The organism is Edaphobacter dinghuensis (assembly GCF_014640335.1).
Lineage (GTDB): Bacteria > Acidobacteriota > Terriglobia > Terriglobales > Acidobacteriaceae > Edaphobacter > Edaphobacter dinghuensis.
Genome location: NZ_BMGT01000001.1, coordinates 115,344 through 173,014, shown reverse-complemented (window position 1 = coordinate 173,014; position 57,671 = coordinate 115,344). Strand labels below are relative to the sequence as shown.

Genomic DNA, 57,671 nt, shown 5'->3' with positions numbered 1-57,671 from the left:
GCGCGATGATCGCGAAGTTGCGGATGTGACTTGGATCCATACGGGGTGCGAACTGCCTCAACCTTCGATGCTATCACTGCGACGGCTCGTGGTGAACGTGAGGTGTCCGCAATGGGGCGGATGCAAGATGCTCAGGTTTTGGGCACGCAATACGTCTTACAATGAGCAGGGAAGATGGCTCGGACAACTCTACTATTCAAAGATGTGCGGCGATGGGCACTGGTGGCAGCGTGCGCGCCGCTGGTGATGCTTGCGGGCTGCCCGCAGAATCCGGGTGCGACAACGGCCAAGGTGCCTGCACAGGCGACGGCCCCGGCCATTGCAAATAATCCGACAGGTAAAGCGCAACCGGCAGGAAAGGTTGCTGCTGCGAAGCCCCAACCGGTCGATCCCGAGAAGAGCTATAAAGAACAGCAGTTGATCAACCATGCCGAGCAGCTCTATCGCAATGGTGTCGACAACTACAGCGCGGGCCATCTCGATGCGGCGCGCGCAGACTTCGATTCTGCCGTGGATGCGATGTTGATGAGCGGGATGGATCTGAAGGGCGACCCTCAGCTCGCCGATGAGTTCGATCATCTGGTGAGCGCGGTGAACTCGTTGGAGATGGTGGCACTGAAGCAGGGCAATGGATTTTCGCCGACGATTGAAGCGGCGCCGCTCGATGCCGCCAATGAGGTCACCTTTCCTGCGAACCCCGCATTGACTGCGAAACTCGAAGCCGAGTTGAAGACAACGCAATCTGACTTTCCTCTGGTCATCAATCAATACGTCGCAGGCTTCATCAGTTATTTTTCAAATTCACCGACTGGCCACGCGCACCTATTGCGCTCGCTTGAACGTGCAGGCAGATACAAAGACATGATCTCGAAGGACCTGCGCGAAGAAGGGGTTCCGCAGGACCTGATTTACCTGGCAGTCGCGGAGTCCGGCTTTCAGCCGCAGGTAGTGAATGCGCAGTCGGGTGCGGGCGGCATGTGGCAGTTCATGCCGTTTCAGGGAGCGTATGGGCTGACGCGCAATGGATGGTTCGACGAGAGGTTCGATCCGGAGAAGTCGTCGAAGGCATATGCGCGCTATATGAAGGAGCTCTACAACCAGTTTGGCGACTGGTATCTGGCGATGGCGGCGTACAACTGGGGTCCGGGTAACGTGCAGCGTGCAGTGATGCGCACCGGCTATGCAGACTTCTGGGAGCTGTACCGGCGTAATGTGTTGCCGACTGCGACCAAAAATTATGTGCCGGGTATTATTGCCGCGATCATCATGGCGAAGAATCCAACGCAGTACGGGCTAGACAAGGTGGTTCCCGAGCCTGCGGTCGTCTCCGATACTGTGACGGTAAGCTATGCGGTGGACCTCCGCCTGGTTGCGGATGTGACCAATGCAACGCTGCCGGAGATCGTTGGGTTGAATCCGAGCCTGCTGCGCATGACCACGCCGCGCGATATCCCGTTCGACCTGCACATTCCTGTTGGCACGAGCGAACTTTTTGCATCGCGGATCAAACAGATTCCGGAGGACAAGCGAGATACCTGGCGCTTCCATGTGGTGCACGAAGGCGAGACGCTCGATGGCATCGCAACGACATTTCATACTCATGCGAGCGACATTGCAGAAGAGAATGGCGTTACCGGAAACGACGGCGTCGATGCAGGCGATGAGCTGGTGATTCCGATCGCAGCGCCTCGTGCGGTAGCCCATCCGCAGACGTATAAAGTGCGTCGCGGCGATACGCTGGTTACGGTTGCCGATCGCTTCGGCGTAACGGTAGAGCAGCTTCGCCGCTGGAATCACCTGCGATCAAACGCTGTGGCGACGGGGCATTTGCTGCGCGTATCGGAGCCTGTGAAGCTGGCTCCGCGCGTTCGTTCTCATAGCAGATCGTCACGAGGAAGCGCTCGATCTTCCGCATCATCACACTCGAAATCACATGGGTCCGAGCGCAGCACGACAAAAAAGACGAGCGAAAAATCCAAACACACCGTCTCCAAAACGAAACGGAAAGCTACCCGATAAGCTACCTTTGAAAAAGAATTGCTTGCCTTCGGTAGCGCTTGGATGCATCCTGTTGCTAGAATCTCGTCGCAGGTATTAAAAGAAAGATTTTGTTGCGTCGTATTTGTAGCGAAGAGTCAGAGCAGTGGTGAGGGGAAATGACAATGACGTTCGACGACACAATTCGGTTCTATGCAGCAGCCGCAGATGACAGCCACGACTTCGCCGATGAAGTAGAAGAGGACGATCTGCGCCACCGCTTTGATGAGGACGATGAAGAAGAAGAGGTCACTCTGAGTTCAGAAGACGACGAGGATGAGATCGACGAGGACGATGAAGAGGACGATGCTCTGAGCCGGCCGGACACCCATGCCGAAGAGGCGAGCCTCTTCAGTATGCCGCCCTCACCGGTCAGCGGCTATACGCCTCCGACCAGAGAGGCGACTCTTCCTGTAAGCATCCCGGCTCCCGCACAGGCTGCTAAGCCCGCAGCCAAAAAGACGGCGGCAAAGAAAGCTCCTGCAAAGAAAGCAGCGCCCGCAAAGAAGTCCACGCCTGCGAAGAAAGTTGTCGCCAAAAAGGCTCCTGTAAAGAAGGCAGCAGCGAAGAAAGCTCCGGTGAAGAAAGCCGCAGCAAAGAAGGTCGCGGCGAAGAAGAGCCCGGCCAAAAAGAAGACATTGAGTTCTGCCGCGAAGAAGTCCAGTGCTCTGCGCGGCGGTAAGGTCGCCTCTAAAAAGGCGTCCGGCAACAAGAGCACTGCCAGCAACAAAAAACCAACGAAGAGAGGTAATACCTTGGCAACCAAGAAAGCAGCAGCAAAGAAGGCCCCTGCAAAGAAGGCAGCGGCAAAGAAGGCCGTGAAGAAGGCTGTAAAGAAGGCCCCAGCGAAGAAGGCAGCAGCGAAGAAGGCTCCTGCAAAGAAGGCTGCAAAGAAGGCCGTGAAGAAGGCTGTAAAGAAGTAAGCAACTAACCTAAGGCAAGCAAAAAGGCCCGGACACTCGATTGAGAGCCCGGGCCTTTTTGCGTCTGTTGATATCTCTACTTCTTCGCTTCTTCGATGGCGGCGAGGACCTCTTCGCTGTGGTGCTCCACCTTAACGTCGGGCCAGAACTTCACTACTTTACCCTTGGGCGAGATCAGGAACGTCTGCCGCTTGGCGAAGTGCATATCGCCGTGGGTCATCACCGGAACACCGTACTCATCGACGACCTTGTGGTCGGGATCGGCCAGCATCTTGAAGCTGAAGGTGTCCTTCGCACACCATTCCTTGTGGCTGGCAACTGTGTCGAGGCTAACGCCCAGGACGACTGCATTCAGGGCATGATACTTCGTCAGATCGCGCTGGAAGTTGTGCGCTTCGATCGTGCAGCCCTGAGTCTGGTCCTTGGGATAGAAGTAGAGGACGACCCACTTCCCTTTGAACTCGCTGAGGCTGATGGGCCGGTCTTCCTGTGAGGGAAGAGTGAAGTTGGGTGCGGTCATACCGACCTTCACCGTGTCCGTATCGTCGGCAGCATGGGCCTTCAATCCAATGCCGCATGTCGCTACCAAACCTATGATTGCTGCAAGCAAAATTCCTTTGCGCATCTTCGTTCCCCTTTGTGAAGCATGATGAATAGACGAGCCCATTTCTCAATAGGACTCCTGCTCAATCCCTTTGGTTACGACGTCGCAACAACATTGTGACAATTGAACTATTTAGCAAGAATAGCAATGCCAGCGGCATCTGCGGCGGCGACGATGGCGGCAGGATCGAACATCAGCGTTCTCCCTGCCTCGACTGCGAGGCAGGTTGCGCCTGCACGGTGCATCGTCTGGATAGTGGCGACGCCGATGACCGGTACGTCGAAGCGCATATCCTGATTGGGCTTAGCGACTTTTACGACAGTCAGCGAACGGCTTAGGGTGGTCTCGCCGCCATCGTCGAGAGTGCGAAAGAGAGCCCCGGCGCGCTCGATGGTGGCGTCCGTACCCTCCATGGCCTCGACCGCGACGCAGGCCTGCGCGGCGATCACGACGGTCTGGCCGAGGTCGTACCCGGCAATCGCCCGGGCCACAGTACGGCCATACTCAACATCTTTCAACTCTTCATCACTGGGAGCGCGGCTGGTAAGAACCCCCGCCTTTGCCAGCAGAGGTTCGAGATACGCAGTCGAGGAGATCAACTCGATGCCCTCGTCTCCAAGAACCTTGGCCACGGCTCCGAGCAGCATATCGGTGTTGCGGGTGCGCAGGTTGAGCAGAAGTTTTGCCAGACGCCAGTCAGGACGGATGCTCGAAAAGATCTGCTTGTGCTTGACCTGTCCGGCCATGACGGCGCGCGTGACGCCTTCGGTCTGGAAGGTCTCGATAAGGCGTGACAGTTCGCCAAGCGACATCCAATGCACGTGAATGTCAGCATCGGCTGCGGCGCGAGCGTCCATCTCCGGATCGGTCTCCTCCTTGATCGCCGCGACGACCACCTGAAGGCCATGGGCACGCGCAGCGTCAAGAAGGAGAAAAGGGAAGCGACCGTTTCCGGCGATGAGGCCGAGTTTATCCATATCCAATGATGCCATTACAACGCGAAGCCTACTTCTTGCCTTCGACTTCGTCCCTGAGGTGGATGGTGCGACCGGTCTGCGCGGAGCGCCGTGCGGCGTCCAGAATGCGTACGACAGTAACGTTGGTGTCGAGCGAGGTCAGGTCATGCTGCGGCGTAAGCGTTCCGCCGAGCACCGCGCCAAGGTAGTTAAGCGAATTATTCTGCGGCGGCGCAAGCGGTGGCGCATCTTCGACGTGCTCAGTGTGCTCGCCGGGCAGACGAACGCGCAGCTTCACGCCCGGTGCGCCGTCCACATACAGCGTGTCGATATAGCCCTTCACGCCATAGACCTCCATGTCTTTGCGGTCGAAGGGCCAGTTCCACGAGCCCTGAATGATGGCCTGCGCGTGCGGATAGGTGAGGATAATGGTGCTGTCGTCATCGACCTTGGGATAGATCTGCGGCTTGATGTGCAGGGTCACAGCCGTAACAGTAAGTGGCAGCTCGCCATGCATCATCCACGTAGTGAGATCGACGCCATAGCAGCCAAAGTCGAAGAGCGCTCCAGCGCCGTTCAGCTTCGGATCGGTAAGCCACTTGAAGAAGTCCGGGCTGACGCCGATCTCCTTGGGCCCGCGATGCCCATCGTGGAAGACGAGCTTACGCAGCTCGCCGATCTGCCCGGTCTCGAGCATGTTATTCGCCGCCGTGTTGGAGGCATACCAAGTCGTCTCATAGTTAGTGAGCACAGGAACGTTGTACTTCTGCGAAAGCCTCTGAATCGCCAGAGCATCTTCGACAGTGGTAGCCAGCGGCTTCTCGACCATCGCGGCAATATGCAGCGGCGCAGCCTGCTCAATAGCAGCGCGATGCTCGGCGATAGCAGTGTAGACAAGAATCGCCTGTGGATGTGTCTTAGCCAGCATCGCCGCTTCGGACGGATAGAAGAGGCTATCAGGGAGATGGAACCGCGCGGCATACTTCTGGCGAAGCGCAGCATCGGGTTCGGAGATGCCGACGAGATCGACATCAGGGTGCGAGGGCAGCTCGTGCAGGAAGCCCATGATGTGATCATGGTTCAGTCCAACAACAGCGACGCGGATGTGAGCCGAGTTCTGCGCCGAAGCAGAAGCAAGCGTGAGCGCACCAAAGACAAAGAGGCCGACGAAGGATTTAAAGACGCAACGGAGAGAGGAGGTCATAGGTGCAGACCAGTCTACCTTTCCGACCGCAAATAACGCTTTAACAGCCGAATTATTTGATGATGCCGCGGTCGCTATTGGCGATAAAGTCGGCAAGATACGCAACGTGTTCGCCAGCGCCCTTCGCAACCGTCTCTCGAATGGCTTCAAGCGCCTGTGTCGTATTCAGCTTCGAGGCCTGCAGCAGCCGATAGGCCGCGCGCAGCTCCTTCAACTGCTCCGGCGTAAAACCGCGCCGTTCCAGGCCTACCTTGTTCAGTCCATAAGCATGGTTATTGCGCTCGATGCTGGTCAGCGAGTAGGGCAGCACATTCTGCGTGATCGTCGTCCCCCCGCCGATGTACGAATACTTGCCGATGCGGCAGAACTGGTGCACCGGGCAAAGCGCGCCGACGACAGCATAATCCTCGACGATGACGTGTCCAGCCAGCGTAGCCGAGTTGGCCAGAATGCATCCATTGCCGATGTGCGAATCGTGGCCGATGTGGGTGTACGCCATAATCAGGCAGCTGCTCCCCACCGTCGTCACCCCACCTCCGCCCGTCGTCCCGCGAGAGATGGTGACGTACTCGCGAATGGTGTTGTCGTCGCCAATCGTCACCCGCGTCGGCTCGCCCGCATACTTCAAATCCTGTGGCGAAATACCCAGGCAGGCAAAAGAGTAGATGCGGTTCCGGTTGCCAATCGTTAGATGCCCATCGAGGACGACATGCGACACCAGCTCGCACTCTTCGCCCAGCACAACGTTCGCTCCAATCGTGCAGTACGGGCCGACCGTGCAGGACTCCGGAATCACAGCCCCTGCGGCGACGATGGCGGTCGGGTGGATGCTCACTCTGCCGGTACCTCGGCGTCAGGCTTCTTCGCCGCGCGCGGCACAAGCTGGCACATCACCGTCGCTTCGCAGGCCACCTTGCCATCAACGGTCGCGATGCCCAGCATCTTCACGGCACGGCTGCGCCACTGCAACACGGTGACTTCAATGCGAAGCTGATCCCCCGGAACAACAGGCCGGCGAAACTTCGCATTATCGATTCCGGTGAAGACCATCAGCTTGTCGGCGCGGTCAGGAATCTCGGTCAGCAGCAACGCTCCACCCGCCTGCGCGATGGCTTCGACCATCAGCACGCCGGGCATGATCGGATAGTCAGGAAAATGTCCCTGAAAGTGCGGCTCGTTCAGAGAGACGTTCTTGATGGCGACGATGCGCTGCTTGCGCTCCATCTCGACCACGCGGTCGATCAGCAGAAAGGGATAGCGATGCGGCAGGATGGACATGATCTCGACGATGTCCATCGTCTGTTTGGCGGGCTGGGCCGCGGTTTCGGTTGGCTCAAGGCCTTGTTGAGATTCAGTCTGGGAATCAGTCATGGCAGCCCTGAGTATAAACCGCCCGGTTACTTCTTTTTCAGCAGATGGTCCGGGTTGAACAGCTCATGCGGCAGCCCGGTGTTGTACTGCACGTTGGTCAGGAAGCGCTGATTAGTCATATCGCCGTTGTGATAACGGGTGATGGTAAGCGGTGTGGGTAGCCCCTGAAACGTGTGGTAATCGTCGTACTCCTCGACGTCCTCGTCGTGGTCTTTGAAGGTCGTATTGCGCCACTGGAAGGTCCGGCGCAGGGGCAGATGCGTGGTGGCGTCGAGGTCGATAGTGACGCCATCGTTGTTCGCGCTCAGGATCGTCACCTCATCGGCCATGCGCCGCTCGACCATGCTGGTGCCATCGTAAAGCACCATGACACCGGGGGCCTTGAGCCAGTCGCGCACAACGCTCTCGATGGAGTGGTTCTGCCTGCGGTAGTAGTCTTCGACCTGGTCTTTGGGCAGGCTGGTCTTACCCTTGTAGGTGACCTCGTAGCCCTCGCCGCCGGTCCATATCTGTACAACGTCGATCTTCTTGCCGGGGAAGAGCATGCTCTTGTCGGTCAGGAAGCCGATGCGCTCGGCCTGCGGCTGGCCCCCCTCGGGAAACTGCTGCCACGCGTCGAACTCAACCACCATGCCATTCGGTCGCCCCTGAAAGAAGGCGGCGATGCGGCCGTGGAACTGCATGTCCTTACGATGCAGCCACTCATCTCCGCCAAGCGCCGTAACCATCTCGTCCATCAACTGGCGTCCACGCTGCTCCTGCGTCTGGGCGGTGGGCGCTGCGGTCGTCGCGCTGGGAATGCTACTGGCCTGCCCACGGAGCAGGGGAGGGGCCAATGCAGCTAACAATATGCCAGACAACAGGGTGCAGGGAACCTTCTTCATCGAAACTCCGTTTGCCATGAATCTACCCGATTCTTTGGACGGCTGCGGACGGGTGAATGTCCGGGCAAAAATATTCTGCATAGATCCCGCTTCTCCGATAATCTCATTCTCACGCAATCGCACCGCCTGTGCGGCGTGTTGCCAATCCTCTCGACAATGGAGCCCGTCTGAATATGAAGATCGCCGTAGTGATAGCTCGTGTTTTGCTTGGCCTGATATTTCTTATCTTCGGCCTCAACAACTTCTTCCACTTCTTCCCCGCGAACATGCCGCCCGGAGACGGCGCGGTGATGGCGGGCCTTATGTTCAAACACGGATGGGTCACCTTCCACGGCGTTCTGTATGTCATCGCCGCCGTGCTCCTGCTCGTCGGACGTTACGTTCCGGTAGGACTCACGATCCTGGGGCCGATCCTCGTGAACATTCTGCTGTTCCACCTCACATTAATGCCGGGCATCGGGCCGGGGCTGTTTGCAACTGTGTTGGAGCTCTTCCTGATCTGGGCATACTGGCCAGCCTTCCGGGGCATCTTCACGGCCAAGATGGACGTGTAGAACTTCAATAGAGAGGTTGTCAAGTCCCGTGGCGACATAAATCAAACAAAACAAGCAAGATAGAGGTTGCAAAAGAGTTTCCGTCAACCCATTACAATTAAGAAAGTGATCGAGTTATGCCCGGCGAAAGAGTGCCGGGCATAACTCTTTTAGAATAAGAGCTTTACCTGTAAAGCATTTGGAATGAAGACTTTGAAAAATAAGCCTTTATAAATGAAGACTTTAACACTAAAGTACCCCCGGGGGTAGGCAGTTGATTGAACTACAAGGGCGATTTAAAACCTATAAATCACGTCATCTCGACCGGAGCGAAGCGCAGTGGAGAGATCCCTGTATTTCGCCGTTGTCTCTTATCCTGAACTTCTTTAGACATATATTAAGAGGCGGATCGCCGAGCAGCCAGAAGTTTCCGGCGCTCCCCGATGAGCTGTCTCTGCTTCGTCTTCGGCATGGTCAGAATGGTGCGAACCTTGGGTGGAAGTTTCGCAAGCGTCAACTCGTAGGCCGTGCGAAGTTCCTGCTCCCATTCTAGGGTGCGGAAGACGTTCCAGCGTTCGACGGCGACCCAGTGAATGCGGGCGACGTAGGGCGCGGGAAAGATGCCGTCGATCTCGAGCAACTCGGCGAAGCGTTCCGGCCCGGCAGGGTAGGAGATGACGCGCTGGCGAGAGCTGTCCTGCTCAAGCTTGACCCAGGCGAACATCTTGCCGCCGATGGCTTTGTCGCCAACCCAGTAGACGAGGCCGCCAAACTGTGCGGTTTCGACGACGTGCGGAAGACTAAGGAGGAAGGAGCGGATGCGTTCGACGTCCATGGAAGGAGTATAAGAGGGATTGTAGATGGAAGCAGAAGGAAGCGGATTATATCACCAATTGATGTTTAATGTTCCACGTGGAACATTAATGCTAACCCCCACCCGTCGGATGGTCTTTCTCAGATCGTTTTTGCCCTATTTGGTTGTCATTCCCGAAGGGAATCTGCGTTTCTTTCATGCCTGCATAACTACGCCCGGAGGAATTCAGCGATAGCGCAGCCGGATGGGCCCTTTCGCCGTGGCCGGATCGACGACGGCTCCATGCTGAGTGATGACGATCTTTCCCGCGGCCACAAGACGCCGCGCAGCAGCACGAGCCGGCTCCATCAAAGCCTCCCAATCGCGGCGTGCGCCTTTGTCCTTGCCGCGAGCATCGCCGCTGACCAGCTTGGCCGCCTCTGACGGGCAGATCGTCTTGGTCCTGTCTCCATCGGCGCTGCGTTCGGCCAGCAGCTCAAGAATGGCAGCCTCAAGCGCCACATCTTTTTCGTCGCCGCGATAACCGCTACAGGCTTCACTGCAAAACTTGACGATGTCCCAGTCCAACTCCCACTTCTTCTGCCACTGAATGGGGCGGCGGCAGCTCTTGCAAAGCTTGTCTTTGTGCGGTGTAGGACGGTCGGGTTTACGTTTGCGGTCAGGCATGTTTATTTCGTCTGAAGTCGCTGGAGGATAGTTCTCCGCTCCGATTCGAGAACCTGGATTGGAGTAGAATCTCCACCCGAATATTTCTTCGATGTTTTATATGAGAGTGTCTTTGCATATCGATCTGACTTCGGATCGAATGTCCATGTTTCAGCTGTATAAAAATGTGGGGAGTCGAAGTGCGTTTCTCCTTGGCCCCATATGAAGTCTGCTTCAACTAAGATGGGATATTTAGATACGCTTGAAATTCGCCATATTGCATGTTCACTCTCATCTGTTGCTCCCGTATATGGCAGGAGATTGGTGATGCTTGCGCCTCCGTTATCTTCCTCATACCGAAGCATTGCGAACCGCGTTAGGGTACCGCTTCCACCTGCGGAGAACATGGCTGAGAAAAATATCCACGAATTACCCTCTATTGCGGAAATTCGCTCGGAATGAGGATCTAGGCCGAACTCATACGTCACATTGCCCATTGCAGTATGCGAAGGCATCTGGTAGCAAATGCCTGGCCTTCTAGATATGCAGAGCTTGGCTCCCGAGATTGGAAATCCATCTTGATCAACTTGCCCTTTTTGCACTGTAAAGTTTGGAAACGGTCTAGATGGAGACCTATTGTAAGTCTGTCCCACAGCAAATCCGGTGACCATTGTCGCCAAAATAATGCCCAACTTGCCCTTCATAAGTTCCTCGCGGTAAGCAACAGATTAGATATCAATCGACCTTATCTAAGACAAGTAGCTGAGGCCGCTATTCAACATAGAGCATATGTCAAAGGAAATCATGCGGGTTTGATCTTTATACTTAAGAGAATATGTCCGCTTCTGTAACGGAGACCATGTCTAACTTTTTATCGCTTGAAGACCAGCTTGACCTCATCACCAAGGGCGCTGCCGAGATTCTTCCGCTGGACGCTCTTAAGGAGCGCATTCAGCAGTCCACCGCCTCGGGTAAGCCGATGCGCATCAAGGCGGGCTTTGATCCGACGGCTCCTGACCTGCATCTTGGCCACACGGTGCTGATCCGCAAACTGCGGCACTTTCAGCAGCTTGGGCATACGGTCATCTTTTTGATCGGAGACTCGACCGCGCTGATCGGCGACCCGACCGGGCGCAACGTGACGCGCAAGCCGCTGACGCCTGAGCAGATTGCCGCCAATGCGGAGACGTACAAGGAGCAGGTCTTCAAGATTCTCGATCCTGAGAAGACCGAGGTTCGCTACAACTCCGAGTGGCTCGATAAGCTGAACTACTACGACCTGGTGAAGCTACTGGCGCAGTTCACGGTCTCGCAGATGCTGGAGCGCGAGGACTTTCACAAGCGCTTCGACGCCGAGCAGCCGATTGCGCTGCACGAGATGATCTATCCCGTCGCGCAGGGCTACGACTCGGTTGCTCTCAATGCAGACGTAGAACTCGGCGGTACCGATCAGAAGTTCAACCTGATGCGCGGCCGCGACCTGCAGAAGCACTTCGGTCAGCCGCAGCAGATTGTGCTGATGGTGCCGATTCTTGAAGGTCTCGACGGCGTGCAGAAGATGTCGAAGTCGCTCAACAATGCCATTGGTATTCACGAACCCGCGTCGGAGATGTACGGCAAGCTGATGTCGATCTCCGACGAGCTGATGTGGAAGTACTGGACGCTGCTGACCGATCTACGCAAGTCGGAGATCGCGCAGATGCAGGCCGATGTCGCCAGCGGTGCGCTACATCCGATGCAGGCGAAGAAGAACCTCGCGCACGCGATTACGAGTGATTTCCATTCTGCGGCAGAAGCGGATGCGGCGGCAGAGAACTGGGCGCAGCAATTTCAGCAGCGCGGCGTGGCGAGCGATCTCGAAGAGGTGTCGGTGGAATACAGCGCCGTCGCTGGAGCCGATCCGAAGACGGTGCGGATGGCGAAGCTGCTGGCGCAGGCCGGGCTTGCCAGTTCGGCGAGCGAGGCTACGCGCAAGCTGGCCGAGGGCGCGGTGCGCGTAGGCACCGACGTGTACCGCGATGCGATGCTTTCGCTGGAGTCATTGCCGGCAAAGCTAACGGTTCGGTTGGGCAAACGCGCCAAGGCTATTACGATTACGGCATGAGCCACGTTTGAGTCATCGCGTGGTTTTGGCACAAACCGGCGGGGAAAGATGGCATCCTACAACTATGCGTAAGCTGACTCACTCGAAGTTTTTTTGCTGTATAGCCCTGGTTCTTCTTGTTGCCTGGCCGCTCCATGCGCAGGACCCCACGCAGATCGTGCAGACAGCGGTTAACACCGAACTTGCCGCCAGCCGCAATGATCACAGCCTGTGGCGATATCGCGACAATCAGCGCGAAGCGGACAAAATTTCGATCGTGGTGCAGACCAGCCACGGCACGATAAAGCGCGTATTCGAAAAAAACGGCGCACCGCTGACTGCCGATGAAGCACGCGCAGAAGATGCCCGCATCCAAAGCTTTATTCACGACCCGGAGAAGATTGCGAAGCAAAAGAGAGATGGAGCCAGCGACGATAAGAACGCCGCTGAGCTTCTGAATATGCTGCCCACGGCGTTTCTGTGGAGGATCGCAAACGAGAACGGCGATTCGATCACTCTGACCTTCTCTCCCAATCCCGACTTCAACCCGCCGGATATGCAGTCGCGTGTGTTGAGCGCGATGGCCGGCGAGATGGTGGTCGACAAGCAGCAGCATCGCATCAAGACCATTAATGGAAAACTGGTACGCGACGTGACCTTTGGCTGGGGCCTGCTAGGACGAATGAAGCAGGGCGGGACGTTCCGCGTGGAACGCCGCGAGTTGAAGCCGGGCTTGTGGCAGATCACCGAGACACACGTGAATATCGTCGGCAAGGCGCTGCTGTTCAAAAACATTGGGCAGCAGCAGGATGAGGTGCAGACGGACTTTACTCAGGTGCCTGCGGACACGACGCTCGAACAGGCGGCGGAGATGTCGAAGGAGAAGCATTAGCTGCTGCTGCTGCGCGATGGTGATCGCGGCGGTATGCTCAGAGTGAGATGGCGCAGACACCGTATCCCCGAAGTGATCGTGAACTGATTCGCAGGATTGAGCGCTCTCCGGGGCATCGTGCCGGATACAAGCAATTGGTGCGCGAGTTCGGGCTCGGCGGTGGACGCGAGCGGCGTCTGCTGCTGGAGCAGCTTGCGCGCATTACCGCTCGTGGGGAGCTGGTCAAGATCGACACCGAGCAGTGGAGTTTGCCTGCCGCCGCGCCGGAGAAGACTGCTCGCGCATCGCGAAATGCAGAACAGCCCGTAGAACATTTAGAACATCGCGCCAACCGCGACCGTTTGGTAGCAGGAAAGATCGATCTGCATCGCGATGGCTACGCGTTTGTTCGACCTAACCAGAGCACTAGTCGCGAAGACGACTTGTTCATTCCTCCGAATGAAATCAACGGAGCGATGCAGGGCGACGAGGTGCTGGTGGATGAAGCGCCGCCGGGACGTGATGGACGGCGTTCGGGGCGAGTAGCGCGGGTGTTGACGCGACGCAATCCTACGGTGGTTGGCATCTTTCACTATGCGCGGTCGCGAGGGCGTTCTAACTCGTGGGAGAGTGCTCCACTGATCAATGGCAACTACGTCACGCCGCTGGACGAGCGGATGACGCAGGGGATTCTCATCCCTGAGGGTGCTGAGATTGCCGTAACACCGACTGTTACACCGCATCGTGTGTTGGGCGAAGAGGCGCAGGCGCAGCAGGCGCATTGGACGGAGGAGCTGGACCCGCATTGGCCACTGGAAGGGCTTGCGGTCGATATCGAGATCACGGATTTTCCTGCGCCGGGGCGTCCTGCGCGCGGTCGTGTGCTCGAAGTGCTGGGACCGCCTGATGCGTTCGGCGTCGATGTCGAGATCGTCATTCGCAAACATCATCTGCCGTATACCTTTCCTGCGAATGTGCTGGCGGAGGCCACGGCATCGGCGGCGCAGACGGTCGAGACGCTGGCAGCGGACGAGTTGAAACGGCGCAGGGATTTTCGCGGACTGCCGATCGTCACCATCGATGGCGAGACGGCGCGAGATTTTGACGACGCTGTATTGGTAGAGCCGCTGGCCAATGGCAATTGGCAGCTTCAGGTGCACATCGCGGATGTCAGCCACTATGTTCGTCCGGGCACAGCGCTCGATCTTGAAGCGCGTCTGCGTGGCACGTCAGTTTATTTTCCTGATCGCGCTATCCCAATGTTGCCGAATCAGCTTTCGAGTGGGATGTGCAGCCTGCGGCCAGATGAGGATCGGTTGGTTCTGAGCTGCCTGATGGAGATCGACGGACGCGGCGAAGTACTTGGCTACGAGTTGTGCGAGGGCATCATTCGCAGCGCACGGCGCATGACGTATACGCAGATTCAGGCGGTGCTCGATGGCGATGCGGCGACGCGCAAGGAGTTTGCAGCATTGGTGCCGGACTTCGAGCGCATGTACGAACTGGCGCTGAAGCTGAATGCGAAGCGTCATCGCCGCGGATCGATTGATTTCGATCTGCCGGAGCCGGTGGTGCAGTTCGATCCCGAAGGCAACATGGAAGCCATCGTGCGCTCGCAGCGTGGCTGGTCGCACCGCTTGATCGAGGAGTTTATGCTCTCGGCCAACGAGTGTGTTGCTCACTGGATCGAAGCGCAGGGCGTGCCCAGCGTCTACCGTATTCATGAGATGCCCGATCCTAAGCGCATCGTCGACTTTGAAGAGACGGCAAGTCAGTTCGGGTATTCGCTCGGGTTCAGCAGTCTGCCCGTAAAGCGGGTGCAGACGAAGGCTGACCGGCGCTCGGTGCGTGGAACGAATCGTACGGCGAAGACGCATGAGGTCGCTGAGTCGATTCCGGTGACGCCGCAGATGTACCAGCGGCTGACGGCGAAGATCGCAGGCAAACCGGAGGAGCGGATTCTTGCCTACCTGATGCTGCGGTCGTTGAAGCAGGCGCGATACAGCGAACAGAACGTCGGCCACTTTGCGCTGGCGTCGCCCAGCTATACCCACTTCACCTCGCCGATTCGCCGCTACCCGGACCTGATCGTTCATCGGCTGCTGCGCGATCTGTTGCAGCGCGGCGCGAATCCGCAGGGTGCGGCTATTTTGAGCACCGATCCGCAGCCTTGGCGCGAGATGAGTGATGCGAAGCAGGAAGCTAAACATACTTCCTCGCAGATTCGGCTTGGTGATGCGATGGCGCCTATTCCAGAGGCAGAGATTGCTGTCATCGCCACTGAGTCCAGCCAAGCGGAGCGCCGCGCCGATGATGCAGAGCGCGAGCTGATCGAGTGGAAGAAGATACGCTTCATGGAGGATCGTGTTGGAGAGGATTTCAATGCCATTATTCTCTCCTGCACGAAGTATGGCTTCTTCGTTGAACTCGACGACCTCTTCATCGAGGGGCTTGTGCCGATTGCGAGCTTGCAGGACGACCGCTATTTCTTCCGCGACACCGACAGGCAGATTGTGGGCGCGCGTAACGGCCACATCTTCAAGATGGGCCTGCGCGTTCATGTTCTGCTCGACAGGATTGACCGCCAACAAAAGCGACTGCAGTTCGCGCTGTTGCCGGATGAGAGAGAAAGCGAAGGTACACGGCGGTCTGGTTCCTTGCGACGTGCTGGAAAGAATAAGAAGGTAACGTCGGTTGATGATGGACGAACCAGACAGCCAAGCCCTGACCGTTCCGGAAAGCCACGCAAGACCAAGGGAGCAGCTGCGAAGAAGAAGGTTCGGAAGAGGGACAAGGTGAATAAAGGAAAGAAAAAGCGCGGTTGATCGCTTGCATCGAGATGATGGGTGATTGCTCCATGGATAGATCAATACAATGTCATTGCTGAACGATTTGTTTGATTCATTCTCATCTCACATGTGGAGTTCTGAAGATGGCATCGATTCGCAGAGAGATTTTTACCAGAGCCTGCCCGAAAGATGTATGGGCGGCAATTCGTGACGTTGGCGCATTACACACGCGGCTGGTTCCGGGGTTTGTTGTGGATACACAGTTGGAGCCGGGTGCGAGAATCGTAACGTTTGGAAATGGCTTGGTAGTGAAAGAGTTGATCGTCGATTTGGATGAAGAAGCTCGCCGATTGGCGTGGTCTGCGGTAGGAGGACAGCTTTCGCATCACAATGCATCGGTGCAGGTGTTTGCGGATGGGGAGGGAAGCAGGATTGTGTGGATCGCCGATTTACTGCCGAATGAGCTTGCGGAGGGAATTCGGGGCATGATCGAGCAGGGCAGCGTGATTATGAAGGAGACGCTGGACAGGCAGGCAGATAGAAGCTGAGCTTCGACTTTGGGTGATCGAGCTGTATTGGCGAGAAGGAGGTATCCTAGAGATGTCTCTGGCTGCGTTATGGTCTGACTACGCTTGGGCCGATATTTTTAGATATTTAGATAAAGGAATTGAAGAATATGGCGCACATGGTTTTCTGCACCAAATACAAGGCTGAAATGGAAGGCCTCGATGAACCGCCCTTTGACTCGGATTTCGGTCAGAAGATCTACAAAAATGTGTCTAAAAAAGCCTGGGGCGAGTGGGTGGAGCGCCAGAAGATGCTGTTGAATGAGTACCGCCTGCAGCCCTGGACGCGCGAGGCACAGGAGTTCCTTGTGGAGCAGATGAACGAGTTCTTCTTCGGCGAAGGCGGATCTTTGCCCAAGGAGTACGTCGCGCCTACGAAGTAACGGATGGCGCGAAGATCGCGCGATTCGTGTACACTTAGGTCTGCAACATACCCCGCCGCGGTCCGCCCGGACTGCGTGCAAACAAGAGTCGGGACGTGGCTCAGCCTGGTAGAGCGCACCCTTGGGGTGGGTGAGGTCGCTAGTTCGAATCTAGTCGTCCCGACCATTTTTCTCAACAATTTAGACCTTCGCAATTAATGCTATAGTGTCGGTGATTGTACTGTCTGCAATAGCTCGAGCGCTTTCTTAATATCTTCATCTGCCGGAGTCAGCTTCTGCGCGGCCAGCAACTCTGTTCGCCCATTTTTGTAGTCGCCAGAGCGGCAGTAGATCAAGCCAAGATCTTTGTGAAGCGGGGCTAGTGAATCGCATTGCCCACAAGCATTAATAGCTTCCTTGAGTTGGGCGATCGCCTGCGGCCAGTCGTGGGCGTCGGCTGAGGCCAGGGCAAAGTTACCAAGCGTGTTCGCGCGATCTGTGATGTGCTGTGCGGCCTGCAACGTTTTGAATTGCGCCTGCAATCGCTTGGCTTCATCGGGATGCGACTGCATCAGGAGACGTGAGAGGCTGTAGTACGCCTCGCTGTATTGCGGCTGAATTTGGATGGTTCTACGCCATTGCTCGATTGCACCGGCTGAATCGCCCTTCCGTTGAAGTTCCTGCCCCAGCATGAAATGAGCTTCGGCATTGTCCGGCTTGACGGCAAGCGACTTCTGGAAGTTGCGAATGGCTGCCTCTGTCTCCCCTGCCTGCCTCGAGATTAAACCCAGAAGGTACCAGGAGTCTGCCGAGTTTGGATCGAGCTGAATTGCCTTCTCAAGTTCGGGTTTTGCCTCGCTGTTGCGTTGTAAATCGAGGAGGACTCGTCCCTTGTTGTAGTGTGCCACGGCATTGTCCGGATCCAGATTGACCGCTTCAGAAAATTCGCTCAACGCACCGTTGAGGTCGAACTGATCGGCCAGGGCAATTCCCAGGTTCAGATGTGCTCCCGGCGATTTGGGGTCAAGCTCCGTCACCTTGCGAAAATGGGTGAGGGCCTCACTTCCTTTATTCAAGCGCACCAGGACCATTCCATATGCGCTGAGGGCGCCAGTATTATTCGGTTCGATTTGAACGGCGGTAGAAAGTGCCTGAGCGGCCTCCGGGAATCGGCCTTCGCTAGCCAGTATCATGCCCAGATTGGCGAAGGCCTGACCATACTGCGGATTGTTTTCCGTTGCTTCGCGGAATAGCTTTTCGGCTTGCGCGCTTTCGCCGAGCTGCCCACTCAGAACGCCTAAATTATTTTGAGCTTCAGCATATTGCGGATCGAGCGAGATGGCCGTCTCGAACTGCTTTTTCGCGGTGGCGGCCTGATTTTCCTGCAGGTCGAGAACGCCAAGTTGATTATGAGGACGAGCCAGCTTGGGATCGAGTTCGACCGCTTTTTCGAGTGCCTCCCGCTCCGCGCGATGATCTCCCGTCCGGTCTAAAGCAAGGGCAAGGTTGTAGTAGGTGCGTGCATTTCCTGGGTCTTCGACGAGTGATTGGCGATACAGATCAACGGCCTTTTGCGGATCTCCCGTCTGCAAATCAGCATTTGCCTGATTTGCTTTCACACCGGCGACATCTTGTTTGACGCCTTGCTCCTTTTGCTTCTCGAAGGTACTTAATTCTTTATTCGCCTCACTCTTCTGTCCGAGAGCACGTAACACTGCTGCTAACTGAAATCGTGCCTTGCTCGAACTTGGATCGAGTTTGAGGGCAGCTTCCAGTTCGGGACGTGCCTCTGCAGGACGGCTAAGGTGCGCGAGCACATAGCCCAGGCTGTATCGTGCATCGAAATAATTCGGGTTAATAGCCACTGCCTGACGTAAAAATTTTTCGGCGCCTGCATAGTCGCCCAATCCTTTTTCCACGACGCCGCTGAAGTAAAGTGCATCGAATTCGTGCGGTCGACGCTGCCGATACTCCTGCATAATCGGAGCCGCGGTATCGAACTGAGCGAGAACCACCAGAGCTTTTACATAGGACAGGCGAGTGACGTCGTCGGAGGGATCGAGGCGCAGCGCCTCTTTAAATTCCTGCGCTGCCTCGCCGAATCGGTTCTCTTGAACGTAAACGGCTCCCATATTGAAGTGCCCCTGGGCATAAGCAGGATGCTGCTTAATGATTGCAGAAAGAACCTTCAGTGATTCGTCAGGATTACCGTTCTTTGAATACGCGACGGCAAGATTGAGCTGTAAAACTTCGTCCGGCGGAGCGTTCTTGAGCGCTGCAATAGCCGCTTCGTATCTTCCTTCGGCAATAAAAGCCTTGGTGAGACCATCGATCGCCTTAATCGATTGCGGATTTTCTTTCAGAATCGACTTGAAGACCTCAATTGCACTGTCTTGTCGGTTCGTCTCACTGAGTGCTGCTCCCAACGGCAGTAAAATCTGCTCCGAGTTCGGCTTCAGCGCCGACGCTGTCTTGAGCTCCGTAATCGCGCCGCGAGGATTGCCGCTGCTCAGCAGAGTGAGTCCGAGATCGTAGTGACCCTGCCACGATTTGGGATCGAGCCGAAGTGCAGATTCAAAGGCAGAGATGGCGCAAGAGAATTGACGGCGCTTTGCAAACCAGGTTCCCAGTGCTTCGTAGGCGCCACTGGAAGGATTGGAAACAATCATCTGGTCCAGCGCGGTCGGTCCGGTACAAGCGGGACCACTCTGGGCGAACGCGATTGATGGCAAGACACAGAAAACAGGGAGTGCAAGCAGAACATATCGCCACATTGATCTTCGCCTTCCGGCGTTCCGGTGAAAGGATTCGTTGTGGACAAACAATGAATTTCGACTCCAGACCATGTAAGCTCCGCGGTATATTGCTTCGACGTGAATCCACTATATCCGTTGCATTGATCTCACGGCGAAAAGTGCGCGGTCGTACGCTGGTGGTCAAAGAGGCGGCGGTGCCTGTCTTGCCGGGAGAATTCGCCCAACAGGCGAGCGGGAGGGCGAGCCGCAGAGTCACACTTTCCACTGCTATAATTCGCCAGAACATGGAGAAGCTCCGTCTCAGCAATATTCAAAAGCACATCGTTTCATCGCTTCGGTGGACGGCATTGCTTCTTAGCTTCGCTTCGGCCAGCCTGTGTCATGCCCAGATGGGAGTATCAACCGGGAACGGCGTGGCAACACCTGCGAAGCCTTTACCTGCCGGATTAAAGCCGCCGGTGGTGCGTTATGAGGACATTGCTGCCCAGGCAGGACTTACTGCAGTGAATGTCTCCGGGGCGGAAAAGAATAAGCAATACATCATCGAGACTACCGGAAATGGAGTCGCCATCTTCGATTACGACAACGATGGTTTGCCGGACATTCTGTTCGTCAACGGCGATCGTCTCCATGGTGGCGGCACATCTACGCCAGTGCTGTATCACAACCTTGGCGGGCTGAAGTTTGAAGATGTCACCGCCAAGGCTGGATTGACGCACACCGGATGGGGGCAGGGAGTTTGCGCCGGCGATATCGACAATGACGGGCATGTTGATCTCTTCATCACGCAATGGGGACAGAACGTTCTTTACCATAATCAGGGCAACGGCACGTTTAAGAATGAAACAGAGGAGCGTGGGTTGGCATCGCCGAAACCACGCTGGAGCACAGGATGCGCTTTTGTGGACTTCAACCGGGATGGAGCTCTGGATCTGGTCGTAGCCCACTACATTGAGTTCGATCCAGCCACGACACCACATCCGGGCGAGAAGTCGCAATGCGAATGGAAGGGACTGCCAGTGATCTGCGGGCCACGAGGACTGCAGGGCGAGACGATCTCGCTATATCAAAATGATGGGCACGGGCACTTTACCGATGTCTCTGACAAGATGCACATCACCACGCCCAAGAACTACTACTGCTTTTCCCCGCTGGTTGCGGATTTCGACAACGATGGCTGGCCGGATATCTATGTTGCCTGCGACTCCACGGCGAGCCTCTACTTTCACAATCTCAAAGGAAAGGGCTTTGAAGAAATCGGCGTGGAGTCTGGTGTTGCCTATAACGACGAAGGGCGGGCACAGGCAGGCATGGGGGTGGCGGCGGCTGACTTCAACCATAGCGGGCGTCTCGATATCTTCAAGACCAACTTTGCCGACGATACCTCAACTCTCTACAGTAATGAGGGCGCAAACAGCTTCAACGACACCACTATCGACGCGGGTCTTGCAGTCAACACGCGATACCTGGGTTGGGGCACTGCTGCGATCGACATTGACAATGATGGGTGGAAAGATCTGATTCTCGCTAATGGGCATGTGTACCCCGAAGTCGACAGCGGACATACGGGCGAGACGTTCAAGCAGAGTCGATTGCTCTACTGGAATCGCAGAGACGGTCAGTTCTTCGATCTCTCTTCTTTAGCGGGAAGCGGTATTGCTGCAGCCCATGCTTCACGCGGACTCGCTGTTGGAGACCTCAATAACGATGGCAACGAAGAGATAGTCATCGTCAATATGGGAGAGGCACCGTCGCTTCTAAAAAACGTCGCGCCGCCATTGGGCAACTCCATCCTGATACGTGCTTTGACGGCCACCGGTCGTGATGCAATTGGAGCCCGCATTACTGTCACGGCCAATGGGCGAACACAGATCGATGAGGTTCGGAGTGGTGGTTCGTATATATCTCAGAACGATTTTCGACTGCACTTTGGCTTAGCGAAAGCGACTGTAGCAAATCTTTCCATTCGTTGGCTGGACGGCAAGGTCGAAACCATCTCTTCAGTTGCTGCAGGCCAAATAGTCACCATCCAGGAAGGCAAAGGAATTGTCAGCAAAGTGCCGTACACCTCACGGAGACCTTAGTGTCGAACCTCAAAACTATTTCAAGGCTGAGTCGTGCTCTCTGCACGATGCAACATCTGACGCATGAAGTCATCTTGCGGAAAGACTTTGAGATAGTCCTCAAGCGACTTTTTTGCCTCCGGATATTGTTTGGCTTGAATGAGATTGACTACCAACATCTTCTTTGTAATGGGATTGAATGGATCCAGCTGGATTGCTTTTTCAATCAATGGCCGAGCCTCGGCAGTCTGTCCAAGATGAGTGAGAGCGTCTGCCAGATCGGCATAAGTCGTTGCGACTGCGGGGCCAGCCTGAAGCGAGCGCCGGAGATGATCAGCAGCATTGGAGAAGTTGCCGTCTTTCAGATCTCTACGTCCGAGCGCTGCTTGCACTAAAGGATCATTCGGCTGCGTCTGCTCTAGCTGGCTGAGGACTTTCAAATAAGAGGCCACGTATTCCGGTTTGTCCTGCGCAAGTTCTCCATAGGCTTGCAAGAGGGTCAGCAACGGAAGTGGATCGGCCTGCTGACCTGACACTGAACGATGAGCAGGATTGATATGGATCAAATTCGGCAGCGCAGCCGTCGTCTGCATGAAGGTGACATCGGGAAATGGCTCATCGGGAGTCGCCACGATGCGATGATTGGTGGCGGTGGAGTGTGAGATGACCTGAATGTCGCGCTGCGGCATATGGCAGCCGATGCAGTTGTCGGCAGGTTTTTGCTGCATTCGAGTTTCTAAAGGAAGTTTGCAGCTTTGGCGCGTATGGCAGGTCAAACATTTGCTGTTGAAATACGCCGGGGCCTCTTCGCGTGACGGTTCAATGTGAGGATCGTGGCAGGTGATGCAGCTAAGCTTGCCCTTGCTCGCGCGATAGCACTTGCTCAAAGTCATGGAGTAGTAATGGTCGACGTGATCCTTCGAGGGCGGAGCCTCCGGTGTAGGTGGAACCATCAGGATCGATAACGTCTCGTCGAGTGGAAGACCTGGGCGAATATCCCGGTATGTCTTGCCGGGTTTGAGAACACGTACATCGCCCGCCTGATGGCAAGCCATGCAGATGTTGTCGGCCATATATGGTGTGAGGCGGGCAGGATTGATGATCATGGTATCGGACAAAGGACCCTTCCCCGAGCTATGGACGGGTTCTCCACTCATAAGCTGTACATGTGCGGCTCCTGGCCCATGGCATCTTTCGCAGCCGATGGCTAGTTGAGAAAAAGGCGTAGCTTCGAATTTACCGTTGGTCCCGGCCACAGCATTTGGCCGACCGCTGTGACAGGAAATGCAGCCGGGAGTAATCGGACGATTAAATCCTAGATCGGCAAACTCGTATCCTGGCGAAGGTTCCCAATCCATAGCCTTGGAATAGAAAGACAGCGGCGCCTGGAAGAGATGGTGATCGTCCTGAAGGATTGCTCCAAACCCGTTGACGCCTGCTCCGATGATCCATTCGAGCTGATGAGTATCCCGAAAGCTTTCCTTGCCGTCTGCATCAAGTCCATATTCGCTTTGATAGAGTTTCCCGTCTCGGGTGAAAACTTCGAATCTGCGCTTCAATTGCGGATTGTCGTAAGTGGCGGAAGAAGAGATGTTCTTTATCAATGCTGGGGTGATCGGTGACATGGAGCGCCCCATATCGGTCTTCAAGAACTGACGATAGATCTCGAAATGGCACGAGGAACAGGAGCTGGAGCCTACATATTCTTCATTGGAGTTGTGTACTGACGGAGTGGAGGGATTCTTGGAGGTCTTCCCGTAGACTACGAATCCCGAAAGCATCGGGATGAAAAACAGGATTGTTGCGAATCCTGCGCGACGCAACGTGAAGGAGCCGTTTGACCGGGAATGCCTCTCGTTTCCGATAAAAGTATTCAGCCAGGTTCTGCAGACAGATGCTCTCACTTATTCCTCTTTTTCTGCGTAGATGACCGTATTACAAGAGTTGGCTCGAGCACAGTGGTCTGGGTATGAGGCATTTGCTTGGACTCGATTAAATTGAGTGCAAGTTCTGCAGCGTGTTGGCCCACCATCTGGCTGCGCTGGTCGATGCTCGAAAGAGGAACTCGAAGCCAATCATTATTAGGCAGATTGCCGCATCCGATCAAGGCAATGTCTTCCGGAATTCTTAGGCCTGACTCGAGGATTGTGCTCATGGCACCAATCGCGAGCGGATCGTTGAAGCAGAAGACGCCGTCAGGCTTCGGGTTTCGCTCCAGTAGCAGGCGCATAGCCTCTGCACCCCGGCGGGTTGTTTCGATATCGACATAGTTTCTGCGTACAACGTAGTCATTCGAAAAGAAAAGATTGTTATCGCGGAGGGCTTCCTTGTAGCCTTCGAATCGGCCGTTGCCCGGACTGTTGTCTTGTCCGCGGATGTGCGCGATGCGACGACAACCCATGCTGACGAGGTGTTCTGTCGCAAGATATCCAGCTCTCTTGTCATTGATGCCGACAAAGTTGGCGTCGACGCCGTCCAAGTCTCGATCAATGAGGACATACGGCTGAGCTTTGCTGTTCATCCGCTCGAATTGCTGAATATCCGACCCAACGGACGCAATGATGAGCGCGTCCATATGACGCCCCAGAAGCCGCGATATCTCTTCCTTTTCGCGCTCCGCATCTTCTTCTGAGGAAGACACAATCAGGGAATAGCCTCTGTCTCGAATGACATCTGACAGAGCAATCGCGATCTCCGCAAAAAACGGATGCAGCAAGCTGGGAGCGATCAGGCCAATCAGAAAACTGCGGCCGGTAACAAGACTGCGCGCAAGGGAATTTGGCTGGTAGTCCAGCTCCTTGACTCGTTCCAATACGCGCCTGCGAGTCGACTCGCCAATGTCGGGATGATCGCGGAGAACCTTGGAGACGGTAGCCTGCGAAAGGCCGAGGTCCCTAGCTATGTCCTTCATTCGGATCGTCATTTACCAGGCGTCCTGACACTCCGATCTGCTCTCTTCACGCTTGCTCTGAAGCGGCGGTCTGCGAAACTTTTACTGAGCCGCATACTATAGCGGATACCCTCCTACCCAAGCAAACCTGAGAGCCAAAACTATGCGCCAAAGGTGCAGGTTGGTCATCCATCTTTCAAAGATGTTGCATCTCCACCGAAAGGTTGACTTTTTCACTTGACAAAGTCATTGTGCGCGAATAAAAGTTGGTTCCACCTTATTAAAGTATTCGGAACAGTTACCGTTTTCCTTGGGCCATGAGTCTTCCGTAAAAAAAGCCATCCACGAGATGGCGGGATTAGATCAGCACCGATTAAGGGAGGTTCCTCCGATGACACGTTACTCGCAAAGCTTTACCAGGCAAATTGTTGGCTTGTTTCCAGGAATGTACAAAGCCTGTTTTGTCGGTCTTCTTCTACTCCTGTTCGCAGGTTCGGCGGGAGCCCAGGTTTCAACCGCTTCGGTCAATGGAGTCATTCGGGATCCCAATGGCGCGGTAATTGCGGGTGCAACGATCGAATTGAAGAATACCGCGACATCGGTTGTGCACCAGTCTGTCTCCAACAGTTCGGGAGCCTATGTCTTTCTTGACATTACTCCTGGCCGCTATACCGTTCAGGCGAGTGCCACGGGCTTCAATCCGCAAAAAGTTCCTGAATTTGTCCTATCGGTCGACCAGACCGCAACGCTCAACTTTAAGCTTGCGATAGGTACCCAGAACCAAGTTGTCACAGTTGACGCTACCGCAGCCCAACTCGATGTGAGCGGCGCGAGTTTGGGAACTGTAATTGAGACCAAGCAGGTCAACGATCTTCCCTTGAATGGACGTAACTTTACTTCTTTGCTGTCGCTTACTCCAGGCGTAGTTCCGATCATGACTGGACAGAGCGGCGGCATGTCCGGTAGCGGTGGATTCGGTGCTGCTGTCGCCATCGGCTCCGACTACTCTTTTCCTTCCATCAACGGACAGACAAACCGCAGCGACTTCTTCCTGATGGATGGACTTTACAACTACGGTGCAATCGAGAGCACCTATGCCATCGCACCAATCATCGACGCAATTCAGGAGTTCAAAGTCGTCTCGCATACCGATGATGCGGAATACGGTTCCGTACTTGGTGGCGTAGTGAATATCGTCACGAAGAGCGGTACCAATGAGTTTCACGGTTCTGGTTGGGAGTACGTTCGCAACACAGCCTTCGATGCGCGCAATTATTTTCTGCCGGCGTCCCAGTCCAAGCCTTCTTTCCACCAGAATCAGTTCGGCGGCTCAATCGGCGGCCCCGTGATAATCCCGAAGCTCTACAACGGCAGAAACAAGTCCTTCTTCTTTGGCGCTTATCAGGGGTATCGCTATTCGACACCGCAGGATAGTACGATCCTGGTGCCCACCGATGCGGAATTGGCTGGGAACGAAGCCGACAACAATCAACTTCAGATCTACAATCCGTTTCAGACTACGCCAACGATCGACAAAAATGGTAATCCCAACTTCACCCGCCCGGCATTTGCTGGCAACCAGATCCCTTCCAATCTGATCGATCAGCGAATGGTGGCCTATGCGAAGTTTATCTTCCCCGCGCCAGGCCCATGCTTCCAATTCGGTAGTGGCGGTACGTGCGCAGCCAATGCAATTGACGCTACTCCATTGACGCAAAAGCAGAACGAGTTCGATATCCGCGGAGATCAGAGCTTTGGAACCAAAGACACTGCCTGGTTCCGTTACAGCTTCATCAACAGCACAGTCAACTCTTCTGGCGGGTTGCCAGGACTGCTGACTGACCACGAGATTGATGGGCGCAACTGGGGTGGCAGCTTTGTTCACATCTTCAGCCCCACTCAGATCCTGCAGGTGCAATATGCGCGTACCACTGTGTCTGATAACTCAGCGACGCGCTTCACCAAATCAACTGCCGACATCATCTCGACAATAGGCTTTTCCGATGCCTTTGCCAGCGGCTTTGCTGGGGCAAATGGCGGCGCTCTGCTCCCGGGCCCGGGCATCAGCAACTATGGCAATGGCGGCGAGAGCATCAACGATACACCCAAGGCCACGGACAGCCATGAGGTTCGTGGTTCCTACACGAAGATCATGGGCAATCATGAAATTAAATTTGGTGCAGGGTTCGATACCGTGAACTTTGCCAGCCCGTTGTCCCAGATTGGTCTCAACTTTTCGGCTCCGCAGACCGGGAATCCATCCATCCTGGGTTCCGACGGCAAACCTGTTTCTAACGGCGACGCTCTGGCATCTTTTCTGCTGAATGTGCCTAGTGGCGCCAGCCGCCGCAACGTGGATGAGACAGAGCGCCCCGGCGGGCTGCTAAGTGTCTTCCTTCAGGATTCCTGGAAGACTACCCCACGGCTCACCCTGAATTACGGTTTGCGCTACGACTACCCTTTCCTGCCAGCGTATGGAACCAACGCAAACATCGGCAAGCAGGGAGGCCCGGAAACCGGCGACATGGATTGGGGAACCGGGAATTACATCATCCAGAAGTTGCCGCCGTCTTGCAACTCGCGCGGTTTCGCTCCCTGCATCCCCGGCGACGGCACCCTGCCTGCTCATGTCATTGTGAGCCCCAACGGCAAGATCTCTCATAACGTCAATTCGAACCTTGGGCCAAGATTTGGCTTCGCCTTCAAAGTCGACGACAAAACGGTGATGCATGGTGCTTACGGCATCGTCTTTGATGACTGGGCTGCAGTTACCCAGATGGCCCAGAACATCGAGGGGTCATGGCCTGATATTGGACAGCAGATCGCAAGTTCGCTCACCAACGTTCCCACCACCAGTCAACTTACACCGAATGTAACCGCCCAGAATCCTTTCAACGCAAGCGGGTCCGGGCTCTTTCCGCCTGCCACGCCCTTCACAAGCAATCAGTGGTTCTATGACCCGCACATTAAGAACCCTTACTCGGAGCAGTGGAACTTCGGGGTGCAGCGACAGTTGAACGGCTCCCTGGCTCTGAGAATAGACTATGTCGGCTCTGCTTCTCATCGTACGAACGTCGGCGGGCAATACAACACGGCTCTCACGCCCGGTCCGGGTACTCCGCAGTCACGAGCGCCTTATCCATACAGTATTCCAACCTTTTACGACCGCAGCATCGGTAATGGCAGTTACAACGCTCTCCAGGTGCAGTTGGATAAGCGCTACACCAACGGCTTCTCTTACCAGGTTGCATATACCTGGTCTAAATCAATGGCCGAAGATGACGGCTGGTTTGGTGTGGAAGGAACGGTGGTGCAGGATGCGTATCATCCCGGGGCTTCATACGGCTTGTCCGGGACCAATATCCCCCAAGTCTTCGTGGCCAACTCTCTTTATGAAATCCCGGTTGGCAAAGGCAAGAGATTTTCAACTGGCAATCGCTTCGTTGATTATGTCGTTGGAAATTGGCAGATCAATAATATCTTCACGTGGCGCAACGGTCAGAACTTCACTGTAAAAGACAGCAATGACGTCGCTAATATTGGAAACACAGGCTATGAATGGGCTGACCAGGTTGGCAACCCTCATCTTTCTCACCCCACCACCGCGAAATGGTTCAACACTGCGGCCTTCGCTGTCCCAGCGCAATATACCTTTGGAAACGTCGGAAGGAATAGTATGCAGGCGCAACGGTGGATCAATCTGGATAGTTCGGTCATTCGCTCCTTCCCGTTCTGGCGAGAAGACAGAATTGAATTTCGTGCGGAAGGATTCAATATTCTCAATCACCCAGTCTTTGGTGGCCCGCAGAATGACATCAGCAACACGAACTTCGGAGCCGTTACGAGCCAGGCAAATTCACCCCGGCAATTGCAGTTGAGCGGCAAGATCATATTTTGAGCAACTAAAGCATTTACCTCACTCTTTGAAATCACTCCACGCGGTCGAGTCTTCTCGGCCGCGTTTCTCTTTTGTCCTGAGTGTCAATGAATTACTAACCAATGCCTCTCAATCTATACTCCAAGCGATTAGGGTTCATGAGGAACGCATGGATTCAAAGCCGTTTTTGCCAGATATTGGCTTGCCAGGATTTTCTGCCATCAGCGATGGAGAGTCGTTGTGTAAGAAGTTGATTTAGAAGTAAGGCCATGTTCCTTTAGGACGATTGGAAGTTATAGTAATTACCATGGAGCAACGAAGATTTCCTTAGAGAGAAAAGGGATTTCGTTGTTCGTATATCCCCATTCGAAAGCGAAGCAATGCAGATTCCAACTGTTGAAGGTTCTAAGCCTAAGGTTCAAATTCGCTCTGGAGAGTCACGAGCCGTGGAGGTTGCGTGGTTTTCTGCTATCTGCTCGGAAGACTATGAGTTTCTCGGTGTGCCAGATGGAACTCTTCGCAGCAGCTTCAAACATTGTTCCGACGTTGTGCGCACTGCGGACCGGTTGGGCTACCAGAATATTCTGCTTCCTAGTGGATATGAGGTTGGACAAGATCCGCTAACCTTTGCTGCAGCCGTTGGGCCAAGTCTTGAACAGATCTCCCAACTGGTTGCTATTCGATGCGGCGAAGTTCATCCGCCGATGTTAGCGCGAGCAATTTCTACGCTCGATCACATATTGCAGGGTAGACTGACGATCAACATCATCTCTTCCGATCTGGCTGGAACTCGTGCCGACTCCGCGACACGTTATCAGCGAAGCCGCGAAGTAATCGAAATTCTCAAGCAGGCATGGACCCAGGATCGTATCCAATATAAAGGTCAGTTCTATAACTTCGACCTGGAGAGTCTGCCTGTAAAGCCTTATCAGCAGAATGGTGGGCCACTGCTTTATTTTGGCGGTATATCTCCAGATGCACGAACTCTTGCGGCTGAACACTCTGATGTTTACCTGATGTGGCCTGAAACCGAAGAGAGGATGGCGGCGACGATCCAGTCGGTTTCAGAGGAGGCGGCTTCTTTCGGCCGGCAAGTTGATTTCGGTCTGCGCATTCATGTCATCGTTCGGGAGACTGAGGCCGAGGCGCATGCCGCTGCTGAACGTCTCATCTCTCGGCTTGATCTTGAAAAAGGAAAAGAGATCAAGGCTCGGTCGCTGGACCGGACATCTGTCGGTGTTGCGCGTCAAGAAGAGATGCGCGCGCAATCGACTGATCTATATCTCGAACCAAATTTGTGGGCAGGAATTGGGCTGGCCCGTTCCGGGTGCGGTAGTGCAATTGTCGGAGATCCAGACCAGGTCTATGCCAAGATGCAACGCTATATTGATATGGGGTTCAGGGCTTTTATCTTGTCGGGCTATCCGCACATCGACGAGTGCGAGCGATTTGCAAAGTGGGTTTTGCCGCGCCTGGAAACTACTCGGCTGGCGCGTGTCCAGCATCGGCTTACGGAAGAGCTTCCTGCTACGCCATTAACAACTGCAGCGAGACGCTAATAGATTCAGAAAGTCATATTGAATTGGAACGGTATCGGGATGGCCTGATCGAGGTGACCATCCCGTTTTGGTTTGCGCTGCGTTTTTGTCTTCTCCAATTACAGATTGTTCAAAGAACGCGTTTTGTCTTGCCTATAGTCTTGGTGCGCGAAAATAAAAAGTGCTATGGTTCCAAGCAAGGGCATCAACGCGACAAGAAAGAACACTGGCGCATAGGAAAAGCGATCGACTAGTACACCCGTTAGTAACGGAAAGATAAGGCCGCTCAGGCCTGATGCAACTCCGGAAAATCCGGTCACTCGTCCGAGCTCACGTTCTTGAAAAAGATCGGTCATGCTGCCAAACATATTTGCGGACAGAAAGTTATCCGCGAACATGGCAACGCCGATTAATAGAAACGCAATGACGATACTAGCCGTATGGGGCACCAACAAGCTCGCGATGCATAGGATGCTACTTGAGTACATCGTTAGTTGGCGCACTCTGTATATGCTTGCGCCTTGCTTCTGTAGCCATCCTGCAGCCCATCCACCGGCGAAACCGCCAAAATCGCCTAGCAGGAATGGAATCCACCCTAAAAATCCAAGCTGCGTCATGGTGAGGTGACGCACGCTGAAGAGATAACTTGGAATCCAGTACCAGTAGAACTGTATTACCGGCCCAATGAAGAAGCGGCAGAGCATGACTGCCCACAGTGATCGATTTGCAATGAGATCGCGCAAGGGAACATTGGGCGATGGTGGGTTATGTGCGAGTTCGGTTGTAGCAATTTTCTGTTCAACGCGGGTCGGCTCACGGTAGATGAACCACCATAGAGGAACCCATAGCAGGCCTAACGATGCAGATAACAGGAATGCCGCACGGAATCCAAAGCGTTGCATCAGGTACACGATTAACGGCGTGGCGACTGTTGCGCCAATCATGCTGCCGCTGTTGAAGATGCCAATTGCGAGAGTTCGTTCCTTCTTTGTGAACAGGCGCGCGACTACCTTCATTCCGCCGGAGTAATTTCCGCATTCGCCGGTGCCCATCCAAAAGCGAGTCAAGCCGAGCTGTGTGCCGGTGCGCGTCAGGCTTTGCATGCCTGTTGCTCCGGACCACCAGAGCACAGCACCCATCAAACCGAGACGAACGCCCCAGCGGTCCATCAACGCACCCATCGGCAATTCGCCAGTCATCATGCCGAATTGGAATGCCGCAACAACACGCCCATACTGCTCGTTGGTGAGATGAAGTACTTCGCGCAGAACCGGAGCAAGCACAGAGACTGTCTGCCGGTCGATAAAATTGATGACGGTAATGGCGAAGAGAAGGCCCAGAACAAACCATCGACGCTTGCCGCCAGTGTGAATGACACCGTCGTGCTGTTTTTCAGATGTGGCCAGAGGCACCATTCCTCTAACTCTTCTTCCTCGGTGAGATTTCGTCAGGTGATGTTGCGACAGTCTTGAGCCAATATGACTTTACCGCCATCAGAACCGGAACTGAGGCAGCGATACCTGCCTCAAGCGGTGCATTGAGAGATTCGCCTTGTGTAATGGCGTCCAGGAAGTTCTTTGTGTGAGCGCGCTCCAGGCTTTCCGTTGTGTCGACTCGAACTGCTTCGCCTTTTCGTGGAGTGAATGTGTATCCGTCGCGTGCAAGGTCGAGCAGGCCCTCCGTGCCTTCAAAGAGTACGGAAGGGCGATCATCTCGCAGCGGCAGAACGGAGCTCTCAAAGTTCAGGTTCCAGTTTTGATATTTGATAACCGCGCTGACCGTGTCGGGATTGTCGCGTTGATCGTGCAGTTTGTAGATACCGCCCGTTGCATATGCGGATTGGGGAGATGCGTCGTTCAGCATCCATTGAGCCACGTCAACCCAGTGGGTCAGAATGTCCGCAAGCAAGCCATTTCCATAGTCGTGAAAGTAGCGCCATGAGTCATAACGAACGGTCTCGTAGGGAACATGCGGCGCGGGCCCTAGAAAGCGTTCCCAATCCAATCTCGGCGGTTTGGGGGCGTCAGGAATATTGCGGCGCTGCCATGAGAAGTCGTGCCACACGGCGCGCACCAGCACAATCTGACCTAACTTGCCGTTGTCGAAAAACTCCTGCTTCGCCTGTTTGTAATGTGCTCCGCTACGCTGCTGCATGCCGCATTGCAGCACACGCTTTTGCTGCTGCGCGGCGTTGATCAGCTCATTTTTTTCATGCCAGCGATGAAGCGTCGGCTTTTCCAGATAGACATGCTTCTTTGCCGCCAGCGCTGCCTGCGCGATCGTGACGTGCAGATGATCGGGGGTGGAGATGAGCACTGCATCGACATCTTTGTGCGCGAGCAGATCTTCGTAGGCGTTGTAAGCCTCAGGTTTCGGCAGCTCCGATGGAAGCTCAGCCAACACCTTCTGCCGGGTCACATCATACGTATCTGCAATGGAGGTCAGTTGGGTTCGCTTGTCCGCGAGGAATGCTCCGCCGACGATGCGACCTCGACGCCCAGTGCCGATGATCCCCAGTCCAACCTTGTTGTTTGCACCAAGAATCTGTCCGTATGATCTTGCCGTCATCGCCATGGCCGTACCAGCAGCTAAAAACCTTCTTCTATTCATGCGAGGAACGTTCCTTTCAGTGCTTGAAATGGATCAGAGAGATGTGCATTCGTTGCCTCGCCAGTAGCAAGAGTCATAGCGTCGAGTAAGCAGAGCGTCTTGTAACGCTTATGAGAATCAATGTTCACGAGACTCCGAATGGTTTGCACGCATAGAGCTGCACCAATGAAGATTAGAGGAGAATTGTAAGGGAATAATGCGCGACAGAGGTGATTTTTAGGCGCAACAACAATACATGCCACGGAGGGCAGCCTGAGAGCACGGGAGATGGTCCGTTTCGACCGTGAACATAAATGAAACGATAGAGGATAGGGTGATTGCCGTCAACTTGCTACGAATTTATCTGGAGCTGATGTTGACGGAATTCGTACCTAAAGTTGAGTGGCTTGCGCTGAGCGTGATCCGACCTGGACTGCCGGGAATACTTTTGATCCAGATAGCACCTACTCCTCCAGTGTCGTCGAGAGAAAAGGGGTTGTCTCCGACGATTATGCCAGGGCCGGTTAATTGAAGATGTATCTCTCCCTTTGCATAAGCCCGTGGAGTTCCAAACTTATCGACAACTGCAAACGCTACACGAGTTGCATCGGTGCCATCTGCCTGGATCTCCATATCATCGGCGTGCAGCCAGAGCCGGTCGGAGGCCGTATCTGAAGAGAACGAGCGCGACAGCGCCTTGGTGTTTCCGGTGTATCCATCGATGCGAAGTTCTGGCTTGCTTGCACCATCTATGTTGAGATCAATGAAGAATGGAGGGTATTTGAGGTTAGGGAAGGCGTCCTTGTCGGCTTTTAGTCGTTCGTGCAGCCTGCCATCAATAAAGACTTCAAGGTAATCGCAATTTGAAAAGATCGCGGCATGCTTGCCTGGGCCGGTAGGAGTGTTTGAACCGAAATTCCAATAGAAACTGGGTTCGATAACGGGCCGTACGGATGGGTTGACCTGAGCCAAATAGAAAGATGCGCCGAGCTTGGGAATTCGGAAGGTGTCGACGATACCAGGACACTTTACGCCAGCATACGCATTCATCAGGCTGGCATAGTCAAAGGCGCACCATGCGATCACTCCGCAGCAACGCTGGTTGGTTGCCGCTCTGCTATGTGCTTCGGCGTGTAACACAGCCTGCTCGGCCTGCTCAACTGGATCACCGGCTCTGCGATATCGTCGCAGAAAATTTCTGGCCGTGCCATAGGAATACTGACCGACTGTTTCAGCGATCATATAGGGCACGCCGGGCAAGGGCTCATCGATGCCTACACTGCCATCGGCAGCGGCGTGATAGTCGTCGAATGCAAATACATCCTGATGCCAGTTTTGACGCCAATCCTTTCTGGATGAGGGCGTCATTGTTCCTGAGGTGGGGCGTGAGCCGTCCAATGATTTTGCGATTTCGCGGGTTTGGCGATAGAGTTCCGGGTCGTTGGGAGACTCATTGATGCGAACTCCCCATATGACGATTGAAGGATGGTTTCGGTCGCGGCGAACCATGTCTCCTACATTCTGAAGCGCCACATCCTGCCAGCTTTTGTCGCCGATATATTGCCAGCCCGGTATCTCCTCCCAGACCATCAATCCCAACTCATCACAGGCGTTGAAGAATGCCTTGGACTGAGGATAGTGAGAGCAGCGAACGATGTTGCAGTTCAACTGACGGCGCAGATATTCGGCGTCATGGCGTTGAGCACGATCCGGAGCAGAGAAGCCGACGTAAGGGAATAGCTCATGCCGATTTAGTCCGAAGAGTTGTAGCCGCTTGCCGTTGAGAAAAAAACCATCCAGCTCAAAACGCGCATCCCTGAATCCGACGCGTACCTTGTAGGCATGCAGCGGTTGTTTGCGGACAAAAAGAGTGACGGTCAAATCATAGAGATGAGGATTTTCTGTGTCCCACAGAATTACATCCTTCAAATCGCCAAGAACCAGGCTGACATCCTGACGATTCTGCGCGACATCAACGCTGCGGGAGGTACGTGCAATTATCTGCTTGTCCTTCTGAAGCGTCGCCACCAAGCGAACAGGTGTTGATTTGGCAATTGCGGAATCGACATTGCAATTGATCTCAAGCCGGCGATCGGCACTCAGAACGTTGACGGGTTTAGCAAAGACATCTTTGATAAATATTGGAGGGACTGCTCGCAGCTCTACAGAACCGTTGATGCCTCCGGGCAACAGGTAGTCAACCGATGCCGGGCCTTTGGGAGAGCCGGATGGCGGAACGTTGCTCCAGCGAGAGTCCACGGTGACGGAGAGCGAGTTAGATGCTCCAGTAACAAGGCTTGTGATCTCATGCTCAAACGGCAGGAAACCTCCAAGATGTTGCGGCAAAGAGTGACCGTTCACTGCTGCAGTAGCGTTTACCATGACCCTGTCGAAGTGCAGGAAGAGGCGCAGGCCGCGAAACTCCTGAGGTATCTGAAGAGGACGGCGATAGAGCCAGAGATCTTCCCAGGAGGAAGGGTCCCATTTTTGCCAGGATAGCTGGCTGACACAATGAGGCAGAGTGACTTGTGGAAGCTGACCTTCCTGATGCGATTGCTGATGTGGCGTACTCTTCGATATGCGCGCGACTGTCCAATGTTGATCTAGCGAAATTGCATGATGGGAAGGGCCTTCGAGTGACGGTAGAAGGGTGTCTCCCCAACTCTCTAAGGTTGGGATCGAGGTAAACGCGCCAAGGGCGCTTCCCGTCCGGATAAAATCGCGTCGATTAAACATCTTCCATTTCCTCTTGCTGTGTCAGCGCATCCATCATAAGCGGGCTTGCAACGAGATGAGAATTATCGTCAATGAATCCAGAATCATCTATCGGAGCGATGGTCTTTGATCAGGATGCTGCGACCTGATATGGAGAATTATTGCAAGATCTTTCTAAGATTGTTGTAGCTGATTTTGATGCTTTCGAGCGGCGGAATTTCTGTCTGGTCCTGCTCCACAAAGAAGTAGGGAACATGGAGGGGCGAGGCCGCAACCCAGATGGCCTTGAAGTTGATTGTGCCTGTGCCCACTTCGGTGAAGTGCGCGGGAGCACCCGGTTTGGCGGAGGTAGGTACGTTGGGTTTTCGATCCTTGAAGTGAAGTGTTTGCAGGCGCTCGCCGTATTTGTGGATCATCGCAACGGGGTCCGCGCCAGCCTGCGTCACCCAGTAACAATCCATTTGCCACTTCACTAATTTGGGATCTGTCTCCTTCATCAGAATCTCAAGTCCAGTTACACCGTCAAAGCTTTGAAATTCGATGTTGTGGTTGTGGAAGCCGAACTCCATGCCATACTTCGCGGCTTCCTGTCCCCATTGGTTATATTGCGCTGCAAACTCTTTGAACGCGTCAGCGGAGTTCGCTTTTTGAAAAGGGGGCGCGCCTACAACGATGTACTTCACACCGAGTTCTTTGGCGTAATCGAATTTCTCACTCAAATCTGTATATCCGAAGTGTGCGCTGGGAAGGAACAAATCAGCATCGCTGATCATCTGGCGCAGTTCTTTTGCCGGGCGGGAATATTGTGCAGCGAAAGTTTCCACTGAACGATAGCCGATCTTGCGGACAGCGGCCAGGACACCCGGTGTATCTGCCTGAATGTCCTTACGTACTGTATAGAGTTGCAACCCGAAGGCCCGCGATGGAGGAGCTGTGGCATAGGCAATGCGGGGAAGGCTAGACATGGCCAGCGCCGCGCTGGCTGAGGCGAGAAACGATCTTCGGGTATACATAGCCACCTTTAAAAGTCGTGTACAGCACAGATATTCGTCGAGTACGTAACGAAGACGAAGTATACCGCTGAACTTCTTCAGATAGAGAATCAATCAGGCGCGTTCCTGTAATGACAGGGCCACGCCTGATTGTTTGTGTGATTGATGTCTAAAACAGCACCTTCGCCCCGAACTGAAATACGCGCGGCGAGTTGGCTCCTGTGATGTGGCCGAAACTTCCAGTAGAAGAGACTGTGGCCCCAGGATTGTTCAGGTTGGTGTGGTTGAACAGGTTGAAAGCTTCTGCACGAAACTGTCCGTGAATGCGGCGCTCTGGGAACACGTCCTTGAATAGAGAAGCATCTACATCGGTGTAGCCTGGGCCGCGTAGGAAATTGCGTGACGTATCGCCGAAGGTTCCGGTTGCCGCCTGTACGAAGGCGGCGGGATTGAAGTATTTGGTAAGTCTGGAAGCTCCTGAAGGACGTGCAGGACTTACCCCAGGAACTGCATCGGCGTAGTCGTTTCCGATGCCGGAGAGAGAGCGATCGGTGCCGCTCAGGATAGTGAAGGGCATTCCAGTTTGCACAAAGATGATGGAGTTCGCCTGCCATCCATTGACGACGGCTCCTGCAAATTTGTTCACTTGGAGCTTGGGCAGGAAATAGTTGATTGATGCATTGAACCGGATCTTCTGATCGAAATCGGCAGGGCCATAAGCGCTCGCCAGATTGAACGGATTAGGCGGTCCTGAGTTGCCCTCGGTCGCGCTGGAGTTATTGTCGAAGACCTTTGAGTACACCAGATTGGTCAGCAAGGTAAGGTTATGCGTCACGCGGCGAGTGACATTGACCTGAAGCGAGTTGTAGTTCGCATATTCGTAGGAATCGGCTAACTCGACCGCACCCAGACCGGGATAAAGGCGGCGAGATTGTTCATTTGCTACGGTTGCACCCGGAGCGTAGACCGCGGGATTGAACTGCCTCGATCCCATTACGTGTAAGGCGTGATTGCCTACATATGCGATGGACAGCGCGAAATTCCAAGGGAGTTGTTGCTCGACGGTAAGGTTGTAGTCCTCGGTGTATGCCACTTTGGCAGCAGGATTGAGGACGCCGCCGGAGAAGGGCGTGATGAAGTTGTAGGTAGCGAACTGTGACCGGCTTACACTGCCGCGAGGGAAGGGGGATCCACCTGCGAAGTTGGCATAGACGTTGTCCCATTGTGGCGGGTTGACGAGATTGAGATAAAGGTTGACCGGCTGCGCCGCATCGGTGCGCTGGTAGAGCAGACCTTCGGGAAAACCGTAGAAGATTCCGAACGCTCCGCGGACTACAGTTTTGCCTGCGCCATGTACGTTATAGGCAAAGCCAAAGCGCGGCGCGAGATCGAGATAGTTGTTTTTGAAGACGGCGGGGTGAGAGCCCGGATCGCCGTTGAACTGCAAGCCTACAGGCGCACCCGGCGCGATGGTCGATTTGAAGCCGGGGAGGAAGCCGACCAGCGTGTTGTTCTTGTCGATGGGAGGAATCCAGGGATCCCAGCGCAGGCCAATGTTGAGAGTCAGATCATGAGTCAGCTTCCAGTCATCCTGGAAGAAGAGAGACGGGCGCCATTCGCGAAGGTAGAATTTTCGACCGTTGTCCTGAAAGAACGATGATTCATAACCCGTGTAGAAGTCGGCGTAGGCGTTGCCGCTGGTCACGCCAGCAGGCAGGATTGTGCCGGAAGGCGCCTGTGTGCGCTGTCCGTTGAAGGTGTTATCTCCTGGCACATAAGAAAAGTCAGTTGCATCGATTCGAGTCCGCTCAAGGGCACCGCCAAGCGTAAACGTGTTGGCGCCAACCAGCTTCACGACTTCACCTTTGAATTCAAATGAAGTGGAATCCTGCGTGAGAGCGCCGCCGGAAAAGACATCGACGTAGCCCGAGATGTTGTCACGGACACCTGGGAAGATCGGTACATTGAAGGTTCCGAGCGGTACGTTTTGGCCAAGTGATTGAAGTGTTTTCAGGCCAGGCGCTTCAGGAATTTGAGTGCGGGCAAATCGGCCACCGGTCACGTAACCTGTTGCGGTGAGTGTTGGGCTGAAGATGTGCGTATCGCTGAGCGTCAGAGACTGATTGCGGAAAAGGTTGGCTGCGTAGAAGCCGAGAGGCGCGGTGAAGGCGCGTTGAAAGTTGTCCTGATTGTAGAAATAGCGGCCACTCAGGTGATTGTTATCTGTGAGAGCGTGATCGATGCGGATCAAATACTGGGTGCTGTCGATGTTTGCATTGGTAAGGCTTGTGAACGTATTGGTGGTCGGGCTGTTCGGGTTCAGTACGCCTGGGGTAGCGGCCAGATATTGGTTGTAGACCGCTTTGGAGAGCGCATCCATTGGAGTCGTAATGATGTTTCCGGGATAGGGCTTTCCAGTGGCAGGGTTGAAGATCTGTACGCCCTTGGTGCAGATTCCCGTCGTAGAACTGAAGGTGCCGGAGGTGCAGAGACTGGAGAAGTCACCGGCTACTTGGGCGGCCGTTGGGAGCGTGAGTGTCGCGGGATTTGGTGAAGAGCGTTGCTGAAGATCTTCTGCTGAGAAGAAGAAGAAGGTCTTGTCGCGACGGATCGGCCCGCCCACAGTGCCGCCGAACTGATTGAGTTTGTAAGGTGGCAGGATGATTGCGCCGGTAGGGCTCTTTACAGGAAAGTAGTTATTGGCATCGAGGACCGTGTTCCGAAAAAACTCGAATGCCGAGCCATGGATTTTATTGGTGCCCGACCGCGAAGAGAGTTGAACAAGAGCTCCTGCTCCGGCATAGGCTGCGCTGTAATTGGCGGCCTGGATGGTGAACTCCTGGAGTGCATCGGGACTGGGTAAGATCGGCACAGAGTCGAAGAAGCGATCTACATACAAGGCTCCGTCGAGCTGAAAGTTGTTTTGCGTGGCGCGCAAGCCATTGACTGTCAGCCCCTGGTTGTCCTGTTGTCCGCTCTCTGTTCCGGTATTCGTCAACCTCGCGCCCGGGGTCAGTGTGGTGAGCTGTAGAGGATTTCGGCCGTTGAGAGGGAGATCCTGCATCTGCTTCTCATCGATCGACTGGGCGACAGTGGAGGTGGTGGTTTGAATCTGCTGCGTGTCGGCTTCAACGGTGAACGACTGAGTCTGCGAGCCGACAGCGAGAGTGATATCGAGCCCGATGGTTTGACCTGTTAGCAGTTCTGTTCCTTCACGCGTCTGGGAGCTGAATCCTGGCTTTGAAACCTGTAGTTCGTAGCGGCCAATGGGCAGATTGGGAAACACAAAGACACCGCTGTTAGTGGTTTGCGTTGAACGCGTCTGAGCAGTTTGTGTGTTCGTGACTGTGACACTGGCATCTGGAATCGCCGCGCCGGTCGAGTCGCTGACCGTACCGCGAATATTTCCTGTCGATTGTGCAGAGAGTTGGCCAACACCTAAAAGAAGAGCAAGAACAAGTCCTGGAGAGAGAAGATCGCGAAGTTTGTAGTGCATGTATTCCTTTCAGAAACCCCGAGAGGGACTTAAGAGGTATGTATTGCGGAGGGATAGGTCCTCGGCCTAATCACAAAAACTCTGATAGAAGCTTTCGCGGCGAAATACATCATCTGGAATGCTGATGGCGTACTAGCTTAGAGCAAGAAACAAATGTGGGAGGAGAAAAAAAGAAAAACCCACGCATGTGCCGGATAGCTTGCGTGGGAACCGAAAAAGATGCTTTGAAATCTCTTCGTTATGACCCGAAATTATCCACGCAGCTGCGCCTGCTCACAACAGGAGCAACAACAAATCAGCGGCATAGTATCCATCGTCATTAGCTTTGAACAATAACAAGATAGAAGCGAGAGGTCAACTTAGAATTTCTCTTTTGAGAACTGCCGACCGTCCTTCTTTATCTGGAGTGGTTCGTCGCCGTTTCGAGGTTAACTATGACCAAGCTATGCGAAACAAGCGAATGAGGATGAGGGGTGGGGAGACCCAGTGTGGATGCTCCAGCCCGATTTAGCCCGTAAAAATTTAGTACTAGGGATGATTTGGCATCTGTACAAACTATAGCGACGCTTGGCCTATACTAAGCACGGCTCACTCAAAGAACATGGATATTCAAGAAGTTGCCAAGCGTGCCAAGGTTTCTACCGCGACCGTCTCGCGCGTGCTGAACGGCTCTCCCAATGTGCGGGAAAAGACCTCGGCCAGAGTTCGGAACGTCATTGCCAAGCTGAATTATGTACCGAATACCCATGCCCGCAGCCTGCGAGTTGGGCGAGCTCGCATGTTCGGCCTGATTGTCTCCGATATTAATAATCCGTTCTTTCCGGAGTTGATCGACGCATTTCAGACGTCGGCTGCCGAGCAGGGAATCGATGTCATCTTCATGCACACTAACTACGATCCGAAACGGCTGGAGAGTTGCATGCGCCGTATGGTGGAGCGCAGTGTCGATGGCATTGCCGTGATGACATCGGAGGTGGAGCAGGCGGCGCTTCAAATAGCTCACGAGCGTGTGCCTCTGGTTTTGATGAATCAACCAGCCTTTGCCGGTGAGCACAGAAACGTGCCGGTTGAGTACTCCACTGGGTTTAGAGAAGCTCTTGAACACTTGCGCTTGTTGGGGCACACCAATATCGGTTTTATCTCAGGTCCGTCGGATTTTAGCTCCGCAAAACGCCGTTATCAGGACTGGGCTACGGCGATGAGACGTTTGAAGCTTTCGGTGCGTAAGGATTGGGTGGTTACCGGCAATATGCGAGTGGATGGCGGGGAATACGCCATGCGGGAGCTTATGTCGCGGGAGACTTGCCCGACAGCGGTGCTGTCAACGAACGACCTGATGGCTTTGGGGGCACTGCAGGCGGTCTCGCACGCAGGACTTCGCGTTCCTCAGGATATTTCGATTATTGGTTTCGATGATCTGCCGATTGCAAGTATGGTTGTGCCACAACTTACAACAATTGAGCTGCCGCGGCGTGAGATTGCTGCTCGCGCGTTTTCAAGTCTGGTGGAAGCGACACGCGGCGGCATCGTAACTGAATGCGACATTGTGCGTACCAAATTAGTCGTGCGGGGATCGACGGGGCTGGTACGGTGTTCCTGATCAAGGTGCAAATAAGAAGGGGCAAGCTATCAGCTTGCCCCTTCTTATTTGGGTATCAGCACTTCGAGATTTAGAACTGGATTGTTCCTCCAATCTGTATCTGTCGGGCGGCATGTTGCGTGCTACCGATCTGGCCGAAGTTCGAAGAAGCTACCCCTGAGCTGGGATTTGCGAACTGGGTATGGTTCCACGCATTAAAGAACTCGCCACGAAGCGTGAATTTTGTCTCCCGGTAGAGAGAAAAGCTCTTGTGCGTGCCGATGTCCCAGTTGTTGATGCCGGGGCCGGTATACGTATCGAAGCCGGAGTCGCCGAAGTATGTTCTAACGCCTGCGGGAAATGTGCCGCCGGGGCCGGTGCGATTGACGGGATCGATATTTGGATCGACAAAGCAGGCACCCTGCGATTCGGTTTGGCCAACGGTCTGGGCTTTGAGCCAGTAGTGTCCATTGGAGCGTATGTTCTTGTTTGCAAGAGCGGCCCTGCCATCGCAGTACATATTGGCGCGGATCTGACCTGGCGACCAGACCGTATTGTTTGGTGCGGTAATCGTAAAGGGATTGCCTTTTTGCATGGTAGCGATGGCGTCGACATCCCACCCACCGATTACGGCGTTGAGCACAGGATTGACCTGATTTCCGAAGTGCCTGCCGCGGCCCACCGGTAGCTCCCATACTGCGCTAAGTACGAGCGACTGCGGAATGTTGGAGGTTGTCATGCCGTAGTCACAAGCGATAAGACAGCTACGACGCTGGTTGAGAGTGCCATTGCTGCCTTCTTGAGAAGCGGCAAGAGCCTTCGACCAGGTGTAGTTGGCCAGGATGCTTAAGCCGTTGGAAAATTGGCGCTGGAACTTAACCAGCAGAGCGTTGTAGTTTCCATAGCCGATGCTATCGACCTCTTGCATGTAAGTATATTTTCCGTTGTAAGGATTGTTGGAGTCTCTGCAGGCGAGCGATTGTGTCTCTGAGCAGTCGAAGGGGTTCCAGTTCAGTGCCAGATGATGAGACTCGTTGCCGATGTAGGCGACGTCCAGTAGATACTTCGATGCGAAGGTGTGCTGGATATCGAGGTTCCATTGTGCTACATAAGGCGAGCGGTATTTCTGGCTCAGGTATTGAATCGGTCCGGTGATTGCGTCGGCTTGGGCTTGCGTAATCTGGCCGACGGTAAAAGATGGCATGGCGTTTGTGCCAAGCACGTAGGTCGGTTGGGGTTGCGAGTTGGCAACGGCGTTGTTGATCGAGATGACCTGGGATACGACCGCATATTGGAAGTTAACTGCTTCTTGTGTCGTGTAATAAAGCCCCCAGCCTGCACGAATCACTGTGTTCTTTAAGGCGCTGGGCTGGTAGCTGAAGCCGATGCGAGGTGCCCAATTAGTCATGGTCATGGGATAGACCGAAGGACTCATCTGCCCGAGAGCAGCGAACGTGGGTTTGCCTGCGACGAAGTCGAAGCCGTGAATCAGATTCTTATCGGGACCGCTCGGATTTGGCGAAGTCGCTCCGTACCAAGAGAGCGCAATGTTGGCGGTAAGGTTGGGCCTGATCTTCCAGGTGTCCTGAATGTAAGGCTGGGCGGTGGTCCATCGCAGGTGCGTGCGGGGCATACCGATGGATTGTGCGTTGGTTAGGTCGCCGAGCAGAAAGTCTGCAAAGGCGCTGCCGGTATTGGCTACCGTGGAGTAGCCGCCGCTTCCATTGGCGGCGAGTTGCGCGGTATAGGTGTCGTTGAAGTTGAAGACACCGCGAGCGTTGGCGTTGGCGCTGGATTGGATGGTACGCAGATAAGCAAGTTCGGCTCCGAACTTGATTTGATGATTTCCATGCAGCCAGTTGAAACCATCGTCGATTTGGTAAACATTGTCGAGATTACCGATAAGCCCTATCGTGGTGCCGAAACCGGAGAAGCCGGTTATGTTGATTCCAGGAACGCCGTTTGGATCAGCTGTCCCCGTGATGTTTAATTTTTGCTGCAATCCATTTGTCTGCAGACCTTCGTCATAGACAGAGTCGCGGATTACGCCCAGGCGCAGCTCGTTCACCTTGTTTGAGCTCAGGCTCCAGTTCCATCCTAGATTGACCAGCTCGGTATCGAGCGGAAAAGCTGTGCCCTGACCTGGAAAGAGCCCGGGATTATTTGCAGGAGAGTTCAACCAATTACCCTGGGCGAAGATCTGATTGCGAGCATCCAGGCTGTAATCGAGTCGGCCCATGAACTGGTCGGAGTTGAGCGTGGTTTTTGGAGTGCCGCTCACGTTGTTTGGCTTGCTCGCAAGGCTTGAACCCGGCAGGTAATAGGCAAGCAGAGTTTTGGCTGCCGGCGTAATACGGTTGTCGGGAATCTTATTTCCTGGGAACTGGCTGCGCGTACCGGTTGCGGGATTGAAGGTTGCGGGATCGTAGATGTTTACGCCTGCTTGCGAGAAGTCGCCACCGAACATCGCAGATGTAGGTGTATATGCATTTACAATTGCAGATTGGTTCTGTCGGTAGCCTTCATAGTTGGCGAAGTAGAATAGCTTGTTCTTAAAAATGGGGCCACCTACATCGAAGCCGAACTGATTCTGATGGTATGGTCCTGGATCGATCGGCAGGCCGGTCTTGGAGTCGATGCTGAAGTAGTTGCGCGATTCCATCTGATTGGTGCGAACAAACTCATATAGCTCGCCATGTATATGATTGGTGCCGCTTTTGGTTACAACGTCGACGATGCCAGGATTCGGTCCCATGTCGGGCATGAAGAAGCCGTAATGAACTTCAAACTGGTCGATTGCACCGACGGAAAGATTGAGTGAGGTATTACCTGCGCGGCTGCCTAATGTCTGAAGTCCGTTGACGACATACATGGTAAAGTCAGGCTGGTTGCCGGCAATGTTAATCGACATGCCTGGATGGCCGGTCTGTGAGACCGAGCTGTTGGCGGCGCCTGAAGTGGGCTGGGTGGCTCCTGACAGCAGGCCTAGCTGGAGGAAGTTTCTGCCGTTGAGTGGAAGCTGTTGCACGCTCTGTGGACCGATTACAGTGCCGAGGTCGTTCGATTCAGTGTCGAGCAGGTTCGATAGCCCGTTTGCTTCGACAACAACGGTAGAGGAGGACGCGGCCACGTTCAATGTTGCATTCTCGGTAGCATGCTGGCCTACGATCACCTTGAACTGCGTAATCTTGTATGAAGCGAAGTTCTCTTTGGACACGTCAACCGAATAGACGCCTGGCTGCACGGTTGGAAAAGAGTAGCTTCCCGATGTATCCGAGACGGCATTGAGCGCAACGCCGGTGGAGGTGTTGGTCAAAATTACGCTGGCACCCTGAATGACAGCTCCCGAGGCATCGGTAACGGTTCCCTGAACAGAAGCGTTTCCGCTCTGGGCTCTTATGCCTGCAGGGAAAATCAAGAGAGGTATGACGAAAAGTAATCTTGCTATTTGCTTCCTAAGATTCATACAGTCCTCCAAATCAAATGATCATTCTCGTAGCGAGTGGTAGATGCAGTGCTCGTTTTATTCATCACACTTTGTAATGGATTACATTAAATCTTCAGGCAGTTTCAAGAAGGTCTGCTCAAAGTGTCTTCATTGAGTCATGAAGGTACAAGCAGATGTAATGCATTACATAAAATAAGTCGAAACTATCTACCGCCTTTCAAGCAACACTTGTCAAGTCAAAATATTTTGGGCTCTTATCGGCACGGATTGCATAGTCGAGCGAACTGGTGGCAACAATCTCGCTAATCATCTTTTCTTGTGCTGATTAGTGCAAGGAAAGATCAGGACGAAGTGGTGAAAAGCTGCATATCGCCCTTTGATTTGGGTAGGTCGCTGAAGCGTGCGATACGAAATTCTGCCCAATAGCCGATCCAGCGAGGGTCTGACTGGAGTGCATCGCCCAGCAGACGGATCAGGTTTTTGCGGATGTTCTGATGGGGCGGACTGTCGATGAGATTGGTCGCATCGACGCTATCGAGATCGTACAGTTCGTCAAACCTCGAGCTACAGTTATAGCTGTAAAGATAGCGGTGGCCATCGTCCATTCGATGTTGAAGGCCACAGGCGAAGTTCACACCGACGTGCCATCCTCCAAAAAAGAGAAGAGTGCGATCTTCGCTTCCTTTTTCGGTATAGAGGTAGGGAACAAGAGAGGTGCCGTCGAACTTTGCCTCTGCCCTAAGGCCTGCAAAATCCAGAAGCGTCTGCGAGACGTCGAGTAATGAGACGGGCGATTCGACGGTAGCGTGTTTTCGAGGCAGACTGTGCGGGGGTTTTATGACAAGAGGGACGCGTAGCACATCGGGATAGAGGTAGACTCCTTTATCGACCATAGCGCGACGGCCATTCATTTCGCCATGATCCGAGATAAAGGTGATCAGCATGTCATCGTAAAGGCCAAGCTCCTTCAGGCGCTTGAGCACCATGCCGATGGTTCGATCCACGATCTCCATCTGAAGGGCATAGGCTATGCGATAGTCCAACAATTGCTTCTCGTCGTAGATGCCCCAATAGCGGCGGTATAGGTCGAGAATTTCAGGTTCGTTAGGAGTACGCTTGAAGTCGCGTTCCTGGGCCGCTTTATAACTTTCGGGCAAGGTCATTACTGCACGCAGTTCGCGTTCTCGTTCTTCAAAGCCAGCGGGAATGGAAAAGGGCTGATGTGGGTCGAAGATATCGAGCTGCAGATACATGGGGTGACGATCCGCTGAACTGTTGTCGACCAGATTGTCGATCGTCTCGATCATCTTTTTGCCGAGATAGTAGCTGTATTGTGCTTCCAGCGGAAACGGCTTGCCGTCCTCCTGCACGATCCACCCTCCGACCGAGTTGCCTGGTGTTGTGCGGTCCTGCATGCGAAATACAATCTCGCGCAGATACTTTTGCGGCTTTACACCTAACGCCCGTTGATACGCAAGGAAGTCATCGTCGTCAAAGACTGGCGGCGACCAGCGGTCCCAGGGCTGATCGTTCTCCCCAAAGGCATCGAGGAACTTTTTTGTGCCGACGTGGCACTTTCCAACCTGCCGGGCAATGTAGCCTGCTGCCTTCAGGTATTCGGGAAAGACGGTATCGTCAGGACGTAGTTCTGTCTCTAGACCTTCTGGAGAGCGCTCGCTATTTCCTTGGATATAGCTGTAACGGCCTGTGAGATAAGACGCACGCGACGGAGAGCATAGAGGCACGGTGCAGAAGGAGTTAGAAAAGAAGGTTCCATCCTGCATAAGAGAACGGATGTTGGGGATATGGATGTGCTGGGAGAGGGGGCGAGATGGATGGTAGAAGTCAGGACTCACCATGTCTGCGCTGATCAGGAGAATGTGCGGCGGCTTATTGTCGTTGGATCGGTAGAAAGGCCCTGCGCCTGTGCGCTCACGAGTAAATTTGAGGGAGCGATCTCTTTGCTGAGCTTGAGACTGTTCGCTGGACAGCAAGCTCTCTCCGATGACGGCACCTGCAGTGAGAGTGAAGAAGTTTCGGCGGTTCATGTGTCCCCGACCTCTGGAGTTTGTAACGAGAACACAGTATAGACTTTCAAAACAAATTGTAAAGGATTACATAAATATGCCTATTTGCAGATTCGAAGAGGAGGGAATATCGACGGTTGTTCTTGACAATCACGGATTCTTCTTAATACCGTGGCATTTATGTAATCCATTACAAGAGGGATGCTCATGTCTGCCTTTTCTTCGATCTGTCGTGCTTTGATGGTGGTTCAGTTTTCTGCGGTGGCTCTTGCGCAGGTGATGCAGGTGAAGCCCATGCCGCAGACGGTTAAGGTGGAGGTGAATCCCTCCGGCAACCTCGGCGTGGTTTCTCCCCATATCTTCGGCAGCTTTCTTGAGCCGATTGATAACTCGATCAACAATGGGGTGATCGCTGAGATTTTGGTGAATGGCAGTCTGGAGTCCGGCCTTTGGAACCACGCGATGTTGGAGCAGCTCTTTCGCGATCAGCCGGAGCTGATCGATTCCAAGAATAGTACAGGCATTCCTATTCCCTGGCAGCCTCTGAACAGGGCCGCCGGCAATCGCTATGAGCTTCATGTGAGAGATGCAGCTAATAGCTGGCAGTCGCTTGAGATCATGGGTACACCTGATGAACTGACTGGCATCAAGCAACGGGTTTACCTTCCTGTGCCGCGAACGTATGGCTACAACGTCTCTTTCTATGCCAAGCATGTGAGCGGTCCCGCGAAGGTAACGGTGTCGCTTCGCTCTCGCGACTCCGAAAAGGTGTTGGCATCTGCTTCGATTGAAGCAACCGCAGGGGAATGGGCGAAATATACCGCTAAGCTTGAGCTAAACCGCGACCAGGTGCGCCGTCTGGAGCCTGTAGATTTTGCCGTATCCGTTGAAGGGGATGAGCGAGTAGACGTCGATCTGATCTCGTTGATGCCTGATGACGCAGTGGGGACCTTCGATCCGGATGTGGTTCGCCTGGCCGACGAGATGCATATGACGGAGTTGCGTCTTGGAGGTAACTTCAGCAGCTACTACCACTGGAGAGACGGTATCGGCCCACTCGACAAGCGTGTAACGATGGAGAACATTGCATGGGGGATTCCTGAGTACAACAACTTCGGTACGGATGAATTTCTCTCCTTTTGCAAGCTGGTTCACGCGGAGCCGCAGTTCAACCTGAATATGGGAAGTGGCACTCCTCAGGAGGCGGTTGACTGGGTGCGTTATATCCGTAACGGCTATCAGGGTCCGATGATTCTGGAGATGGGAAATGAACTTTATGGCAAATGGCAGGTGGGATATCCGACTATTCGTGAGATAGCGCCACGCACGCTCGCGTTTAGCCAAGCGCTCAAGCCTATGTCCAAAGACGCTTTGCTTATGGCGACGGGGGAGACTCCGAATGATTTTGAGAGATGGAATGCTGCACAGCTCTCCAATCCGCCGGGCACCTTCGATCTACTGACGATGCACTTCATCACGGGAACAAATCATGTTCGTCTCCAGCCATACACGCCCGACTTTATGGCGGCTGCCGCGTATGCGGTACCGTATGGGCTTGGCCCAGAACTGGACCGAATGCAGGCCCAGATGGACGCTGTTCCGGGATATAAGGGCAAGGCACACTTTGCGGTAACGGAATGGCTGTTCAATAGCAAAGGACAGGGCGAGCGCAACTTCACCAACGAGAGTCCCAGCTCTCGGAATGAAGGGGGCGCTGTGATGATCGCTTCAACGTTCAACACTTATTTTCGTCACAACAGCCAGGTGAAGCTTGTCGATATGACCGGCCTGATGGAGTTTGCCGGCATATGGAAGCGCCGAGAGCAAGTGTTTGTTTCGCCGTCCTACTACGTGTTTCAGATGTATTCTGCGGCGAAAGGCGACACTGTTCTGCCTGTAACCACCGACTCCGGCACATACAGCGTGAAGAATGGCACATTGGGCTATGCCGATGTAGCGGATGTTCCCTATATTGATGCAGTCGCTACGCGTAACGAAAAGAACCGCACCATCACCCTGTTCATCGTTAACCGTTCGCTGACGAACGATGTGCCGATCGAGATCAACTTGGGAGGTTTTGCGGCTGGAGGTGCAGCCAAGGTAGAGCAGATCTCTGCAGTCTCGCGTTACATGATTAATGATGAGGTTGAGCCGAAGCGAGTGGCTCCGCAGGTTTTCAGTTTGAAGGCCGCTTCGAAGAAGCCACTGAGCATCACTGTTCCGCACGAGAGCGTTACGTCGATCCAGCTACAGGAAAGATGAGTGCTAAGATACACGCCGGCATTACTTAGGTGGTAAGAAGTGCTGATGAAGGAACTGTATTCACATAAGTTCTCGACTTTTTCTGTTGCGGTGCTATGTTTGTTTTCAATTAGTTAGCTCTCTCGTGAGGGAAGCTGGAAGAGCTATTCTGACGCATGCTATAGGTGTTGCTCCCTTTGTAGGGCGGTCTCACTCTAATCAGTACATTGCGATAGGTATGCTCACAGTCTCGCTATAATGGAGACACCCCCACTCAAATGTGGCAGAGCTAGAGTACGAATGAAATCAATGGGTTAGGCAATCCACTAAAGGTGATGCTGCATAATTGTCGGCATTGCTATCCGTAAGACCATTAGGGAAGAGATGACGACAATCCACCAGCATCCTCTTGAAAAGATTCTCGATAGCCGAATCGCCATCATTGATGGGGCGATGGGTACTACGATTCGTACCTATGGCATGAAAGAGGCTGATATCCGTGGCGAGCGGTTCAAGAACTCGACAAAGGATTTGCTGAACAACGGTGACCTCTTCTCCCTGACACAACCGGATATGATCTGCGACATCCACCGACGATTCCTGGAGGCTGGGGCAGACATTATTGAAACGAATACCTTTGGTGCGACGAGCATTACCCAGAGCGAGTTTTTTGTCGACGATCCGCGGGAACATGGTGGCCGGAAGGATCCTGAGTTCTATCAAAAGATTATTGAGGATACCTCTCTCAGTAATCTGGCTTATGAGATCAATGAGCAATCGGCGCGTCAATGCCGCGAATGGGCCGATCGAGTTGGGAATGCGACGGGGCGGCAACGATTCGTTGCGGGAGCGATCGGTCCGATGACCGTATCACTCTCGAACTCGCCCGATGCCGATGACGCGGGTTTTCGTGTGGTCACCTTTGACCAGGTTAAGACTGCCTATACCGAACAAGTACGTGCTCTTATCGCAGGCGGCTCGGATTTACTTCTGGTCGAGACGATCTTTGATTCTCTCAATGCTAAAGCAGCGCTTGTGGCTATCCGCGAAGTCTTTGATCAGGATGGCAAGGAACTGCCTGTGATGATCTCGGCAGCGGTAGGGCGCGGCGGTGAGACGCTGATCTCTGCCCAGACTACGGAGGCTTTTTGGAATGCGGTGAAGCATGTTAAGCCGCTATCGGTGGGCCTCAACTGCTCGCTTGGACCTGATCTGATGTATCCGTTTTTGAGCGAGCTGTCTGAAAAAGCAGATGTGGCGATCTCGGCTTATCCAAATGCTGGTTTGCCGAATCCTCTTTCGGATACAGGTTTCGATCTTGGCCCTGAAGATATGGCTCGTTACCTCGGCGACTTTGCACGGGGCGGTCTGATCAATATTGCAGGAGGCTGCTGTGGCAACACGCCTGAGCATATTGCTGCGATTGCCAAGGCGCTCGAAGGCAAGACCCCACGGGAACTGCGAGTGATACGGTGACCATGGACAGGAATGAGAATGTGAGCACAACTGATACTGCGATTGCGCCGGAGACCAGGCCATTGCGTCTTTCGGGATCGCAGCCTTTTACCCAGCAGCCAGGCGTTTACATCATGATCGGCGAGCGTACAAATGTAGCCGGATCGCCGAAGTTCGCAAAGTTGGTGAAGGAAGGGAAGTACGAGGAAGCAGTCAGTATTGCCAGACAGCAGGTTGAGAATGGCGCGAACGTCATCGATATCTGCATGGACGAAGGCATGATTGACGGCGTTGCTGCAATGACGCGTTTTCTGCAGTTGTTGGCTAGCGAGCCTGAAGTCGCCAAAGTTCCCTTTATGGTGGACTCCTCAAAGTGGGAGGTCATCGAGGCGGGGCTCAAGTGCTTGCAAGGCAAAGGCATTGTGAACTCGATCTCTTTGAAAGAAGGCGAAGAGAAGTTTCGTCAGAACGCTGCGACGGTGCTGAAGTATGGCGCAGCGGTGGTGGTGATGGCCTTCGATGAGAATGGCCAGGCAGCCAGCTATGAAGAAAAGATTCGCATCTGCGAGCGTGCCTACCGAATTCTTGTTGACGATGTTGGTTTTCCACCGGAAGACATTATCTTCGATCCGAACATTCTCACTGTCGCCACAGGCATGGAGGAGCACAACAACTACGCGGTTGATTTTATTAATGCCACGCGCTGGATCAAGGCTAACCTGCCGCATGCGAAGGTCAGCGGGGGCGTCTCGAACATCTCGTTCAGCTTTAGGGGCAATAATAAAGTTCGCGAGGCCATGCACGCGGCGTTTCTTTATCACGCCATTGAAGCGGGCATGGACATGGGCATTGTGAATGCCGGAATGCTCGAGGTATATGAGGAGATTGAGCCCGAGCTAAAGGTCCTAGTCGAAGATGTGCTGCTCAATCGGCGTCCTGATGCTACAGAACGCTTAGTGGAGCACGGCGAAACGCTGAAGCATGTTGGTGCGGCTGTAAGCGAGAAGAAGACTGAAGAGTGGCGCAATGGTTCGGTCGAGGAGCGACTTTCTCACGCACTGGTCAAAGGAATAGACACGTATATCGAGCTTGATGCCGAGGAGGCTCGTGTCAAGCTGGGGCGACCTCTGTTGGTGATCGAAGGCCCCTTGATGGACGGCATGGGTGTAGTGGGTGATCTGTTCGGAGCTGGCAAGATGTTTCTGCCACAGGTGGTCAAGTCTGCGCGCGTGATGAAGAAGGCTGTAGCTCATCTGACGCCTTTTATGGAAGCCGAGAAAGCTGCTCTGGCTGCGTCTGGGCAGGAGGTCAAAGCGCAGGGAAAAGTTCTGCTCGCAACGGTCAAGGGTGACGTTCACGATATTGGCAAAAATATCGTCGGTGTCGTTCTCGCGTGTAATAACTACGAGGTCATCGATATGGGGGTGATGGTTCCCAGTGAAAAAATCCTCGAACGCGCCAAGGCAGAGAATGTTGATTTGATTGGGCTCAGCGGTTTGATTACGCCGTCACTCGATGAGATGGTACATGTGGCTCGAGAGATGGAGCGTCAGGGATTCAAGTTACCACTGCTGATTGGCGGAGCGACTACGACTCGTACCCATACGGCGGTCAAGATTGCGCCGCACTATAGTGAGCCGGTCGTGCACGTGCTGGATGCCAGCCGCGCAGTTCCTGTGACGACTAGTCTTTTGAGTGTGGAAGGTAAGGCAGAGTTTGTCGCGCAACATCGCGCGGAATATGAGTCGCTTCGCAAAGCTCACGCTGCACCCCGCCAGAAGGCTGTTCCTCTTGAGACCGCTCGCGCAAGACGAACTCCGATCGAATGGCGAACTGACGATATAGCCACGCCCGCGTTTACAGGGGTACGTGTGTTGGATAACTTTCCTCTGGCCACGCTGCGTAAGTTCATCGACTGGACGCCAATCTTTCATGCTTGGGGACTGAAAGGCGTTTATCCCCGCATCCTTGAGCATGAGACCCAGGGCGAGCAGGCCCGCCAGATATTTAAAGATGCTAACGCTCTTTTGGATCTCATCATTGAGAATAGCCTTATTGCAGCGCGCGGGGTCTATGGATTCTTTCCTGCCAATGCTGTTGGTGACGACATCGAGTTGTACACCGATGAGACGCGCACAGAGGTGCTAGACCGATTCCACTTCCTTCGTCAGCAGGTAAACAGGGAAGGCAGTGAGCCGTGCCGGTCGCTCGCCGACTTTATTGCACCAAAAGAGACTGGGCTGAAAGATTATATGGGCGGGTTTGCCGTAACCAGTGGAATTGGTCTGAAAGGGCTATGCGACAGATATCGTGCTGAGAACGACGACTATAACGCGATTATGGCGGAAGCTGTCGGTGATCGATTGGCGGAGGCTTTTGCTGAATGTCTGCACAAACGAGTGCGAGATGAGTGGGGCTATGGTTGTGAAGAAAGCCTGTGCAACGAAGATTTTATTGAAGAGAAGTACAGAGGGATCAGGCCAGCCCCAGGCTATCCAGCGTGCCCCGACCATACGGAAAAAGGCACAATATGGCGCTTGCTCGATGTGCAGGCGAATACCGAGATGAAGATTACAGAGTCGTTTGCAATGTGGCCTGGTTCCAGCGTGAGTGGGCTGTACTTCGCACATCCTCAATCGCGATATTTCAGCCTTGGCAAGATCGACCGCGACCAGGTTGCTGATTATCACAAACGTAAAGGGATGAGCGTGGCCGAGGTGGAACGGTGGCTCGGTCCAAATCTGAACTATGATCCTACTGAATAATGCTCAGATATTTGAGTATTAGAATCATGATTCCCTGTTCAGCATGCGGTTAGCCTTCTAGGAAATTTCTGTTAGAACACTCTGGTTGTGAATAAGGCCCTTACTCAGTTATCTACAACATAACTGGGTAAGGGCCGACCAGTATCTGCCTGTAAGTATGTATCCGCTTCAATTCGACAGTGTGCTCGCATTGACACTAAACTCTGTGCAGATTTTCAAGGGCGTAAGAGTGTTCTTGCATGAAGGAGAGTCTTCGACGTGAATTGGTTATGCATGCACAGAGGCGAACGGCTATTGCGAAAGGGATGGTTTATTAGGCAGGTTTCGCTGTTAGCTGGATTTTTTCTTGTTGTTTCTGCGGCTCGGGTGATTGCACAGGAGACCTATACGGCCGATACTGCATTGCAGACACGTTATGCGGCGGTGCATGGACGAGTGGGATTTTTGGGTGGCAATGCTACTGCTGGCCTCGAAGGCTGGGTTTATCCGTTGCAGATCTTCCGCGGACTACAGCTCTCTTTTCATTTTGTCGGAGCTTCGAGCGAGATTGCCTCTGCGCCACTGCTTCGGCACATCGAATACACGCCAACTACGATAGAGCGCACATACGCAGGTGCCGATTTCACGGTGCGGGAGACGCTATTCGTCCCGCAGAATCTTCCGGGAGCAATACTTACCTATGTGGTGGATTCGAAGCGACCGATTCAGATTGCAATACGCTTTGTGCCGGTACTAGACATGATGTGGCCCGTTGCGACGGGCGGGCAGGAGATTCACTGGCTCCCGGATACGAATGCCTATCTGCTGGATGAGCCGACTCAACGCTTTCATGCATTGCTGGGTTCACCTGATACCGTGTTGCATGATGACCTGATTAACACCAATATGCCGTTGACCTCGGAGCACGTGTTACGTATGACTTTGGGCGCTGCGAAGACTGTCCATGTGTTTATGGCTGCGGATACGCATGGCGCAAAGGAGACCCATGACCTCTACGAAAGGCTTATCTCCAATGCTGCAACGCTGGAGGTCGATGCGACGCAACAGCAACGTCAACGAGCCGAAAACGCCATGCGGATTGAAACTCCCTCTGCAGAAGTGAATAAGGCACTTGCGTGGTCGGAGCTCGCACTAGATCAGGCATGGGTTTGCAATCCAACGCTTGGGTGTGGACTTGTCGCCGGCTATGGTCCATCCCGTGGGTTGGCGAGGCGACCGCAATATGCATGGTTCTTTGCCGGGGATGCTCTTACCGCAATGCATGCGCTGCTACTGACAGGAGACTTTGTCCGCGCCAGGGATACGCTGCTCTTTCTAATGCGCTATCAGGATCCGCATAACGGCATGATGTGGCATGAGATGTCGCAAAGTGCAAGCTATGTGAACTGGGCCAGGGATTATCCGTACATGTTTCCGCATGTCGATATTACATTCCAGTTCATCGCGACGCTTGGCGAGTATGCCAGTGCAACCGGCGATACTCAGTTTCTGAAAAATCATTGGAGCAATATAGAGAGTGCTTATCAATATTGTTCTTCGTTGATTGACCCAGCCGACGGACTTCCTAAGGTTCCAGTTGGCAAAGAGGGAAGTGATGAGCAGGAGCATCCTCGGGAAGAACTGGCACTCGCCGTGGCTTGGGTTAGGGCATCAGAGGCGTATGCAAATATCGCTGAACTAACAGGGCACGCAGATCTTGTACAACTTGCGCGAGTGGCCAGCCTTCGCGCAAGTAAAGCCATTCCTGCACATTTCTGGAATGGGCAAAGGAAGTTTTGGAGTTCGGGGATTCTGAAAGATGGGCAGCCGGAAGAAGCCATGCATCTGCCGCCGCCTGCCTCTTTTTTATTGCTCGATCCTTCACAGCAAAAAGAGGTCCTCGATCGTATTGCGAGCCCAAAATTTGAAACCCCATGGGGTACGCGCGGAGTTAGCAGTGCAAGCAAGACCTTCGATCCATCTTCTTATGCCACAGGCAGCGTATGGGCGACGAGCACGGCAACGGCGGCGATAGAGCTATGGCAGGGAGACCGCCCCAATGAGGCGTGGAAGGTGTGGAGCACCCTGCTGCCGTGGTTGAAGCTGGATGCGATGGGGCACATCCATGAGACGCTCTCAGGTTCTTCTTTTCGTCCGCAGATTGAATCGGTGCCCGAGCAGACCTGGTCTTCGTCAATGTTTGTGGCTTCATTTTTGCAGGGTGTGCTTGGAGAACAGCTCGATGCAGTGCAACATCGACTTACTTTAGAACCCAATCTGCCTGCGGAATGGAGCTACCTTTCGGTGCAGCGTCTCCACGTCGGTGACACTACGATGGATGTGACGATTCGCTGCTTCGAAGATCGAATCGAGCTGCAGGTACGCAGCAAAGGGGTTCCTGTTGAGCTAGCCTTCAAGCCAATGCTGCCTGCGGGGGCTAAGTTTACTATGGCGCAAGCGGACCAGCAGCGGGTGATGAATGCGATGCAGCAAGGAAGGGAAAGGGTAAGCATTCCGGTTCTCATCAAACCAGATGGTGAGACGCATGTTGTGAGCGTTGCGTATCAGATTATAAGGTAACGGTTATCCCCTGTGCTTCACGGTGACAACCTGAATCGTCGGGATATGATTACGGAGAGTCTATACAAAGGGCCAGCACCTCTTTAATAATGACCTGACAGTCTCCTTAGTATAGTGTGCAAATCAAATCCGCAGTATAGTCAATACTCATGAATCAGTCCCCCTCTCTCTCTCAGGATTCCTCCACGACAACGAAGAATTTTCCCTCATCCTCCGGCCAGATGTTTCAGGATTATTTTTCATTCCCTCGCGAAAGCAGTTATAAAAAGCGCGATCTGATGGATGCACGGGCGCGAAGAATATTCGAGAATACGGCGCTGGCCTGTTCGATCGATGCGTATCCCTTTCAGGCTCCTTTGAGCACGCGATCTGGTCCGCTGGTAGAGATGGATGGTCACCGGATGCTGATGCTATCGTCCTATGACTATCTGGGATTGATTGGCGACCCCAGGGTGGATGAAGCGGCAACCGCTGCTATACGGCAGTATGGGACCGGAACGGGGGGCGTCCGTTTATTGACCGGCACGCTGGATCTTCACCGGGAGTTGGAAGAAGAGCTGGCAAGATTCAAGGGGACAGAGGCGGCGATCACTTTTACCTCAGGCTATGCAGCAAATTTAGCCGTAATCAGCGCGCTGTTTGGACCGGCCGATCGAATCATTGCCGATGCCTTATCGCACCGCAGTCTTATGGACGCCTGCCGTTTGGCAGGGGTTCAGGTTCAGACCTTCGCTCATAATGATCCGGCGTCCCTGCGGCATCAACTGGAGAATGGGCCAGAGGCTAACCGTACTCTGATCGTCTCCGATGGAGTGTTTTCAATGGATGGCGATATTGGCTGCCTCCCAGACCTGATTGCACTAAAGAAGGAGTTCGATTGCTTTTTGCTGGTGGATGAGTCTCATGCGAGCGGTGTGCTAGGCAAACATGGCAGAGGTACAGATGAGCACTTCGGTGTGCCGACAGAAGATGTCGATATATGGACCGGGTCGTTGGCCAAGGCAGTCCCTGCCAGCGGCGGATTTGTGGCGGTTTCGCAGCGGCTGTCCATCTTTCTGCAACATGCTTCGGCCCCGTTTATTTTTTCAGGCGCCATGGCTCCTCCTGCTGCAGCGGCCGCCTGCGAGACATTGAAGATTCTGCGAGAGGAGCCGGAACGGGTCTCGTGTCTACATGCAAATGCAGTGCTGCTTCGCGAGGGGCTTCAGAGCCTTGGGTATGACACGGGGCTGTCGCAGACGGCGGTGATTCCCGTGATGCTGCACGATGATGCAAAGACAGCCTTGTTTGCAAGGAAGTTGCGCAATTACGGAATCCTAGTTTCTCCGGTGTTGTTTCCTGCAGTGGCGCAGGGTGCGGCTCGTCTAAGGCTGTGTGTGACGGCGGCTCATACCCGTGAGCATCTCCATTTTGCGCTTGATGTCTTTGAGAAGATGCGGAGCCTGTAAGTGCCTGTCCTGGTGACGGGCGCAAGTGGATTTTTGGGCGGCCGACTGACAGAGATTCTAATAAGCGAGGGGGAGCGGGTGACTGTATTGGCCCGCTCGACCTCTGATCTCAGCCATCTTTCCGAATCTTCTCCAGATCGTCTGCGTATCGTTCGTGGTGGTTTAACCGACTACGAATCGCTTCTGGAGGCTATGCGGGATGTGACGCATGTCTTTCATTGCGCGGCGGCATCAACGGACTGGGCTCCGATAGAGGTTTACCTCGAGAGCAATGTTCGGGGGACGGAGATGTTGTTAGCCGCAGCGCGGAAGCAGAGTCAACTCCAGCGGTTTCTACATGTCAGCACGACAGACGTCTATGGGTACCCTATTGTTCCATGTACCGAGACAGGGGAGGTTCGGGATGCAGGACTGCCTTATAACTGGACGAAGATCTGGGCTGAGGAGGCAGTGTGGCGAGCCTCTCGGGCTGGCCTGCCGGTAACCATCGTTAGGCCGGCGACGATCTATGGGCCCAGAGGGAAGGCGTTTGTTACAGACATTGCAGATCTGCTGAAGAGCAGACAAATGGCGCATATCGACGGAGGGCGG

38 protein-coding genes and 1 tRNA gene (2 of these 39 cut by a window edge) are annotated in these 57,671 nt (G+C 54.1%); 19 read left to right on the top strand and 20 right to left on the bottom strand.

The features are described 5' to 3' along the window. On the bottom strand, positions 1–40 hold the beginning of the coding sequence (gene lepA, locus IEW09_RS00595) for a translation elongation factor 4 (protein WP_188553128.1). 1,763 nt of this gene lie to the left of the window's left edge; the window shows 40 of its 1,803 coding nt (coding positions 1–40); the start codon lies at positions 38–40; the stop codon falls past the left edge of the window. 134 nt (positions 41–174) lie between these two features. Between lepA and IEW09_RS00590 the strand changes: the two genes are divergently transcribed. Together IEW09_RS00590 and IEW09_RS18635 are read left to right on the top strand one after the other, a co-directional pair. Beyond that, the gene (locus tag IEW09_RS00590; protein WP_229738980.1) at positions 175–2,019 is read left to right on the top strand and encodes a transglycosylase SLT domain-containing protein; all 1,845 of its coding nucleotides are present in this window, start codon (positions 175–177) and stop codon (positions 2,017–2,019) included. 137 nt (positions 2,020–2,156) lie between these two features. Next, positions 2,157–2,960, top strand: coding sequence for a hypothetical protein (locus tag IEW09_RS18635; RefSeq protein ID WP_229738979.1), 804 nt, complete (start codon positions 2,157–2,159; stop codon positions 2,958–2,960). A 76-nt stretch (positions 2,961–3,036) separates the two neighbouring features. On the opposite strand, the gene IEW09_RS00580 is transcribed toward IEW09_RS18635, so the two are convergent. The 6 genes from IEW09_RS00580 to IEW09_RS00555 form a co-directional block, all read right to left on the bottom strand. Then, positions 3,037–3,585, bottom strand: a complete 549-nt coding sequence (locus tag IEW09_RS00580) for a peroxiredoxin (RefSeq protein WP_188552237.1) — start codon at positions 3,583–3,585, stop codon at positions 3,037–3,039. Positions 3,586–3,692: 107 nt separating this feature from the next. Then, entirely contained in the window at positions 3,693–4,556 is an 864-nt protein-coding gene (locus IEW09_RS00575; RefSeq protein ID WP_229738978.1) for an LpxI family protein, read from the bottom strand. A 13-nt stretch (positions 4,557–4,569) separates the two neighbouring features. After that, positions 4,570–5,724 carry a Gfo/Idh/MocA family protein gene (locus IEW09_RS00570; RefSeq protein WP_188552236.1) on the bottom strand — a complete coding sequence of 385 codons (1,155 nt, stop codon included), beginning with the start codon at positions 5,722–5,724 and terminating at the stop codon, positions 4,570–4,572. A 52-nt stretch (positions 5,725–5,776) separates the two neighbouring features. Beyond that, the gene (lpxA, locus tag IEW09_RS00565) at positions 5,777–6,559 is read right to left on the bottom strand and encodes an acyl-ACP--UDP-N-acetylglucosamine O-acyltransferase (protein ID WP_188552235.1); all 783 of its coding nucleotides are present in this window, start codon (positions 6,557–6,559) and stop codon (positions 5,777–5,779) included. Next, positions 6,556–7,020: a 3-hydroxyacyl-ACP dehydratase FabZ gene (gene fabZ / locus IEW09_RS00560; RefSeq protein WP_229739110.1), complete on the bottom strand. Its 465-nt coding sequence runs from the start codon at positions 7,018–7,020 to the stop codon at positions 6,556–6,558. Before fabZ ends, lpxA begins: the two co-directional genes overlap by 4 nt. Before the next feature lie 101 nt (positions 7,021–7,121). Further along, entirely contained in the window at positions 7,122–7,997 is an 876-nt protein-coding gene (locus IEW09_RS00555) for a hypothetical protein (protein WP_188552233.1), read from the bottom strand. Between the two features lie 155 nt (positions 7,998–8,152). On the opposite strand from IEW09_RS00555, the gene IEW09_RS00550 reads away from it, so the two are divergent. Continuing rightward, positions 8,153–8,533 (top strand): DoxX family protein, encoded by a 381-nt coding sequence (locus tag IEW09_RS00550; protein WP_188552232.1) that lies wholly within the window; start codon positions 8,153–8,155, stop codon positions 8,531–8,533. A gap of 376 nt (positions 8,534–8,909) precedes the next feature. On the opposite strand, the gene IEW09_RS00545 is transcribed toward IEW09_RS00550, so the two are convergent. The 3 genes from IEW09_RS00545 to IEW09_RS00535 all read right to left on the bottom strand — a co-directional run bounded on the left by IEW09_RS00545 (position 8,910) and on the right by IEW09_RS00535 (position 10,675). Then, on the bottom strand, positions 8,910–9,347 hold the full coding sequence (locus tag IEW09_RS00545; RefSeq protein ID WP_188552231.1) for an MmcQ/YjbR family DNA-binding protein: 438 nt from the start codon (positions 9,345–9,347) through the stop codon (positions 8,910–8,912). Between the two features lie 204 nt (positions 9,348–9,551). Then, complete coding sequence (locus IEW09_RS00540) at positions 9,552–9,992, bottom strand: DUF3253 domain-containing protein (protein WP_188552230.1); 441 nt, start codon at positions 9,990–9,992, stop codon at positions 9,552–9,554. A gap of 2 nt (positions 9,993–9,994) precedes the next feature. Then, positions 9,995–10,675 (bottom strand): hypothetical protein, encoded by a 681-nt coding sequence (locus IEW09_RS00535; RefSeq protein ID WP_188552229.1) that lies wholly within the window; start codon positions 10,673–10,675, stop codon positions 9,995–9,997. A 131-nt stretch (positions 10,676–10,806) separates the two neighbouring features. Here IEW09_RS00535 and tyrS point away from each other — a divergent pair, with 131 nt between their 5' ends. The 6 genes from tyrS to IEW09_RS00505 all read left to right on the top strand — a co-directional run bounded on the left by tyrS (position 10,807) and on the right by IEW09_RS00505 (position 16,829). Continuing rightward, complete coding sequence (tyrS, locus tag IEW09_RS00530; protein WP_229738977.1) at positions 10,807–12,075, top strand: tyrosine--tRNA ligase; 1,269 nt, start codon at positions 10,807–10,809, stop codon at positions 12,073–12,075. 64 nt (positions 12,076–12,139) lie between these two features. After that, positions 12,140–12,946, top strand: a complete 807-nt coding sequence (locus IEW09_RS00525) for a hypothetical protein (protein WP_188552228.1) — start codon at positions 12,140–12,142, stop codon at positions 12,944–12,946. A gap of 47 nt (positions 12,947–12,993) precedes the next feature. Next, positions 12,994–15,750 (top strand): ribonuclease R family protein, encoded by a 2,757-nt coding sequence (locus tag IEW09_RS00520; protein WP_188552227.1) that lies wholly within the window; start codon positions 12,994–12,996, stop codon positions 15,748–15,750. A gap of 107 nt (positions 15,751–15,857) precedes the next feature. After that, positions 15,858–16,262, top strand: coding sequence for an SRPBCC family protein (locus tag IEW09_RS00515; protein WP_188552226.1), 405 nt, complete (start codon positions 15,858–15,860; stop codon positions 16,260–16,262). 128 nt (positions 16,263–16,390) lie between these two features. Further along, the gene (locus IEW09_RS00510) at positions 16,391–16,663 is read left to right on the top strand and encodes an oxidative damage protection protein (RefSeq protein WP_158911839.1); all 273 of its coding nucleotides are present in this window, start codon (positions 16,391–16,393) and stop codon (positions 16,661–16,663) included. An 89-nt stretch (positions 16,664–16,752) separates the two neighbouring features. Beyond that, a tRNA-Pro gene (locus IEW09_RS00505) sits at positions 16,753–16,829 on the top strand. Positions 16,830–16,863: 34 nt separating this feature from the next. Here the strand turns inward: IEW09_RS00505 and IEW09_RS00500 are convergent. Then, positions 16,864–19,416: a tetratricopeptide repeat protein gene (locus IEW09_RS00500; RefSeq protein ID WP_188552225.1), complete on the bottom strand. Its 2,553-nt coding sequence runs from the start codon at positions 19,414–19,416 to the stop codon at positions 16,864–16,866. A gap of 266 nt (positions 19,417–19,682) precedes the next feature. Here IEW09_RS00500 and IEW09_RS00495 point away from each other — a divergent pair, with 266 nt between their 5' ends. Next, the gene (locus IEW09_RS00495; RefSeq protein ID WP_229738976.1) at positions 19,683–21,482 is read left to right on the top strand and encodes a CRTAC1 family protein; all 1,800 of its coding nucleotides are present in this window, start codon (positions 19,683–19,685) and stop codon (positions 21,480–21,482) included. Between the two features lie 20 nt (positions 21,483–21,502). Here the strand turns inward: IEW09_RS00495 and IEW09_RS00490 are convergent, their stop codons facing one another. Together IEW09_RS00490 and IEW09_RS00485 are read right to left on the bottom strand one after the other, a co-directional pair. Then, positions 21,503–23,110 carry a tetratricopeptide repeat protein gene (locus IEW09_RS00490; protein WP_188552224.1) on the bottom strand — a complete coding sequence of 536 codons (1,608 nt, stop codon included), beginning with the start codon at positions 23,108–23,110 and terminating at the stop codon, positions 21,503–21,505. Between the two features lie 251 nt (positions 23,111–23,361). After that, a complete protein-coding gene (locus IEW09_RS00485; RefSeq protein WP_188552223.1) occupies positions 23,362–24,384 on the bottom strand; it encodes a LacI family DNA-binding transcriptional regulator in 1,023 nt (340 codons plus the stop codon). A gap of 358 nt (positions 24,385–24,742) precedes the next feature. Between IEW09_RS00485 and IEW09_RS00480 the strand changes: the two genes are divergently transcribed. After that, on the top strand, positions 24,743–28,249 hold the full coding sequence (locus tag IEW09_RS00480) for a TonB-dependent receptor (protein WP_229738975.1): 3,507 nt from the start codon (positions 24,743–24,745) through the stop codon (positions 28,247–28,249). Between the two features lie 359 nt (positions 28,250–28,608). After that, positions 28,609–29,787 (top strand): LLM class flavin-dependent oxidoreductase, encoded by a 1,179-nt coding sequence (locus IEW09_RS00475; protein WP_188552222.1) that lies wholly within the window; start codon positions 28,609–28,611, stop codon positions 29,785–29,787. Positions 29,788–29,885: 98 nt separating this feature from the next. On the opposite strand, the gene IEW09_RS00470 is transcribed toward IEW09_RS00475, so the two are convergent. The 5 genes from IEW09_RS00470 to IEW09_RS00450 all read right to left on the bottom strand — a co-directional run bounded on the left by IEW09_RS00470 (position 29,886) and on the right by IEW09_RS00450 (position 39,558). Then, entirely contained in the window at positions 29,886–31,181 is a 1,296-nt protein-coding gene (locus IEW09_RS00470; RefSeq protein ID WP_188552221.1) for an MFS transporter, read from the bottom strand. 4 nt (positions 31,182–31,185) lie between these two features. Next, positions 31,186–32,376 carry a Gfo/Idh/MocA family protein gene (locus IEW09_RS00465; protein ID WP_188552220.1) on the bottom strand — a complete coding sequence of 397 codons (1,191 nt, stop codon included), beginning with the start codon at positions 32,374–32,376 and terminating at the stop codon, positions 31,186–31,188. A gap of 339 nt (positions 32,377–32,715) precedes the next feature. Next, a complete protein-coding gene (locus IEW09_RS00460; protein WP_188552219.1) occupies positions 32,716–35,091 on the bottom strand; it encodes a glycoside hydrolase family 2 protein in 2,376 nt (791 codons plus the stop codon). Between the two features lie 137 nt (positions 35,092–35,228). After that, positions 35,229–36,176 carry a sugar phosphate isomerase/epimerase family protein gene (locus tag IEW09_RS00455; protein WP_188552218.1) on the bottom strand — a complete coding sequence of 316 codons (948 nt, stop codon included), beginning with the start codon at positions 36,174–36,176 and terminating at the stop codon, positions 35,229–35,231. A gap of 55 nt (positions 36,177–36,231) precedes the next feature. Beyond that, on the bottom strand, positions 36,232–39,558 hold the full coding sequence (locus IEW09_RS00450; protein ID WP_188552217.1) for a carboxypeptidase-like regulatory domain-containing protein: 3,327 nt from the start codon (positions 39,556–39,558) through the stop codon (positions 36,232–36,234). 601 nt (positions 39,559–40,159) lie between these two features. Between IEW09_RS00450 and IEW09_RS00445 the strand changes: the two genes are divergently transcribed. After that, complete coding sequence (locus IEW09_RS00445) at positions 40,160–41,158, top strand: LacI family DNA-binding transcriptional regulator (protein ID WP_188552216.1); 999 nt, start codon at positions 40,160–40,162, stop codon at positions 41,156–41,158. A 70-nt stretch (positions 41,159–41,228) separates the two neighbouring features. On the opposite strand, the gene IEW09_RS00440 is transcribed toward IEW09_RS00445, so the two are convergent. Then, complete coding sequence (locus tag IEW09_RS00440; protein WP_188552215.1) at positions 41,229–44,555, bottom strand: carboxypeptidase-like regulatory domain-containing protein; 3,327 nt, start codon at positions 44,553–44,555, stop codon at positions 41,229–41,231. A 371-nt stretch (positions 44,556–44,926) separates the two neighbouring features. Further along, positions 44,927–46,633 (bottom strand): sulfatase-like hydrolase/transferase, encoded by a 1,707-nt coding sequence (locus IEW09_RS00435; protein ID WP_188552214.1) that lies wholly within the window; start codon positions 46,631–46,633, stop codon positions 44,927–44,929. 186 nt (positions 46,634–46,819) lie between these two features. Between IEW09_RS00435 and IEW09_RS00430 the strand changes: the two genes are divergently transcribed. From IEW09_RS00430 to IEW09_RS00405, 6 genes are all read left to right on the top strand, one after another. Next, positions 46,820–48,874 carry an alpha-L-arabinofuranosidase C-terminal domain-containing protein gene (locus IEW09_RS00430; protein WP_188552213.1) on the top strand — a complete coding sequence of 685 codons (2,055 nt, stop codon included), beginning with the start codon at positions 46,820–46,822 and terminating at the stop codon, positions 48,872–48,874. A 363-nt stretch (positions 48,875–49,237) separates the two neighbouring features. Further along, entirely contained in the window at positions 49,238–50,329 is a 1,092-nt protein-coding gene (locus tag IEW09_RS00425; protein ID WP_188552212.1) for a homocysteine S-methyltransferase family protein, read from the top strand. Between the two features lie 20 nt (positions 50,330–50,349). Beyond that, complete coding sequence (gene metH / locus IEW09_RS00420) at positions 50,350–53,073, top strand: methionine synthase (protein ID WP_229738973.1); 2,724 nt, start codon at positions 50,350–50,352, stop codon at positions 53,071–53,073. Positions 53,074–53,331: 258 nt separating this feature from the next. Then, positions 53,332–55,632, top strand: a complete 2,301-nt coding sequence (locus tag IEW09_RS00415; RefSeq protein WP_188552210.1) for an amylo-alpha-1,6-glucosidase — start codon at positions 53,332–53,334, stop codon at positions 55,630–55,632. Positions 55,633–55,781: 149 nt separating this feature from the next. Further along, positions 55,782–57,080, top strand: coding sequence for an aminotransferase class I/II-fold pyridoxal phosphate-dependent enzyme (locus IEW09_RS00410; RefSeq protein ID WP_188552209.1), 1,299 nt, complete (start codon positions 55,782–55,784; stop codon positions 57,078–57,080). Then, positions 57,081–57,671, top strand: the 5' portion of a protein-coding gene (locus IEW09_RS00405; RefSeq protein ID WP_188552208.1) for an NAD-dependent epimerase/dehydratase family protein. Its footprint extends 423 nt past the window's final position; 591 of the gene's 1,014 nt are visible here — the first part of the coding sequence; the start codon lies at positions 57,081–57,083; its stop codon lies beyond the right edge, outside the window.

Coding starts and splice junctions, on each gene's coding strand:
- IEW09_RS00475 (WP_188552222.1), top strand. CDS start 28,609: ATGCAGATTCCAACTGTTGAAGGTTCTAAGCCTAAGGTTCAAATTCGC.
- IEW09_RS00570 (WP_188552236.1), bottom strand. CDS start 5,724: ATGACCTCCTCTCTCCGTTGCGTCTTTAAATCCTTCGTCGGCCTCTTT.
- fabZ (WP_229739110.1), bottom strand. CDS start 7,020: ATGGACATCGTCGAGATCATGTCCATCCTGCCGCATCGCTATCCCTTT.
- IEW09_RS00540 (WP_188552230.1), bottom strand. CDS start 9,992: ATGCCTGACCGCAAACGTAAACCCGACCGTCCTACACCGCACAAAGAC.
- IEW09_RS00465 (WP_188552220.1), bottom strand. CDS start 32,376: ATGAATAGAAGAAGGTTTTTAGCTGCTGGTACGGCCATGGCGATGACG.
- IEW09_RS00575 (WP_229738978.1), bottom strand. CDS start 4,556: ATGGCATCATTGGATATGGATAAACTCGGCCTCATCGCCGGAAACGGT.
- IEW09_RS00545 (WP_188552231.1), bottom strand. CDS start 9,347: ATGGACGTCGAACGCATCCGCTCCTTCCTCCTTAGTCTTCCGCACGTC.
- IEW09_RS00410 (WP_188552209.1), top strand. CDS start 55,782: ATGAATCAGTCCCCCTCTCTCTCTCAGGATTCCTCCACGACAACGAAG.
- IEW09_RS00550 (WP_188552232.1), top strand. CDS start 8,153: ATGAAGATCGCCGTAGTGATAGCTCGTGTTTTGCTTGGCCTGATATTT.
- IEW09_RS00430 (WP_188552213.1), top strand. CDS start 46,820: ATGTCTGCCTTTTCTTCGATCTGTCGTGCTTTGATGGTGGTTCAGTTT.
- IEW09_RS00500 (WP_188552225.1), bottom strand. CDS start 19,416: ATGTGGCGATATGTTCTGCTTGCACTCCCTGTTTTCTGTGTCTTGCCA.
- IEW09_RS00525 (WP_188552228.1), top strand. CDS start 12,140: ATGCGTAAGCTGACTCACTCGAAGTTTTTTTGCTGTATAGCCCTGGTT.
- IEW09_RS00470 (WP_188552221.1), bottom strand. CDS start 31,181: ATGGTGCCTCTGGCCACATCTGAAAAACAGCACGACGGTGTCATTCAC.
- IEW09_RS00450 (WP_188552217.1), bottom strand. CDS start 39,558: ATGCACTACAAACTTCGCGATCTTCTCTCTCCAGGACTTGTTCTTGCT.
- IEW09_RS00535 (WP_188552229.1), bottom strand. CDS start 10,675: ATGAAGGGCAAGTTGGGCATTATTTTGGCGACAATGGTCACCGGATTT.
- IEW09_RS00460 (WP_188552219.1), bottom strand. CDS start 35,091: ATGTTTAATCGACGCGATTTTATCCGGACGGGAAGCGCCCTTGGCGCG.
- tyrS (WP_229738977.1), top strand. CDS start 10,807: ATGTCCGCTTCTGTAACGGAGACCATGTCTAACTTTTTATCGCTTGAA.
- IEW09_RS00435 (WP_188552214.1), bottom strand. CDS start 46,633: ATGAACCGCCGAAACTTCTTCACTCTCACTGCAGGTGCCGTCATCGGA.
- IEW09_RS00520 (WP_188552227.1), top strand. CDS start 12,994: ATGGCGCAGACACCGTATCCCCGAAGTGATCGTGAACTGATTCGCAGG.
- IEW09_RS18635 (WP_229738979.1), top strand. CDS start 2,157: ATGACAATGACGTTCGACGACACAATTCGGTTCTATGCAGCAGCCGCA.
- IEW09_RS00485 (WP_188552223.1), bottom strand. CDS start 24,384: ATGACGATCCGAATGAAGGACATAGCTAGGGACCTCGGCCTTTCGCAG.
- IEW09_RS00515 (WP_188552226.1), top strand. CDS start 15,858: ATGGCATCGATTCGCAGAGAGATTTTTACCAGAGCCTGCCCGAAAGAT.
- IEW09_RS00495 (WP_229738976.1), top strand. CDS start 19,683: ATGGAGAAGCTCCGTCTCAGCAATATTCAAAAGCACATCGTTTCATCG.
- IEW09_RS00580 (WP_188552237.1), bottom strand. CDS start 3,585: ATGCGCAAAGGAATTTTGCTTGCAGCAATCATAGGTTTGGTAGCGACA.
- IEW09_RS00425 (WP_188552212.1), top strand. CDS start 49,238: ATGACGACAATCCACCAGCATCCTCTTGAAAAGATTCTCGATAGCCGA.
- IEW09_RS00510 (WP_158911839.1), top strand. CDS start 16,391: ATGGCGCACATGGTTTTCTGCACCAAATACAAGGCTGAAATGGAAGGC.
- IEW09_RS00445 (WP_188552216.1), top strand. CDS start 40,160: ATGGATATTCAAGAAGTTGCCAAGCGTGCCAAGGTTTCTACCGCGACC.
- IEW09_RS00590 (WP_229738980.1), top strand. CDS start 175: ATGGCTCGGACAACTCTACTATTCAAAGATGTGCGGCGATGGGCACTG.
- IEW09_RS00480 (WP_229738975.1), top strand. CDS start 24,743: ATGACACGTTACTCGCAAAGCTTTACCAGGCAAATTGTTGGCTTGTTT.
- IEW09_RS00555 (WP_188552233.1), bottom strand. CDS start 7,997: ATGGCAAACGGAGTTTCGATGAAGAAGGTTCCCTGCACCCTGTTGTCT.